The organism is Microbulbifer mangrovi (genome assembly GCF_002009015.1).
Taxonomy (GTDB): Bacteria; Pseudomonadota; Gammaproteobacteria; order Pseudomonadales; family Cellvibrionaceae; genus Microbulbifer; species Microbulbifer mangrovi.
In genome coordinates this window covers 1-50,598 of record NZ_LZDE01000332.1, presented here as the reverse complement: position 1 = coordinate 50,598, position 50,598 = coordinate 1, and the positions used below count along the sequence as shown (strand labels likewise).

At 56.5% G+C, this 50,598-nt stretch carries 34 protein-coding genes; 25 read left to right on the top strand and 9 right to left on the bottom strand.

Annotated features, from left to right (window positions below; genetic code table 11):
• The first annotated feature begins 78 nt into the window (after positions 1–78).
• The 9 genes from kduI (at position 79) to B4U49_RS13970 (ending at position 11,044) form a co-directional block, all read left to right on the top strand.
• Positions 79–921, top strand: a complete 843-nt coding sequence (gene kduI / locus B4U49_RS14010; RefSeq protein WP_078085227.1) for a 5-dehydro-4-deoxy-D-glucuronate isomerase — start codon at positions 79–81, stop codon at positions 919–921.
• Positions 922–1,030: 109 nt separating this feature from the next.
• On the top strand, positions 1,031–1,822 hold the full coding sequence (locus tag B4U49_RS14005; protein ID WP_078085226.1) for a gluconate 5-dehydrogenase: 792 nt from the start codon (positions 1,031–1,033) through the stop codon (positions 1,820–1,822).
• Between the two features lie 138 nt (positions 1,823–1,960).
• The gene (locus tag B4U49_RS14000; protein WP_143735674.1) at positions 1,961–3,337 is read left to right on the top strand and encodes a glycoside hydrolase family 28 protein; all 1,377 of its coding nucleotides are present in this window, start codon (positions 1,961–1,963) and stop codon (positions 3,335–3,337) included.
• Positions 3,338–3,364: 27 nt separating this feature from the next.
• Positions 3,365–6,160, top strand: a complete 2,796-nt coding sequence (locus B4U49_RS13995) for a TonB-dependent receptor (RefSeq protein WP_078085225.1) — start codon at positions 3,365–3,367, stop codon at positions 6,158–6,160.
• 410 nt (positions 6,161–6,570) lie between these two features.
• Positions 6,571–6,744: a periplasmic nitrate reductase, NapE protein gene (locus B4U49_RS13990; protein ID WP_078085224.1), complete on the top strand. Its 174-nt coding sequence runs from the start codon at positions 6,571–6,573 to the stop codon at positions 6,742–6,744.
• 162 nt (positions 6,745–6,906) lie between these two features.
• Positions 6,907–7,281 carry a chaperone NapD gene (locus B4U49_RS13985; protein ID WP_078085223.1) on the top strand — a complete coding sequence of 125 codons (375 nt, stop codon included), beginning with the start codon at positions 6,907–6,909 and terminating at the stop codon, positions 7,279–7,281.
• 1 nt (position 7,282) lies between these two features.
• Entirely contained in the window at positions 7,283–9,784 is a 2,502-nt protein-coding gene (gene napA / locus B4U49_RS13980; protein ID WP_078085222.1) for a nitrate reductase catalytic subunit NapA, read from the top strand.
• Positions 9,785–9,828: 44 nt separating this feature from the next.
• Positions 9,829–10,320: a nitrate reductase cytochrome c-type subunit gene (locus tag B4U49_RS13975; protein ID WP_078085221.1), complete on the top strand. Its 492-nt coding sequence runs from the start codon at positions 9,829–9,831 to the stop codon at positions 10,318–10,320.
• A gap of 34 nt (positions 10,321–10,354) precedes the next feature.
• On the top strand, positions 10,355–11,044 hold the full coding sequence (locus B4U49_RS13970) for a cytochrome c3 family protein (protein ID WP_078085220.1): 690 nt from the start codon (positions 10,355–10,357) through the stop codon (positions 11,042–11,044).
• Between the two features lie 248 nt (positions 11,045–11,292).
• On the opposite strand, the gene B4U49_RS13965 is transcribed toward B4U49_RS13970, so the two are convergent.
• Positions 11,293–12,780 (bottom strand): mannitol dehydrogenase family protein, encoded by a 1,488-nt coding sequence (locus B4U49_RS13965; RefSeq protein WP_078085219.1) that lies wholly within the window; start codon positions 12,778–12,780, stop codon positions 11,293–11,295.
• Between the two features lie 13 nt (positions 12,781–12,793).
• Complete coding sequence (gene uxaC, locus B4U49_RS13960; protein WP_078085218.1) at positions 12,794–14,209, bottom strand: glucuronate isomerase; 1,416 nt, start codon at positions 14,207–14,209, stop codon at positions 12,794–12,796.
• 166 nt (positions 14,210–14,375) lie between these two features.
• Between uxaC and B4U49_RS19110 the strand changes: the two genes are divergently transcribed.
• From B4U49_RS19110 to B4U49_RS13900, 13 genes are all read left to right on the top strand, one after another.
• Entirely contained in the window at positions 14,376–14,531 is a 156-nt protein-coding gene (locus B4U49_RS19110) for a hypothetical protein (protein WP_158078627.1), read from the top strand.
• Positions 14,532–14,674: 143 nt separating this feature from the next.
• Positions 14,675–15,652, top strand: coding sequence for a sugar kinase (locus B4U49_RS13955; protein WP_239692639.1), 978 nt, complete (start codon positions 14,675–14,677; stop codon positions 15,650–15,652).
• A 336-nt stretch (positions 15,653–15,988) separates the two neighbouring features.
• Positions 15,989–16,981 carry a TRAP transporter substrate-binding protein gene (locus B4U49_RS13950; RefSeq protein ID WP_078085230.1) on the top strand — a complete coding sequence of 331 codons (993 nt, stop codon included), beginning with the start codon at positions 15,989–15,991 and terminating at the stop codon, positions 16,979–16,981.
• A gap of 50 nt (positions 16,982–17,031) precedes the next feature.
• Complete coding sequence (locus B4U49_RS13945) at positions 17,032–17,610, top strand: TRAP transporter small permease (protein WP_078085229.1); 579 nt, start codon at positions 17,032–17,034, stop codon at positions 17,608–17,610.
• A gap of 15 nt (positions 17,611–17,625) precedes the next feature.
• Positions 17,626–18,927: a TRAP transporter large permease gene (locus B4U49_RS13940; protein ID WP_078085217.1), complete on the top strand. Its 1,302-nt coding sequence runs from the start codon at positions 17,626–17,628 to the stop codon at positions 18,925–18,927.
• Between the two features lie 543 nt (positions 18,928–19,470).
• A complete protein-coding gene (locus tag B4U49_RS13935; protein ID WP_078085216.1) occupies positions 19,471–23,436 on the top strand; it encodes a pectate lyase family protein in 3,966 nt (1,321 codons plus the stop codon).
• 290 nt (positions 23,437–23,726) lie between these two features.
• A complete protein-coding gene (locus tag B4U49_RS13930) occupies positions 23,727–26,948 on the top strand; it encodes a pectinesterase family protein (protein WP_078085215.1) in 3,222 nt (1,073 codons plus the stop codon).
• Between the two features lie 73 nt (positions 26,949–27,021).
• Positions 27,022–28,815: a pectate lyase family protein gene (locus tag B4U49_RS13925; RefSeq protein ID WP_078085214.1), complete on the top strand. Its 1,794-nt coding sequence runs from the start codon at positions 27,022–27,024 to the stop codon at positions 28,813–28,815.
• Between the two features lie 379 nt (positions 28,816–29,194).
• Positions 29,195–31,744, top strand: coding sequence for a fibronectin type III domain-containing protein (locus B4U49_RS13920; RefSeq protein WP_078085213.1), 2,550 nt, complete (start codon positions 29,195–29,197; stop codon positions 31,742–31,744).
• A gap of 122 nt (positions 31,745–31,866) precedes the next feature.
• Positions 31,867–34,863, top strand: coding sequence for a TonB-dependent receptor (locus tag B4U49_RS13915; RefSeq protein WP_078085212.1), 2,997 nt, complete (start codon positions 31,867–31,869; stop codon positions 34,861–34,863).
• Positions 34,864–35,029: 166 nt separating this feature from the next.
• On the top strand, positions 35,030–36,310 hold the full coding sequence (pelA, locus tag B4U49_RS13910; RefSeq protein ID WP_239692638.1) for a pectate lyase: 1,281 nt from the start codon (positions 35,030–35,032) through the stop codon (positions 36,308–36,310).
• Between the two features lie 230 nt (positions 36,311–36,540).
• Positions 36,541–36,999 carry a LabA-like NYN domain-containing protein gene (locus B4U49_RS13905; RefSeq protein WP_239692637.1) on the top strand — a complete coding sequence of 153 codons (459 nt, stop codon included), beginning with the start codon at positions 36,541–36,543 and terminating at the stop codon, positions 36,997–36,999.
• A 160-nt stretch (positions 37,000–37,159) separates the two neighbouring features.
• Entirely contained in the window at positions 37,160–37,366 is a 207-nt protein-coding gene (locus B4U49_RS13900) for a DUF2061 domain-containing protein (protein ID WP_078085210.1), read from the top strand.
• A 9-nt stretch (positions 37,367–37,375) separates the two neighbouring features.
• On the opposite strand, the gene B4U49_RS13895 is transcribed toward B4U49_RS13900, so the two are convergent.
• The 7 genes from B4U49_RS13895 to B4U49_RS13865 form a co-directional block, all read right to left on the bottom strand.
• On the bottom strand, positions 37,376–37,933 hold the full coding sequence (locus tag B4U49_RS13895; RefSeq protein ID WP_078085209.1) for an NADPH-dependent FMN reductase: 558 nt from the start codon (positions 37,931–37,933) through the stop codon (positions 37,376–37,378).
• Between the two features lie 99 nt (positions 37,934–38,032).
• Complete coding sequence (locus B4U49_RS13890; RefSeq protein ID WP_078085208.1) at positions 38,033–39,877, bottom strand: IlvD/Edd family dehydratase; 1,845 nt, start codon at positions 39,875–39,877, stop codon at positions 38,033–38,035.
• A 312-nt stretch (positions 39,878–40,189) separates the two neighbouring features.
• Entirely contained in the window at positions 40,190–40,369 is a 180-nt protein-coding gene (locus B4U49_RS13885) for a hypothetical protein (RefSeq protein WP_078085207.1), read from the bottom strand.
• Positions 40,370–40,422: 53 nt separating this feature from the next.
• Positions 40,423–41,859 carry an aldehyde dehydrogenase family protein gene (locus tag B4U49_RS13880; protein ID WP_078085206.1) on the bottom strand — a complete coding sequence of 479 codons (1,437 nt, stop codon included), beginning with the start codon at positions 41,857–41,859 and terminating at the stop codon, positions 40,423–40,425.
• Between the two features lie 68 nt (positions 41,860–41,927).
• Complete coding sequence (locus B4U49_RS13875) at positions 41,928–43,121, bottom strand: fumarylacetoacetate hydrolase family protein (RefSeq protein ID WP_078085205.1); 1,194 nt, start codon at positions 43,119–43,121, stop codon at positions 41,928–41,930.
• 42 nt (positions 43,122–43,163) lie between these two features.
• A complete protein-coding gene (locus B4U49_RS13870; RefSeq protein ID WP_204903049.1) occupies positions 43,164–44,027 on the bottom strand; it encodes an SMP-30/gluconolactonase/LRE family protein in 864 nt (287 codons plus the stop codon).
• A gap of 341 nt (positions 44,028–44,368) precedes the next feature.
• On the bottom strand, positions 44,369–45,388 hold the full coding sequence (locus B4U49_RS13865; RefSeq protein WP_078085203.1) for a LacI family DNA-binding transcriptional regulator: 1,020 nt from the start codon (positions 45,386–45,388) through the stop codon (positions 44,369–44,371).
• A 344-nt stretch (positions 45,389–45,732) separates the two neighbouring features.
• On the opposite strand from B4U49_RS13865, the gene B4U49_RS13860 reads away from it, so the two are divergent.
• The 3 genes from B4U49_RS13860 to B4U49_RS13850 all read left to right on the top strand — a co-directional run.
• The gene (locus tag B4U49_RS13860; protein ID WP_078085202.1) at positions 45,733–46,500 is read left to right on the top strand and encodes an SDR family NAD(P)-dependent oxidoreductase; all 768 of its coding nucleotides are present in this window, start codon (positions 45,733–45,735) and stop codon (positions 46,498–46,500) included.
• A gap of 487 nt (positions 46,501–46,987) precedes the next feature.
• Positions 46,988–49,723, top strand: coding sequence for a di-heme oxidoredictase family protein (locus B4U49_RS13855; RefSeq protein WP_158078626.1), 2,736 nt, complete (start codon positions 46,988–46,990; stop codon positions 49,721–49,723).
• 675 nt (positions 49,724–50,398) lie between these two features.
• Positions 50,399–50,598, top strand: a 200-nt coding sequence (locus B4U49_RS13850; protein WP_143735673.1) for a hypothetical protein, incomplete at its 3' end; no start/stop codon positions are given.

The following is a 50,598-nucleotide window of genomic DNA, read 5'->3' as shown; positions in this document are numbered from 1 at the left end:
CAAGGGCGCCGGCCAGCAGAACCTTCGCATAGCAGTGCAGTGGGCACCTGCGACCTAGATGTACAACAGGGGAAAAATATGACCACCAATTTCGAAGAGCGTTACGCCAGTCACCCGAGTGACTACGTCAACTACGATACCGACCGCCTGCGTGAAGAGTTCCTCGTGCCGAAACTTTTCGAAGCGGATACGGTGCGCCTCACCTACACCCATGTAGATCGCATGATCGTAGGCGGCATCATGCCGGTGGAAAAAACCGTGCAGCTGGAAACCGTGGAAGCCCTGCGCTCCGAGTATTTTCTTGAGCGCCGCGAGTTGGGACTCATCAATATCGGTGGTTCCGGAACCGTGGAGGTGGATGGCAAGGTGCACGAAATCGGCCACAAGGAAGCCCTCTATGTGGGACGTGGTTCCGTGGTGGTGAAACTGACTAGTGCGGACAAATCCAACCCCGCCAAGTTCTACTTGAACTCCGCGCCGGCGCACTGTGCCTATCCAGCGGTAAAAGTGAGCAAGGCCGATGCCAATGTAATGGAACGTGGCGCCAGTGAAACCTGCAACCAGCGAGTGATCAACCAGTTGTTGGTGAACGGCGTCATCCAGACCTGCCAATTGCAGATGGGCATGACCGAGCTGGCGCCGGGCAGCGTTTGGAATACCATGCCGGCCCATACCCACAGCCGCCGTATGGAAGCCTACATGTACTTCAATGTGCCGGAGGGGCAGGCGGTGTGTCATTTCATGGGCCCGCCACAGCATACCCGGACACTGTGGATGCACAACGAGCAGGCGGTGATCTCGCCCACCTGGTCTCTGCACTCCGGTGTGGGCACTGCCAATTACACCTTTATCTGGGGAATGGCGGGAGAAAACCTGGATTACGACGATATGGATTTCGTGCAGCCCCACGAGTTGCGCTGATAGTTCTGAGTGGTGGATACACCGAGCCAATCCACCCTGCTGTAACCTATTTCCATATCCCCGTAGGGTAGACACACGCAGCGTATCTACCGAAAAACTGGAGAAATTTATGTCCAAGTCACTGTTCGACTTAACCGGAAAACTCGCACTGGTTACCGGCGCTACCCATGGCCTGGGTATGGCCATGGCCCAGGGCCTTGGCGACGCCGGTGCAAAACTGGTTATCACCGGTCACTCCTCTCAGGAAAAGCTGGATAACGCCGTTTCCGAACTGCGTGAAAAAGGCTATGACGCCCACGGTTACCTGTTCAATGTCACCAACGAAGACGAAGTCAACGAAATGGTGCCGGTAATCGAGCAGGAGCAGGGGCCTATCGATGTGTTGGTCAATAACGCAGGCATCATCCGCCGTGTTCCGCTGCTGGAAATGGAATTATCCGAGTGGAACAAGGTACTGGAAACCAACCTTACCGGTGTGATGGTGATGAGCCGCCCGGTGGTGAAGCGCATGATCGAGCGCGGTGCCGGCAAGATCATCAACATCTGTTCCATGATGAGCGAGCTGGGTCGCGACAGCGTTTCTGCCTACGCCGCATCCAAAGGCGGCCTGAAGATGCTCACCCAGAATATGGCGACCGAGTGGGCGCGCCACAATATTCAGGTCAACGGAATTGGCCCGGGCTATTTTGCCACCAGCCAGACTGCGCCAATCCGCGTAGATGGCCACCCGTTTAACGACTTCATTATCGGCCGTACCCCTGCTGGTCGCTGGGGTAATCCGGAAGACTTGCAGGGCGCTGCGGTATTCCTGTCCAGCGATGCGAGCAATTTCGTCAACGGACAGGTGGTATACGTGGATGGCGGCATTCTCGCCACTATCGGCAAGCCTTCCAACGAGTAAGTAGTTCTGTATATCCGCTGGGGTTTTGGCGGATCTTAAAATCTGTAGTTGCTTCCCTCTCAGGATGTTGAGTGAGAGGGCCGGGAGGCAAGCGTCTCCCGGATTAATAAATAGATAAGATTTCCTCCGGGAGCAACAATGATCGCGATGATGTCACGCCTCCGCTGTGTGCGGGGCCTGCTTGCGTGCGCACTGATTTTTATCGGTGTGCCTTCAGCTTATGCAAAATCCAATTCCGACTGGGACCTCGCCGAAGAAATCGTAGCGGGTATCCAGCTTCCCTCTATTCCCGATCGGGAATTCTCCATCCTGGATTTCGGTGCCGTGGCCGATGCCGACGTGCATCCAGCGATATCGCAAGCCATTGCGGCGGCGGTACAGGCTGGAGGCGGCCGTATTGTGATACCCCGTGGTAACTGGGTGAGCCATGGCCCGGTGGTGTTGCACAGTAAAATCGAGCTGCATCTCGCCAAGGGTGCGCTGCTGAAGTTTTCCCCCGAACCAGCCGACTACCTGCCTGTGGTTAAAAGCCGCTGGGAGGGAACGGAACTGTATACCTACTCGCCGCTGATTTACGCCGCCGGTGTTGAAGATGTGGCTATCACCGGCACCGGGACCATTGATGGAAACGCCGACAGTGCGTTCAAGCAATGGCACCCCAAACAGAATGCTGACATGCAGCGATTGCGCAAGATGGGCGCCGGCGGTGTTCCCGTTGAAGAGCGAATTTTTGGTGAAGGCACCTTTCTCCGGCCACCACTGGTCCAGTTCTTCGGCGCAAAACGGGTTTTGTTAAAGGACTTTACCGCGCTCAACTCGCCGTTCTGGGTGAACCATCTCATCTACACCGATCACGCGACGGTGCAGAGAATTCGTGTCGACAGTCATTTTTTCAATAACGACGGCATCGATATTGAATCCAGTAGCAACGTGTTACTTGAAAACAGCTGGTTTCGCACCGGTGATGACTCCGTAGTAGTGAAATCCGGGCGCGATCTCGACGGTCGCACTATCGGCATCCCAAGTCGCCGGATTGTCGTGCGCAACAACGATATGGGCGGCGAGGATGGCATCGCATTGGGCAGTGAAATGTCCGGTGGCATCAGCGATGTATTCTTTACCGATAACCTGCTTCGCAAGGGCGTGTCTGCCTTCCGCTTCAAGGCAAATCTCGACCGGGGTGGCCTGGTTGAAAATATCCACCTGCGCAATCTCGAGGTGGAATCCTTTGAAAACCTGTTCTGGTTTCAGCTGAATTATCCCGGGGAACTTGGCGGCTTCTTCCCATCCATTTACCGGGAAATTGTCTTTGAAAACATTCAGGTCAAGGAAGTAGGCACTTTTCTGGAAGTGCACGCGCCTGACGCCGCTCCTCTGAAAGATGTTGTATTCAGGGGGATCAATGTCGAGCAGGTGCAAACGCCGCTGGTGATCGAGAATGCGGTCAATCTTGAATTTGATGAGGTAAAACTAGGAGATCAGCGAATAGACGGTGTCTTGAGCTGGAGAAAATAAACGAAGAGAGAGTAAGGAGCGTTAGTAATGAGCAACTACACAATAAAACCGCTTGTACTGGCAATGGCGATTGCCTCCCCTGCGTTTGCGCAGGAAGAGGCCGAGTCGCAGGAGCCGCAAGGGCCGCAGGGCGAAGCACTGGAGGAAATCTCGGTTACCGGATTCCGCCAGTCCCTGGAGCGCGCCCTGGATACCAAGCGCGATAGTGCCAACAATACCGACAGCATTATCGCGGAAGACATGGGCAAGATGCCCGACCTGAACCTGGCAGAATCCCTGCAGCGGGTTCCCGGCGTGGCGATTTCCCGCGAAGGTGGTGAAGGTCGCAATATTACCGTACGCGGTCTTGGTCCGGGCTTTTCCCGCACTACCCTGAACGGTATGGAAGTGCCTTCCAGTACCGGCGGCCTCGATTCCTCCGGTGGCGTCAACCGCGGCCGCGATTTCGACTTCAACGTATTTGCCTCCGAACTGTTCAACCAGATCACCATCCACAAAACGCCAATTGCGTCTGTGGAAGAGGGCGGTCTGGCGTCGACTGTCGAGCTGTCCACCGCGCGTCCGTTCGATAGCCCGGGACAGCAAGTTGCTTTCAGCGGACAGCTGATGGCGGACAGCTTTGCCGGGGAAAGCAATCCGCGCATGACCGGTCTGTACAGCAATACCTTTATGGATGACAAGCTGGGTGTACTGGTAAGCGCCGCCTATTCCGAGCGCACCGTGCGCCAGGAAGGCTTCGGTACCGTGCGCTGGACCAGCCCGGTGGCCAATGGCCGCAGTTGGGCAAACGGCGATTCCGATGTGGTCATCAACGGCACCCCGAATCCCGGTGCCAATAACCCGGGTGAAGCGGTTCCCGCCGACAGCGCGCTCGATTACATGTGGACACCGCGTCTGCCGCGTATGGATTCTTTTAACCGCGAGCAGGAGCGTCTGGGCCTGACCAGTTCCGTGCAGTTCCGCCCCACCGACGATATGGAGTTCTCGCTGGATGTACTGACCTCCAACCTGCAAGCGGACGTCACCTCCTATAACTACTTTGCGCAATTCCGGAATACCTACGACCAGATTGTGCCCACCAACGTGACCCTGGATCCGTCCGGTCGTTATATTGTTGCGGGCGAGTTTGACAACGTTACTCCACGCTCCGAGAGCCGTGGTCAGTTCAGTGAAACCGATTTCCGTCAAGTGGTACTGTCCGGTAAGTTCGATCTCGCCGACAACATGGTCCTCGACGTGATGTACGGCAACGCCGTATCCGAGCACACCGAAGACCAGCTGCGCTTCAACCAGACCGCCAGCGAAGGTCACAGCTTTTCCTATTCGTTCCTGAACGATAGTGAAATTGCCGAGATGAGCTACGGCTTCGATGTACTCGATCCGTCCAACTACGTGTGGAGCGGACCGACTCTGCGCCGCGATATTGTTGAGCGCAACAACGATACTTTCCGTGCGGATTTCACCATCGAGGGTGAGAGCTCGAACGTGAAGACCGGTCTGATCTGGAACAGTCGCGAGGTGCAATCACAGCGCTGGAATCCGGTGGGCGTTAACGACCTGAATGGACAGGTTGTGTCCGCAGATCTCTCCACTACCCTGGGCAGTGTGGTGGACGGGTTTGGCGATGGTATCGATGCTCCGGCCGGCTTCCCGAGAAACTGGCTGGTTGCCGACTACGATTCGGCCGCTGCTGCCTGGGGTGCCGGTCAGTGGGAACTGGACCGGGATGATTCCAGTACCTACGATATCGAAGAGGAATCTTTCGGTGGCTATGCTGAAGCCAATGTGTACACCCAGCTGCTGGGTCTGCCGTTTACCGTCAACACCGGCGTCCGCATAGTAGATACCACAGTGACCTCGCGCGGCGTATCCAGTGATGGCCAGGGCGGCTTTGCGGCTACCGAACGCGAAGGCAGCTACACCGAGATCCTGCCCTCCGCCAACTTTGTGTGGGAGTTGCAGGAAGACCTGCTGTTGCGCCTCGGTGTTGCCCGCAACATGTCCCGCCCCGGCCTCGGCAGCCTTGCCGGAACTGTTAACGTGACCCCGATTAACGGTAACGTCAGCATTGGTAACCCCGGCCTGGAGCCTGTGCGTGCCAATTCCGCGGACCTGGGTCTGGAGTGGTATTTTGCGGAGGAAGCGGTACTGGCGTTGACCGTATTCCACAAGCAGATCGACGGCTTCACTACCGGCGAAACTCTGGAAAACCAGTACCTGCCTGCGGATATTCGCGCAGTGGTTGCCGCCCGTCCCGAGTATGATCCCAATAGTCCGTTGTACGAGCCGAATGCACTGCAGCCGGACGACAACGGCTGGAACATCTCCACTTCCGTCAATGGTGAAGGTGCGGACCTGAATGGCTACGAAGTTTCCTATCAGCAGCCGCTGCGATTCCTGCCGGGTTGGGCGAGCAACTTCGGCGTGCTGGCGAACTTTACCCACGTGCAGTCCCGCGCTGATTTCGGCAATGGTATTCGCGGCTCTCTGGAAGGTCTTTCCGAGAACAGCTACAACGCCGGGCTTTACTATGAAACCGATATGTTTGGCGGTCGTGTGATGGTCAATGGTCGTGACGATTACGTTACCGACCAGACCGGGTCCAACGGCAATGCCTCGCACGGCACTACCGGGCCAACCCGTGTCGATATGTCGGCGTTCTACAACGTGACGGACTACGCGACCATTACCCTGGAAGCGATTAACCTGACCAATGAAACCGAACGCCTGTACACCACCGGTCCCCTGGGCGACCTGGATCTGGTGCGTGAGTACAACAGTACCGGTCGTGAGGTATTGCTGGGTCTGCGGGTGAATTTCTGATCCCGCGATAATCCGGTCTGGTGGTCGCGGAAATTAGTATCGTCCGCGATCGCCAGCGTCAACATCGCGCAGTCCCCACCCGAACGCCTGGGGGGGGGTGTTTAGTTGTAATCAGTTGTAATTCTCATTTCCTTTTAGCCGGGCCTATGCCCGGCTTTTTTATTGGCGTGTTTTACCAATCGCTGCTCTCTTTCCCTCCAATTACTGACGTTAGAAGACCTGAAGGCTGCAAATATCCTTGCTGGATCTACACACCTTTCTAGACTGAAGACATGTGGGCTGAATTGGCGTTGCACTATACCTGTTGCAATTTATCGTCCCGATCATTCCGGAGCGGGATATTCGGTATAAGGCGTCCTGGCCTAATTTCTTCCGGTAATAAACTCCGACATTCATGAGGGGTAAACCCGTTGACTGAAGAGCAACTACCTTCGACCAGGGAGCAGCGCCGCAGGGAAGGTCGCCTGGTGCTATTTATTCTCGTATTTCTGTTCCCGATCCTGGCGGTGGCAATTGTCGGCGGTTACGGATTTATCGTGTGGATACTGCAAATGATTTTCGGGCCGCCAGGGCCTCCCACCTGAACTCGATACTTCGACTGCCCGCTTTCAGGTGGGTCAATGATTATCAGCGCCGTCTAAAGCGACCGAACCTGTCGAAAGTTTCCATTGTGCAGATACAGTCAAATCCGGGTATTTCCGGGCTGAGACCACGCCGAAATGGCTCCGAAAAAATGTGGACAGAGTATGAGAGAGCACCATTACCGAAACCGTGACTACGATGACCCGGAAACCGGTGAAGATGGAACCCTGCACATTGCGAGTCTGCTCGTGCATGTGCGTCCGGTACATATTCCGGCGGTTTCCGCCTGGGTCGAAACCTGTCCGGAGCTGGAAATACATCTGGGCAATGATGAAGGCAAGCTGGTGATGGTGTTGGAGACTGCGGATCATCATTTTATCAACACCATGATCGAAACCATCAAAGACCAGCAGGGTGTGCTTAATGTCGCCATGGTTTACCACGAAGAACTGAAACTGTCCGAGGTGGATCATGTACTGGAAGAACAGGCAGCTGCTGCGGACAGTGCGCAGCCGGTAAAAATTGTGGGAGAACTGTGACATGGCGATCACCCGACGTGATTTTACCAAAGCGAGTGCGGTAGTTGCCGCCGCCGCCGCTGCCGGGCTGGCGATACCCGCAAGGACCCAGAACCTGGTGAGCAAGGGCGGCGCGAATGAGCTGAAGTGGAACAAGGCTGCATGCCGGTTCTGCGGCACCGGTTGTAGCGTCATGGTGGGTACCAAGGACAACCGTGTTGTTGCTACCCACGGCGATATCAAGGCAGAGGTCAATCGCGGTCTCAACTGCGTCAAAGGCTACTTTCTGTCGAAAATCATGTATGGCAGCGATCGGCTTAAGAAGCCTCTGCTGCGCATGAAAAATGGCAAATACGACAAGACCGGAGATTTTGCTGAAGTTTCCTGGGATCAGGCCTTCGACGTAATGGCACAAAAATACAAGGAGGCGATCAAGAATCACGGGCCCGAATCCGTGGGCATGTTCGGCTCCGGGCAGTGGACCGTGTGGGAGGGCTACGCGGCCAGCAAGCTAATGAAAGCGGGCTTCCGCTCGAACAATATCGACCCCAATGCGCGCCATTGTATGGCATCTGCGGTGATGGGGTTTATGCGCACCTTCGGTATTGATGAGCCCATGGGCTGCTATGACGACTTTGAAGCCGCTGATGCATTTGTGCTCTGGGGCTCCAATATGGCGGAAATGCACCCGATCCTGTGGTCGCGGGTAACCGATCGTCGCCTCTCCCACCCCGGCTGCAAGGTTGCCGTGCTGTCTACTTACGAACACCGCAGTTTTGAGCTCGCGGATATACCGATGGTGATGACGCCGCACAGCGACTTGCTGATTCTGAATTTTATTGCCAATTACATTATTCAGAACAACAAGGTCAACAAAGACTTTGTCAAAAAGCACACGCGCTTTGTACGCGGGCAAACCAATATCGGTTACGGCCTGCGGGATGAGGACCCGCGCGAGCAGAAAGCTGCCGGGCGGGACAAGGCGAACACCTGGGAGGATATGAGCTTCAAGGAGTTTGCAGAATTCCTCAAGCCGTACACCCTGGATCGTGCGGCCAAGGAGAGCGGTGTGCCCAAGGAGCGTCTGACCGCGCTCGCGGAACTGTACGCGGACCCGAAAATCAAGGTGATGTCCCTGTGGACCATGGGGTTCAACCAGCACACCCGTGGTGTGTGGGCGAACAATATGGCTTACAACATCCATCTGCTGACCGGAAAAATATCCAGTCCCGGGAACAGCCCCTTTTCATTGACGGGACAGCCTTCAGCCTGTGGCACTGCGCGCGAGGTGGGTACCTTTTCCCACCGTTTGCCGGCAGACCTGTTGGTGGCCAATCCAAAACACCGGGCTACCGCAGAGAAAATCTGGCGGCTGCCCGAGGGCACTATCCCGCCGAAACCCGGTTTCCATGCTGTCGCCCAGAGCCGTGCGTTAAAAGATGGCAAATTGAAAGTCTACTGGACCCAGGCTTCCAACAATGCCCAGGCCGGTCCCAACCTGATGCAGGAACTGCTACCCGGCTGGCGCAATCCCGATACCTTTGTGGTTGTTTCGGATGTGTATCCAACGACCTCTGCCCAGGCCGCAGACCTGATTCTGCCCACTGCAATGTGGGTGGAAAAAGAGGGGGCATACGGCAATGCCGAACGCCGTACCCAGTTCTGGCACCAACAAGTAAAAGCACCGGGAGAAAGTAAATCGGATCTTTGGCAGCTGGTGGAATTCTCCAAGCGGTTTAAAACCGATGAGGTGTGGCCGGCGGAACTGAGCAAGACACGCGGCTACAAGGGCAAGACCCTGTACGAAGTGCTGTTTGCCAATGGCCATGCCAATCGCTTCCCGAATTCTGATCGCGAAAAAGAATATGCCAACGACGAGTCCGATGCGTTTGGCTTCTACATCCAGAAAGGGTTGTTTGAGGAATACGCAGAGTTCGGCCGCGGACACGGTCACGATCTGGCCCCGTTTGATGTGTACCACCAGGTGCGCGGGCTACGTTGGCCGGTGGTGAATGGCAAGGAAACCCGCTGGCGTTTCCGCGAAGGCTACGACCCCTACGTCAAGAAGGGAGCTGGGGTGCAGTTCTACGGCAATGACGATGGCCGCGCGCGGATTTTCGCCCTGCCCTACGAGCCACCAGCGGAATCACCGGATAAAGAATATCCCTACTGGTTGTGCACCGGTCGTGTGCTGGAGCACTGGCATACGGGATCCATGACCCAGCGTGTACCAGAGCTGTTCAGTGCCGTGCCCTATGCGCTGGTTTACATGCATCCCGATGATGCACAGGCACAGGGGTTCCGTCGCGGTAGCGAGGTAAAGGTTATCAGTCGTCGCGGCGAGATGATCGCCCGCGTTGAGACCCGCGGGCGGGCGAAGACACCGAAGGGGCTGGTGTATGTGCCCTTCTTCGACGCCCAGCGCCTGATCAACAAGGTTACCCTCGATGCCACCGATCCTATTTCCAAGCAAACCGACTTCAAGAAATGTGCGGTAAAGCTGGAGCTGGTATCCCTGGCCTGATAATGCGCAAAACCGGTAGCGTCAATCAAAGCTGAGTAGCGATCATGAGCACAAAACAGGTATTCACCATCGTCGTTGCCCTCATCGTATTTGTGTGCGGTCTGGCAACGGTGGCGGAGCAATTTCCCAATACACCGGGGCCGGACGGTATCCGCAAGGGTGGCACCTTGTTTGAAACTGAGGATGCGCCGCAACTTGCGGATCCGGTGAATGCCGATGGCAAGCGGGTGCGCGCCTATCCGGAGCAGCCGCCGACTATCCCGCACACCATTCGCGACTATCAGATCGACAAGAACAACAACCGCTGCCTGGAATGCCATAACCGTATCCAGACCGGTGTGAGCGGCGCACCCATGATCAGCATCACCCACTTTATGGATCGCGATTTCCAGGCGCTCGCCGATGTGGCACCGCGCAGATATTTCTGCCTGCAGTGTCATGTTCCGCAGACCAACGCCAAGTCTTCCGTAGGCAACACCTTTGAGGATGTGGATATCCTGCTGCGCAAAGAAAAAAAGTCGCAGGGTGAACGGTAATACATCCGACAACAATCGATCCGGGAACTGAGTGATGATTGACTGGATAAAAAGCTACTGGCGTACGCTGAGCCGCCCTGCCACGGCGTTCAGCCTTGGCTTTCTGTTGCTGAGTGGTTTTATCGCCGGGATCATATTCTGGGGTGGTTTTAACACTGCCTTGGAAGCGACCAATACCGAGAAGTTCTGTATCAGTTGCCATGAGATGCAGGACAACGTCTATCAGGAATTGAAAGGTACCATTCACTGGACCAACCGCTCCGGAGTGCGCGCCACTTGTCCGGATTGCCATGTGCCACACGAATGGACCCACAAGATTGCGCGCAAGATGCAGGCTTCAAAAGAGGTCTGGGGCAAGATATTCGGGACTATTAGTACCCGGGAAAAATTCCTCGACAAGCGCCTGGAACTGGCGCGCCACGAGTGGGCGCGACTCAAGGCCAACGATTCTCTGGAATGCCGCAACTGCCACGACTTTGAATATATGGATTTCAGCGTACAGAGCCCGCGCGCGCGCAAGTTGCACTCCACCCAGCTGGCCACCGGCAAGGCCACCTGTATCGACTGCCACCGGGGCATCGCGCACCACCTGCCCAATATGCAGAACGAAGACGCCTGGGGGCCGGATAACCCCGCTCACGATGCCAGCCGTTTCGGTGAAGATAATCCTCTGATGTTGAAGGATGGCAAGGAATCTGGAAGCGAGGAACCTGAAAAAGACTAGCCTGAAAAAAAGTAACCAGAGGGAAATGATTGAGGAGAGGGCTGGGGGATCTGACACCCAAATTCCAGGCAAAAAAATCCCGCGGTTTTGGCCGCGGGATCAGAAAAGGTTTCCAAGGGAGATCCTTAAACAGGCATGGAAACTTAGCGAGAAAAACTAAAAAACAACATTAAAAAACAAATCAAACAAACTAAAACTGTGACAAACAGTGCCTGTATCAGGCGGATAACGTAATCTTCAGGGCGCCATCACACAGAGAAATACTTCTCTGCGCAGGCCAGTGTGCCTTCCGCTCCCAGCTTATCCAGCCAGTCGCTCAGCGCACTTTGCAGGCGATCGCTGTTGCGCAGATCCTCGCCGAACACCGGGGTATAAGCGAGGAACGCAGCAGCCAGTGCTGCGCTGCCTTCAGGCTTGTACTGATCGCACAGCGCTTTCAGCTCCGCCGCCAGCGGATCGGAAACCTCGATGGTGTTTCCCTTCTCGTCCACTGCCGATACATAGCGAATCCAGTTCGCCAGTGCGAAACTCAACACCTCGATGGGGCCATCGTTTTCCAGCTGATGGCGCAGAGTGCCCAGCCAGCGCTGCGGAATCTTCTGCGAACCGTCCATGGCAATCTGCCAAGTGCGGTGGCGCAGGGCGCGGTTTTCGAAGCGCTCGATCAGTTCCGCCTGATATGCGGCGATATCGAAGTCCGCCGGCACATCGATGGAAGTGGTCGCTTCAGACTGCATAAAGTGGAGCGCCAGCTTGTTGAACGCCGGCACCGCCATTACATCCGCTACGGTTTCACAGCCCGCGAGATAACCGCTGTAGGCCAGCATGGAGTGGCTGCCATTCAGCAGGCGCAGCTTGATCAGCTCGTAGACTTCCACATCGTCCACAAATGTCGCACCGGCCTTGTCCCACTCCGGGCGTCCGCGCAGGAAATTGTCTTCAACTACCCACTGGGCGAAGGGTTCTGCCATCACCGCCGCCTCATCGCGGCAGCCGATCAGCGCTTCCAGCTCTTCGCGGTCGGCATCGGTGGTGGCCGGCACTATGCGATCCACCATAGTGGACGGCGTGGTGGTGTTCTCGGCAATCCATGCCGCCAGCGCGCTGTCGACTTTTTCCGCGTACTGAGCGAGAACATTGCCCAGCAGCTTGCCGTTGGACGGCAGGTTGTCACAAGTCAGCACGGTAAAGCCCGGCAGGCCGCGCTCCTTGCGCAGTGCCAGAGCGCCGACGATATATCCCAGTGCAGACTTGGGCGCCTGCGGGTTGGCCAGATCGTGGAGCACATCCGGGTGCTGGGGGTTCAGGTCACCGCTTGCCGGGTCGTGGCAATACCCTTTTTCAGTGATGGTCAGGGAAACGATACGCACGCTTTCCTGGGCGAGTAGTTCCAGCAACTGCTGCGGGCTTTCCGGGCCCACCAGCACATCGCTCACTGCGCCGACGATCTGTACCTTGGTGCCCGCGTTGGACTTTTCCACCACGGAGTAGAGGCCGTTCTGCGGCACCAGCTGATCGCGCACACCGGCGGAGCGCAGGCTTGCACCCACAATACCCCAGTCCTTTTCACCGGCGGCAATACGGTTTTCCGTGTACCACGCCTGGTGCGCGCGGTGGAACGCACCAATACCCAGGTGCACGATACCGGTGGTGATTTCGTTGCGGTCGTAGGCCGGCTTGATCACCTCCGTGGGGAGGCTCTCGAGAATGTCGTTGTTGAGTCTTTGTTGGCTCATTTCTTTCTACCTATCAAAGCTTGTAAGCTTTCTTCGCCAGGTTGTAGGCGAGGTCTGCGGCCAGTTCGAAGGCTTCGTCTTCCTGCAGGCGGTGGTCGGAGACCAGCTGTGACAGCCATACACAGTCCATGCGGCGCGCCACATCGTGACGGGCGGGGATGGACAGGAATGCGCGGGTGTCATCGTTAAAGCCGACGGTATTGTAGAAACCGGCAGTCTCGGTCACCTGTTCGCGGAAACGACGCATACCTTCCGGGCTGTCGTGGAACCACCAGGACGGGCCCAGCTTCAGTGCCGGGTAGTGACCTGCCAGCGGCGCCAGTTCACGGCTGTAGCTGGTCTCATCCAGGGTAAACAGAATAATCGACAGGTTCGGCTCGTTGCCCACCGCTTCCAGCAGCGGCTGCAGCGCGTGCACGTAATCGGTCTGGGAAGGAATATCGCAGCCCTTGTCGCGACCGAAGCGATCGAACACCACCTTGTTATGGTTGCGGAAAGAGCCCGGGTGAATCTGCATCACCAGGCCATCCTCGATACTCATGCGCGCCATCTCGGTCAGCATCTGACCGCGGAACAGCTCAGCGTCTTGCGCACTGCAGTTGCCGCCACTGACCTTCAGGAACAGCGCCTCGGCTTCCGCCGTAGACAGGTTCGCGGTGGTCGCGGTCGGGTGGCCGTGGTCGGTAGAGGTCGCGCCCATCTTCTTGAAGAACTCGCGACGATTGCGCAGTGCTGCCAGGTAACCGGACCAGGAAGATGTATCTTCGCCAGTGATCTCCGCAAGCTGTGCCAGGTTATCCACAAAGCCTTCGAAATCCGGGTCCAGCACCGGGTCCGGACGGAACGCGGTGATCACACGACCGTTCCAGCCACTGTCCAGGATTTTCTGGTGGTGACGCAGATCGTCCAGCGGGGATTCGGTGGTAGCAATGACTTCGATATTGAAACGCTCGAACAGCGCGCGCGGCAGGAATTCCGGCTGGCGCAGGTAGCTGTCGATACGCTCGTAGTACTGATCCGCGGTGTCGGCATTCAGCTGTACATCCAGCTCGAATACGTCGTGGAACACGGTGTCCAGCCAGGTGCGGGACGGGGTACCGCGGAACAGGTAGTAATTCTCGGCGAAAATCTGCCAGATCTTGCGCGGATCCTGTTCAACCGGGGTGCCGTCCTGAGTGCGGATACCCAGGCTCTCCAGGGGAATACCCTGAGAGTAGAGCATGCGGAATACATAGTGGTCCGGACGGATCAGCAGATCGGCCGGGTTGCCGAACGGCTGGTTTTCTGCAAACCAGGAGGGATCGGTGTGGCCGTGCGGGCTGATGATCGGCAGGTCCTTTACGCTCTCGTAAAGTTTGCGGGCAATATCCCGGCTCACTTTATCGGCCGGAAACAGGCGGTCGGGATGCAGGATCAGAGGGCGTGTCATGTGGATGCTTCCAGATTTCGGGTTTGCCATTCGGGGCCGGGATCGGGTCCAGGCCCACCTTATTCTTGTGTGAGTTCACCATCGCCACGACCGTTCAGGTCGTAGTCTCCATAACGAGAAAAAGCCCGGCTCGCCGCGCAACAGGCAGTGCGAGGGAGCGGGCGGCATGCGCAAAATAAAGGCCAAGGGGTCCAAACCAGCCCCCTCGTGCCTGGTGCGCCAGGCGATGGAGAAAACCTCGCTGCTGAGTAAAAACGCGGTTTCAGCAGCGATTGTTGCCATGTTGCCAAAAATTGGTTATACCAGTCAACCATTCTGGTAAGGCATTTTGATAATTGCTACTGTAACCGCCAGCAGCAGGCGATTGACCGCTTGGAAAATAGCGCGCCGCGAACGCTAATATAGTAAAAAAGACTATTAGGTAACATCTCTGAGTACCTATCGATACCTATTTGGGAGAAGCGAGTGAAACTGGCAGCACTGGGAGAAGTCATGGTTGAGCTGGCGCCGCAGGCGTCGGTTCAGAAAGAGGGGCAGAGACAGGACGTTAAGGCGCTGTTGGCGCAGTCCTATGCCGGGGATACCTATAACACCGCCGTGTATATTGCCCGCGGCGGTGTCAGCGTTAGTTACGTAACCCTGCTGGGCGATGACCCCTACAGTGAGGAAGTGCTCACTCGTCTGGCCGGTGAGGGTATCGATACCTCAGCCATCGTGCGTCTTCCGGGCCGCTGCCCAGGCCTGTACATGATCCAGAATACCCCGGATGGCGAGCGCTACTTTACCTACTGGCGCGGCGAAGCGCCGGCGCGGGAGCTGTTTGCCGATCCCGCCCGTCGTGACGCGCTCAAGGCGCATCTGTTGCAGATGGATTGTCTGTATCTGTCCGGGATCACCCTTGCCATTATGAGTGAAGAGGCCCGCGCCGAACTGTTGTCATTCCTCGGGGAGTACCGTGCCCAGGGTGGTCGCGTTGCATTCGACAGTAACTACCGTCCACGCCTGTGGGCATCAAAGGACGCGGCGCGGGATGCGGTGGGGCAGTTCCTGCAGCAGGCAGATATGGCGCTGCTGACATTTGAGGACGAGCAGGCCCTGTGGGGCGACAAGCGACCGGGCAGCTGCGCCAAGCGTAATGCTGGATTCGGTGTGGCGGAGCTGGTCATCAAGCGCGGAGCGGAGCCGGTGTTGCTGCAGCGCGAGGGCGAGCTGACCGCCATCGATGTGCCGCCGGTGAGCAGTGTGGTGGACACGACCGGTGCCGGGGACTCGTTCAATGCGGGCTACCTGGCTGCTCGCCTGCAGGGGGCGACGCCGGAACAATCGATCGCTGCCGGCAACCGCTGTGCGGCGCGGGTGATCGGCCATCGCGGTGCGATTATCCCCCGGGATGAATACCTCGCTGCCGTCGCTACCGATGCGCTGGCAGATGTCGCCTGCTGAGGGTGATCGAATACCCGGCGGCGCGTGGTGGTCGCGTTGATACGCGACTGGCAGGTTAAAAATCCACCGTTTTGGCGTAGAATTCCCCGCTTTGGTGGGGCTTACCGGGCTGGTTACTGCTTTACCCGACAGTGTGGCGCAGTGGTGTCTGCACTGGGTGTGGATAAATCTGCAGCCCCGGATTGCACCCTCTGACCAGTTGTTGGTAGCATGGTATGACCAGTTTGGTCTGCCATGCGTGCGCGGTTCCCATGCCCAGGGAGCAAGAATTAAGAAAGCACTCAGGTAAGGCCGATAAACCTGTACCCGATAAGAAATAAATCGCAGGTCACAATGATGATAACGAGAAAGTTTTGGCGGCAGCTGCGCGCTGCGGCCCTGGCGGGCACCACTATTCTGTTGGCCAGCTGTGGATTCCAGGAAGACCAGGTCGCGCTCAAGCTGGCGCACACCCTGGATCAGCAGCATTCGGTGCATCGCGCCATGGTATTTATGGACGAGCGCCTGCGAGAGCTGTCTGGCGATTCCATGCGTATCGACATCTACTCCGGCGGCCAGCTCGGCAGCGAGCGCGAGTTGATTGAGCTGCTGCAGATCGGCAGCCTGGCCATGACCAAGGTTTCCGCCAGCCCTATGGAGGGCTTTGTGCCGGAGATGAAGGTCTTCAACCTTCCCTACGTTTTCCGCGATTCCGAACACTTCTGGAATGTGCTGCAGAGCCCCATTGGCAAAGACCTACTGGTGGCCTGTGAGCGCGCGCGCCTGCGCGGCCTGGGTTACCTGGACGCCGGCAGCCGCAGCTTCTACATGAACGACATTGCGGTGCAGACACCGAAAGATCTCAACGGCCAGAAGATCCGCGTTCAAAACAGCCAGACCGCGATCAAGATGGTTAACACCCTCGGCGGCGCCGCCACCCCGGTGAGCTGGGGCGAGCTGTACACCGCGCTGCAGCAGGGCGTGGTCAATGGTGCGGAAAACAACCCGCCCAGCTTCTACCTCTCCAAGCACTATGAAGTGTCCAAGTACTACACCCTGGACGAGCACACCTATGTGCCGGATCTGTTGCTGATCAGCACCGAGGTGTGGAACAAGCTGGAGCCGCAGCAGCAGGAATGGCTGAACCAGGCGGTGGATGAGGCTGTGGCCTACCAGCGCAAGCTGTGGCAGGAGTCCACCGAGGAATCCCTGGCGGCAGTGAAGGCGGCGGGTGTGGAAGTGATTTACCCGGACAAGCAGCCCTTCATTGACGCGGTGAAGCCGCTGCACGACAGCTATAAAGGCACTGAAGTCGGTGATCTGCTGGACCAGATCAAAGCCATTAATTAGTTCTTGAAAATAAAAGCCCACTAAAAAAATAACAGTGGAAGGCAAAGATGATGCAGAAAATTGAAAAGGCCCTGGGCTTTGTGCTGGGTGCACTGCTGGCGCTGATGGTGCTGGATGTGACCTGGCAGATCCTCACCCGCTTCCTGCCAATGCAACCGAGTTCCTACACCGAAGAGGTGGCGCGCTACCTGCTGGTGTGGATCGGGCTGCTCGGCGGTGCTTATGCATACCGCAAAAGATCCCACCTGGGTATCGACCTGCTGACCAACGCACTGCATGGCGCCAAACGTCGCGCACTGCAGATTTTTGTCGTGCTGGTGTGTTTCGCGTTTGCCGCCCTGGCGATGGTTTACGGCGGTGCCAAACTGATGCTGCTGACTTTTGAGCTGGAACAGTATTCGGCGGCGCTCGGCTTACCGATGGGCTATGTCTACAGCGTACTGCCGCTGTCCGGTCTGCTGATCTGCCTGTTCTCCATTGATCATCTGATCGAGCTGGTGACGGCGAAAGAGGAACTGCCCGCGGATTTCGACTCCGAAGTGCATCCCTACACCGACGACGCGCAGCCAGTGGAAGCGCAGGGTCAGAAAGAAAAACAAAAGCAGCCTGAAGCTGCCGTAGAAGCCTAAGCGAGGAGAATCATCGTGGAAGTTGCAGTTATTGTATTGCTGGTCAGTTTTCTGATCCTTCTCGCCCTGAACGTTCCTATTTCCATCAGTATTGGTGCGGCCACCGTGCTGACCATGCTGTGCACCATCGATTTTGATCCGGCCATGATTACCATGGCCCAGCGAATGGCCAGCGGTATCGACAGCTTTGCCCTGCTCGCCATTCCCTTCTTTATTTTTTCCGGCATGTTGATGGGTAGCGGCGGTATCGCGCGGCGCATCATCGATTTCGCCAAAGTGCTGGTGGGCATGTTGCCCGGCGGTCTGGCGTTCGTGAACATCATCAGCTGCACCCTGTTCGGTTCCATTTCCGGCTCAGCGGTTGCCGCCACTTCGGCTATCGGCGGTTTCATGATTCCGTCCATGACCAAGGCTGGTTACGACAAGAACTTCAACACCGCGGTGACAGTGGCTTCCTCGACCACTGGTCTGCTGATTCCGCCGAGCAATATCCTGATCGTTTTCTCCCTGGCCTCCGGTGGCGTCTCCATTGCCGCACTGTTTATCGCCGGTTACCTGCCGGGCCTGTTGCTCGCCCTGGGACTGATGATGGTGTGCGGTATCTGGGCCAAGGCAAAAGGCTATCCGGTCGGTGAAAAGCCCACCATGAAAGAAGCGCTGCAGAAAACTGTGGACGCGGTGCCGAGCCTGTTCCTGATCTTTATCGTGATCGGCGGCATCATCAGTGGTTTCTTCACCGCCACCGAAGCCAGCGCCATCGCCGTGCTCTACTCGCTACTGTTGTCTTGCGTGGTGTACAAGGAAGTGAAATGGGGTCAGTTGCCAGCTCTGCTGACCAAGTCTGTGGAGACCACGGCCATCGTGATGTTCCTGATCGCGGCGTCCTCCGCCATGAGCTGGATCATGTCTTACCAGAACATTCCGCAGACCATCAGCCAGGCGCTGATCACCATCAGTGACAACCCGCTGTTGATCCTGCTCACCATCAACCTGATTCTACTCGCGGTGGGTGCCTTTATGGACATGACCCCCGCGGTGCTGATCTTTACCCCGATCTTCCTGCCGGTGGTTGCCGAGCTGGGAATGTCGCCGCTGCAGTTCGGTATCGTGATGATCCTGAACCTGTGTATCGGCCTGTGTACCCCACCGGTGGGCAGTGTGCTGTTTGTCGGGGCAAGTATTTCAAAAACATCAATCACGGCGTTGATCCGCCCGCTGTTGCCCATGTACCTGATGATGTTCGTGGTACTGGCACTGGTCACCTTGGTGCCTGCCATCAGCGAGTTCCTGCCGCGGGCGCTGGGATTGATCGAGTAACCCTTCGGGGTTGCCCGTATGAGGTAATACGCGGCAGTTCTTTCATTGATTTCCTCGCATCCTCAGGATGGCATTGCCGGGCTTTAAGCCCGGCTTTTTTTGGCCTGTCCAACCCTGCCTTTCTCGTGCTCTTCATACCTACCTAAGACTTTCTAAACAGTGTCCTATACACACTGGAGATAGCCCTGCTTCAATCGATTCTTGGCGTGTTTTCTATCTTTTTGGGCGCGATAGGCTTCTCAAATTGGTCTGCCGATCTTTAAATAGGCTTTACATAACTTTTTAATGTGGATAACCTCTTCTTTGTTTTGGTATTGCCAATTGTGGTCTCAGCAGAAGGCCGAAATTAATAATAATGGCAAACCAATATTGCGGGCCGTCTGTCCCTTGAGGCCCATAGCGATGATGATTGGTCTCTAACTAAAAGTTGTTCCCGTTAGTCCTGAATGCCGTACGTGCGATCGGGCCGTGTTTCTCGGGCGTTGTGCCTGTGACTAGTCGTCTGACTAAATCTTCTAAATAACCATAAATACGGAAGGTCACATGCAGATCATGCTGAAGAGAACAGCGATGCTGAGTGCATTGCTGGGCACCTTTGCGGCCGCGGATGTTTCCGCGCAGGCCACAGGGTTTGCCACCCAGAACGGAGGTACCACTGGCGGGGCCGGTGGTGAAGTGGTTTACGCCACTACCGGTACCGAAATCCACGCTGCCTTATGTAATCGCGCATCCAGCGATACTCCCATCATTATTCACGTCGAAGGCACTATTAATCACGGTAATACCAGCAAAGTGTCTGGTGACAGTTGTAATACCGCCGAAGATAAAATCGAAATTAAAGAAGTGAGCAACGTGTCCATCATTGGTGTGGGCAACGGCGCGCTATTTGATGAGCTGGGCATTCACTTGCGCAGTGCTTCGAACATCATTCTGCAGAATCTCCACGTACGAAATGTAAAAAAATCCGGCTCGCCGACATCCAACGGTGGTGACGCGATCGGCATGGAAAGTAATGTCTACAATGTGTGGGCAGATCACTTGACCCTGGAGGCTCAGGGTGGTGAAAGTGATGGCTATGATGCGCTTTTCGATATGAAAGCAGAGACCAAATACGTCACGCTCTCCTACAGTATCTTGCGCAATTCCGGTCGCGGTGGCCTCGTTGGTTCCAGCGATAGCGATAGCAATAACGGACCGGTGACCTTCCACCATAATCTCTACGAGAATATTGATTCCCGTACACCACTGCTGCGCCACGCCACCGCGCATGCATACAACAACTACTACCGTCAGTTGAACAAGTCCGGTATGAATCCCCGTATCGGCGGTGTAATGAAGGCGGAGTATAACTACTTCGAAGACTCTAAAGATCCTCTCGGTACTTTCTATACCGATGATATGGGTTACTGGGAAGTGAACGGCAACATCTGGTCCAACATTACCTGGACTGCGGATGACACCGACAATCACCCGGCCGGCCCGAATCCGGTTTCCACCACCAGTGTAAGTATCCCCTACAGCTATAACCTGGACGATGCGGCCTGTGTACCGCAGATCGTGTTGGCCGCGGCCGGTGCCAATACGGGACTGCTGGTTTCCGATGGTGCTTGTCAGGTTGAAGGTGGTTCTTCCAGCTCCTCTTCGGGCGGCAGTTCTTCCTCCAGTAGTTCGAGCAGTTCGTCTTCATCCGGAGGTTCCAGCAGCTCCTCCAGCAGTTCCAGTTCCTCCGGCGGTACCGGGAGTTCCGGCGGCAGTGTACCTGCAGAGCTGGGTTCCAATCTGGCACTGTCCGGTGACGCCGATGGCAGCAGTAAGGGCGGCGGCAGTAGCTATGGCAATGCTGTCGATGGCGACCTAACGAGTTACTGGCAGCCGGGATCATCCAGTGGCGAGCGCATCTCTGCCAAAAACTTTGGCAGTAACTTTAACACCGTCATTATTCGTGAAATCGGTGACGTGGTGCAGGCCTGGCGACTGGTGAATAACGACACCGGCGCAGAGCTGGCGTCTGGTACCAGTATCGGCTCAGAGCTCCAGGTTTACCTCGGCGATGTGAGCATGGACAAGATCAACCTGATGATCGATTCCGCTTCCAGTGCACCGCAAATCGCCGAATTTGAAATCTATAATGCCACCGGCGATGTGAGTTCCTCATCTTCCTCTGGCGGCAGCAGCTCCAGCAGTTCATCGAGCTCTGGTGGCGGCACGGTAGGAAGTGTCGATCTCGCGGTAACAACTTCGGGTTCCGACGCCAACCTGAACTGGAATGTCAGCGATATCGAGATCCAGAACCAGGAGGTATATCGGGATACGGATCCGGATCCGAGCGGCCGCGTGCGCATTGCCACCAGTGTGGTGGGTAACAGTTACACCGATGCTGGCCTGGCCGATGGTACCTATTATTACTGGATCAAAGTAACAGATACCGCTGGCGCGGTGACCAACTCCAATGGCGACGATGCGGTGATCCTCACCGCAGTATCCACACTTCAGTTGGAAGAAGCAGAAGCGGGCTTTTGCGCGGTGGATGGTGCACTGGAAACCGAACACGCAGGGTTTACAGGCTTTGGTTATGCCAACACCGATAACGATACTGGTATGGGCGTGGACTGGTCTGTAGTGGTTCCCGCCGCGGGTACCTATACCTTGCAGTGGCGCTATGCCAACGGCTCTGGCGATCGCCCGGCCGCCGTAATTGTCAACGGCAGCACTCAGACTTCTGTGGATATGGGGGTATCTGGTGGTTGGGCTTCCTATGTGGATAGCGGTTCTGTATCGGTAACACTGGATGCTGGCTATAACACGTTGCGGCTGGAAGCGACCGGAGGTAGCGGTCTCGCAAATATCGACAGTCTGTCGATCACCGGTGTCTCGCCGGAAGCGGGTGACTGTGCTGGTGGTTCTTCTTCCGGTGGCTCCTCGTCGAGCAGCTCTTCATCCGGTGGTTCCAGCAGTTCCAGCAGCAGCTCCTCTTCGGGCGGAACCAGCAGTTCCAGCAGCAGCTCTTCATCTGGCGGTACCAGCAGCTCCTCGTCCAGCTCTTCCAGCGGGGGTACGTCTTCCTCTGGCGGAGCCTTCCCGTCACCGGAAGTGAGCAATGCCTGTTATATCCTGGCCACGGACCCGAACGTAAACTGGCGCGATTCCGCTGAGCTGGATACCGACCAGGAAATTGTCGAGTGCCTGTTCCAGACCCTTGGTCGCGCGGTGGGCTACGGTGAAAACGCCATGGGTGGATACGACCCGAACGGCAACAGCCAACTGACTGTAATCACCAAAAACGATCCTCTGGGCCGCTCGGTTGAGCAGCAGATTCTGGATGCGGTAACCGGTGATGACTACAACTGGATTGTTTTCGACAAGTTCGAGTTTGCGAACGAAAGCGAGATTTCCATGCACCGTAATCACTGTTCTGACAGCTCGGTACAGACCGCGATCGGTGGCAGTGAAGCTCAGTGTATCGATTATCGCCAGTGGTGCGCCGATAACGGCTACGGTGACGAAGAATCCTGTATGGATGAGTTCTTCAACAACCGATTGAATGATGGCAACCTGCCGATCCGCAATACCAAGATCGGTTCCCATAAAACCCTCGACGGTCGCCAGGCCAACGCATACTTCCGTTTCAATGGCTTTGCCATCGGTGCGGATAGCAGTGGAGCGCCGACCCAGACTGCCGAGCATGTGATCCTGACGCATCTGGACTTCCGTGGCGCCGGCCACACCGAAGACCACGGCCTCGACCCGGATATGATCCGTAACACCGGCGCATCCCACGAAATCTGGATTCACAAGAATACCTTCGACACCACCGGTGACTCGGCGTTTGATGTGAAGGTGGGCGCTTACAACATCACCATGAGCTTCAACAAATTGGTGAATGTGAAGCGCGCGGCCCTGCATGGTTCCAGTGACAGCCGGACCATCAATGAGCAGATCCGCACCACCATGCACCACAACGCGTTTATCACCACGGACGATCACTACGATTCGCTGGGTAACACGTTGCGTCGTATTCCGCTGATTCGTCGCGGCACATCGCACATGTTCAATAACTTCTTTATGAACTATCGCAAGGACATTCTCAGTGTTCGTGTTGGCGCGAGTGTTTTGTGGGAAGACAACATGTTCATGATGAATCGCGATTTCCAGGAAAAAGACGATGTGGTGCAAGCGTTGACCGAGCGCGGTGAACAGCTCGCGCGGGATGTAGACGGCGGTAACTTCCGCACTGATGGCTCCCTGGTCTGGTTCTCCGATGCCGCGTGTAACCTGGATCCATCGCTGGTGTATGAAATTACCAACGCATCCGGATCCGTCGGTGATCTCTCGCAGGATTACACCGCTTACTCACGGGAAGTGATGGCAGCGCAGAACCTGCCGGCCAGTCAGGCAATGGCAGACTACATCATTGCCACTGCCGGTGTGGATGGCGAGATACCGTTTAACTCTCCCCTGGGTTATGAGCAGAGCTATGTGATTGGCCTGGGTGGTGCGACGTGTCAGTAGTCACGGGAAGTATGTTCAGTAGCTGTTAACGGTAATAGCCCATCCACCGTTTGGTGGGTGGGCTTTTTTGCCTTGATTTCACTGCCCTGCGAGGAGAATTCCAGCGGCACTGAATCAAGCGGTGATTAAATTTTTTTGACGAGATCCGGGCCGGATGGCCCGGTTTATTTTACGCGTAAATCATTTGTCATACCGTAGTCCCACATTGGTGCGCGGCGAGGCAGTGAAGAAGTACCGGCGTGTCCACTGCGTCGGGTAACAACAATAAAACCATAACTCAGGAGTATTCGATGAGAGTACACAGCGCGTTTGTAAGGATGTCCTTAAGGGTATCGATGGCGGCATTGCTGGGCAGTCTGCTGGCAGGCTGTAGCGATGATGGCGAGAAAAAGGAATTGGATAGTCTCAATCCCATTGTGGCCGAGGACCCTGACCCAATAATCCCCTCGCCGGATCCTCAACCGGAGCCTGATCCGGAACCGGAGCCGGTCACCTTCACCTGCCCGGATACCGGTCTCTATTTCTGTGACGATTTTGAAGACGGCGAATTTTCCAGTACCTGGGACGCACTGATTGATGGATACGGCCTCGCCGATCCCGGTGTATTCGATATTCTCGACGAGGGGGACAGCAAGTCCCTGCGCTTCACTGCCGGTACACGCGGCGAAAACCTGAGTGAGGGCGAGCTGATCCTGGTCAAAGAAGGCGCCTTTGGCAGCGTGCCCGCGGATTATTTTGTCGAGTACCGTATTCGTCCCCGCGCCAACGGCAATACTGGCAATAAATACCTTTATGGTATCGGCCGTTACCAGAGCCCGCTGCAGTGGTATTTCGGCGGCCTGAATATGCAGAACAGCAGCGACTCCACCCAGGTGGAAGCGGGCTTTGCCGATGGCGATTCCGTCATCCGTGAAGTGCAGGCGAAAAAGCCGATCCTGCTGGGGGAGCAGGACGCAACCGACGGTAGCTGGTACACCGTTCGTTACGACATGGTTGGCAACAATGTCACCGTGTATCTGGATGGCGAGGAACTCGGTACCTATACCGATGCGGACAGCAAGTACTCCACCGCCGGACGTATCGGTTTCTTTACCTACAACCGCTCCTTTGAGGTGGATTACGTAAAAGTCGGTGATCCTTCCGTAAAACCGGTGCAGTTGACCATTGATTATGTCGAGCCTTCATGGGCCGCGACTGCCGGTGACCCCGCACTGGAAATCAACGTGACTGCTGTGCAGAGCGATGGTGTTACCGCGGATACCTTCGATGTGGTTTCCAGCGATAGCAACGTGGCGTCCGTGGAGGTCGTCGATAACCTGGTAAAAGTCATTCCCAATGCCGAGGGCAGCGCGGAAATTACCTTTATCAGTGGCTCCGACAGCAGTCTGCAGCGCACCATCAGTATCGATGTGGCCAAGGCATTTGCCATGCCTAGCGCAACCTACGGGGATATCGGTGCGCTGGTTACACCGATGCCCGGTGCTACCGGTGAATACGAAGATACCCGCCTGAGCATCACCTTCGACAATGCACCGGCGCTGAATCCGAGCGTGGGCTCCGTGCGAATTTTCCGCGCAGATGACAACACCGAGGTGGATGCGATCCGCGCAGGCGGTGAGACCGATATTCTCGGTTACAACGGCCAGGCGAGCACCCGCGTGCTCAATGCCAGTCCGTTCCATTTCGATGGCAACACCCTGACGGTATCGCCGCACACCGACTTGCTGGAACCGGGCGTGGAGTACTTTGTCGCGATCAGTTCTGACCTTGTAGAGGGGGCGAAGCTGAACGGTAGTGATTTTGTCGGTATCGGCAAAGACGCCGGCTGGACCTTTACCACCCGCGCAGCGCTGCCAAGTGGTGCTGATGTGACTGTCGACGATGACGGCGCCGCGGACTTCCGCACGGTACAGGGCGCACTCAATCATGTGATGGAGAATTTGGGCGCGGACGATGCCGCAACCATCACCATCGCCGCCGGTGACTACCGCGAGATGCTGTACCTCTCCGGTAAAAACAATCTCACCATCAAGGGCGCCGGTACCGACCAGACCCGTATTCACTATGAAAACTACGAAGGTTTGAATGGCGGCAGCGAAGGTCGCGGCCTGTTCCTGGTGAAGGGCGGTGACATGCTCACCCTGGAAGACCTCACGCTGGAGAACACCCACCGTCGCACCGGTGCGGGCGACCAGGCGGAAACCATTTACTTCAACAGTGAAGGTCGCCTGATTGCGCGCAATGCCGCGTTTATCTCCGAGCAGGACACCCTGCTGCTGAAAGGCTACAACTGGTTCCACAACTCGCTGGTCGCCGGTAACGTGGACTTTATCTGGGGTTACAGCACGGCCACGGTATTCGAGGACACCGAGATCCGCTCTCTGGGTGACTCCAAGAGCAGTGAAGCGACCAGTAGCGGCGGCTATGTTCTGCAGGCGCGCACACCGGTTGAAACTGCCCCCGGTTTTGTATTCCTGAACTCGAAGCTGACCCAGGGCGCAGGCCCCACCGGTGTCACCATCGAGCAGGGCACTACCCACCTGGCGCGCAGCGGCGGCAGCAACAGCTACTACGACAATGTCACCTTCATCAACACCGCCATGGACACCCATGTGGCTTCTATTGGTTGGGCCTACGAGGGCATTAACAGCCAGCCCGCACCCAACCCGAAAACCGCGAGCGCGGATGCCGGTTGGCGTGAATACGGCAGCACCGATCTGGCCGGCAGTCCGCTGGACCTGTCCCAGCGTTGCGACAGCAACGGCAGCTGTTATGTGTTGAGTGAAGAAGAGGTGGCCAGCCGCTTCTGCTCTCGCGCACAGATCTTTGCCAGCTGGAACAGCGGTGAGGGTTGGGATCCGTATCCGGAAGATACCAGTGACGATCACTGTGTGATTGCCAGTGGTAGTGACGAAACCTGGAGCGGTAATGGCCTGCTGGTGGGTGACAGCAGTCAGTCCTCTGCCACAGTTGCTTCCGGCAGCATTACCGAACAGACCGAAAACAGCGTCACCTTTGTTGCCAGTGACGGCAAGTTCGAGACCATGGCGCAGTCGTTCTATCTGGTATCCCAGCAGGTGGAAGGGGACTTCGTGCTGACAGCGAAGCTGAAAAGTGCCGGCACCAACTATGCGGCCAACCAGTTCCCGGTGGGCTTGATGATGTGTGAGTGCGATGCCACTGCAGGCACCACTTCACCACTGGTGCATGTGGGCATGCATATGTCCGGTACGGAATGGGTCACCCAGTATGGCCACATTCTTGCGGCCGGTGGGGGTTGGGGCAAAGACAGCGGCAGCGCTGTTACTGCTGGAGACAACCTGTATTTCAAACTGGAGCGCGTAGGGCAGGCGTATTACGCCTACGTTTCTACCGATGGTGGTGTCAGCTATTCCCAGCTTGGAGCGAATACCTTCACGGACCTGCCCGCTTCGGTAAAAGTTGGCCTGTTCGCCGCGCCGTATAACGACGATCAGTCCTTCACGTTTGAAGATATCCAGCTGACCCAGTAAACAAATCCGTAACCCAAAAAGCCCCGCGAAAAATCGCGGGGCGCTTCAGATCTTTTAATCAGGAATAATTGATATGCAAAGTTCACTACACGCTTTGCTGGCCCTGGTGCTTGCCGCCGGTCTCACCGCCTGTGGCGGTGGTGGCGGCAGTGGTGACAGCGGCAGCAGTTCGTCCAGTTCATCTTCGAGCTCGTCTTCAAGTAGCTCGTCGAGCAGTTCTTCCAGTTCCTCATCGGGCGGCAGTTCATCCAGCAGCTCGTCGAGCTCTTCCGGTTCCTCCAGCAGTTCCGGCTCCTCCTCCGGTGCAGGTAGCGAAAGTATCGACGGTGGTTTCGCAGGCTACGAGTACAACCTGACCGGCGGCGCCGGTGGCCTGGTGTATACGGTCAACAACGGTGCCGACCTGCAGGACAAGCTGGACGAAGCCAGGAGCGCGAGCCAGCCGGTGACCATCTATATCGACGGCACCATCACCGACTTCAATACCGGTACCGGCACCAGTATCCAGATCAAGGATATGGATAACGTTTCATTGATCGGGGTGGGGGAGAACGGCGAGTTTGATGGGATCGGTCTCTCTATCCGCCGCGCGAACAACATCATCGTGCAGAACCTGCTGTTCCATGAGGCCTGGCCCGGTGAGGAAAAGGATGCGATCAGTATCGAAGGGGACGACGATGGCTCCACTACCAGCCATATCTGGATCGATCACTGTGAACTTTACAGCTCGCTGAATGTAGACAAGAACTACTACGACGGCCTGATTGATTCGAAGAGCGGTGCCCGCTACATCACCCTGTCGTATAACTATCTGCACGACTCGTGGAAAACCTCCCTGCACGGACACACCGAGAACGACACCAATCCGGATACGGACCGACTGATCACTTTCCACCACAACCGATTCGAAAACCTGGAATCCCGTGTGCCGCTGTACCGTCACGGTAAGGGCCATGTGTACAACAACTACTACAACAACATCCGCTCCACCGCGATCAACTCCCGCGCCGGTGCCGAGATGCTGATCGAAAACAATATTTTCGAAAATACCCAGAACCCGATTGTGTCGTTTTATTCCGACGTGATTGGTTACTGGAATCTCAGCGGCAATGTTTTCGGTAGCGGCGTGACCTGGACCAGCGGAGGCGGAACCGATATCACCGCCGAAGATGGGGAATCCACATCCTCCTATACCGTACCTTACCCCTACACCCTGGACGCTACAGATGGACTGAAAGACTACGTTATTGCCAATGCGGGAAGGGGCAAGCTGGACCAATCGGATTTGGAGATTCCCGACCCGGTTACTCCGCAAGATGACGTGCCGGTAGAGGAAGAGCCGATCGCCGAGGATGTGGCGCTGCCCTACGCGGAGAACTTCGCCACCGATACCGCGGGCTTTTTCAGCAACAGCTACCGCGATCTTACCGGTGCCCCGGGAGAAGGTACGCCCATGTACTACCGTGTCACCGGCACCGCGGAAATCCAGAGCGGCGCGCTCAGCCTCACCGGCAGTCGGGTTTCGATCGGCAACACCACGCCGGAAGTAAGCACCACCAGTGGCGACAGCAATACCGGTGTGTTCGACCTGAGCGTGCCCTGGCAGATCACGTTTACCGTGGTCAGCATCGGTGACGATACCAGCCGCAACTTCCAGATCTACGTGGACAACAACACTCCGTCCAGTGGCAACTCGATCTGGGGCAGCAGCTCGAAGTTCCATCAGGTGCTGATCAGTGACCTGGTGCCCGGCCAGACCTACACCGTGCCTGGCCTGACCGCCAGTGCCAACTCATTTATCACACTGCGCACTGAAAGCGGCGCCACAGTCGTAGTGGATGATCTGTTGATTGAGACTGCTCCCTGAATCCGCTCTTTTGGTCAGGCGCACCAAATTGTGGCCTGACCGCATTTGCTCAGAAAAGCACCGCTTTGTGTGGTGCTTTTCTGCTTCCGATACCCCGCTACAGCTCACCACCAATGTAGTTAAACTACAAAAAACGGTGTTTTTGCCCACTAATTGTGCGGAAAAGAGCGAAATTCCGCCTGTCTGACCCAAGTCACAAATATCTTCATTACCAATTGGTACTAACGGTTGTATATGCCAAACCAATCTGGTTAGATTGCCAAACCAATAAGTATTAGAACTGGGCCTGGGTGGTTACCGCACCAAATAAGTGCGGCATCCGGGGGATGTAACCAGGCTCATAAAAATAACGACTGACAAAGAGAGAGAAGGGGTGAGCATGAAACCTTTACCTTGGGCAAAGTCCGCACTCGCACTGTGCATTATGGGGACACTGACCGCGTGTGGCGGCGGTGGTGCTGATGAAAATAACCAGGGGGACGTGGTTACCACTCCACCGCCGGTTTCCAGCAGTTCTTCCGGTGGCAGCTCTTCCAGTGGCGGCTCATCCGGCGGTGGCGCCGAAGGCCCGATCCTTTCCGAAAATTTTGGTGACGACCTTTTCGTCAACTTTGACGAAGCGGATACGCAATTCTTCTTCAGCCAGGAATACAAGGCGCTCGACGCCAACAATGCGGAAGACGCGTGGCCGTCTTTCTACTATCCCACCTGCTGTTTCTTCCTGAATGACAACCCTGCAGACGGCGTTGAAGTTTCCCTGGATCAGATGGGGATCGTCAGCGACAACGGCAACCCGGCCATGCTGCTGGATACCGGTCGTTTTGCTGTGGGCCAAACCCGCCCGGATATCGACGATGCGGATCCGAAAAAAGACACCACCACTTCCGACGACGTAACCACCTGGGGTGAACTGGACCTGAGCCAGCCATACCGGATTTCGTTCTGTGTGAAAGATGCTTCCGGTAGCCGCAACATGCAGGTGTATGTGGATAACAACACCTCCGGCGAAGCCAACTCCGTGTGGGGTGGCGGTGGTTCCGGTTCGCGGATTTTCAACGTACCGGCCGCAGACCTGATCCCGGGCAAGCGCGTACAGATCAATGTGCCGGGTGATATTACTTTTGAGCAGGGCGGTGAAGTAAAAGACGTGCGCCCATCTCAGGTAGGTACCGCGACCTCCTTCCTGCAGTTCCGCGTGGAAGGCGGCAGCTCGGTAATCTTCGACGACCTGCTGGTTGAGCGCCAGGAAGACGACACCCAGGGCGACCTGCCTGCTTGTACCGTATTCCAGCCGGCTACCGCGCCGGATGCGCCGGAAGCGCCGAGCCTGTTTGCTACCGACGCGCAGATCGCCGTCAGCTGGGCTTCCGCCATTGGTGCCATCAGCTACGACGTGGCCTACAGCACTGGCGACGATGTGACCGTGGCGGACACCGTTGAAGGCCTGACCGAGACCAGCACCACGCTGACTGAGCTGGAAAATGGCAGTACCTACAACGTATGGGTACGCGCGGTGAACAATGTCGGTGCCGGCGAATGGAGTGAGGCCGCCATGGCAACTCCGGAAGCACCGGTTGGCGATAACTGCTCCCCGACCACCTCTGTCGATCCGTCTGCGACCAACAGCATCCTGTGGAATGTATACGATGGTTGTATGCACCCGGGCGAGCTGGGCGCTGTGGTAATCAACGGTAGTGAAGCGACCAGCTTCGAATTTGGCGAAGACGAACTGCCGTTCTTCACCAGCGACGATCTGGGCATCATGACCCTGGATACCATTGGCGCGGACGCCAAGCCGGTTGGTGACCTGAACGACGTCATCGTTGGTGATGCCACCACTTATCCGAAGCACTTCACCTTCGTAACCCGTATCGATACTTCCTTTGCGGCATCCCAGGGTGCGCGTGGTTTCGAAATCGAAACTCACCTCGGTGACGGCGGCATTGTCGATCGCGGTCCCGCGCGTATCAAAACCATCCTGCGTCCGGACGGTAGCAAGATTCAGCTGGATAAGTTCCTGTCTGATGACTCTACCGCGGAAGTGGATATGGACATGAGCGATGGTTACCACACCTATCAGGTGGCCTTTACCGTGGTTGATCCGGCCACTACCACCGACTACATCACCGCGACCATCTACCGCGACGGTGTGGAAGTTGCCAGCTTTACCGGTAACGGTCGCGACGGTGGTTCTTCCAGCAGCCGCATGCGCATTGGTGAAGGTTCCAGCAGTGAGTTCTACGCAAATGTCGACTGGCTGGTTTGGACCGACAACGCTACTGCCGCGGGCCTGACCGCCGAAGAGCTGGTTGGTGAGCTGCCCGCAGGTATCGGTGAGCTGGACGTTTACGCCGGTGCTGATGCCTCTGCGGCGTTTGAAGAAAACTTCAACGGCGTTGGTCTGGTGGAAGACTCGGAAACTGAAAGCACCAACTTCTTCACCGCTGAGTACCGCGGTCAGTCTGGTGACGCGAGCAAGCCAATGTTCAACGTCACCAGTGGCAGCTCTCGTATCACCGTTGCCGCTGGCACCCTGGCCCTGCACAACGCGCGCTTCTCCATCGGTGATGCCACCCCGGATGTGGACACTGCGGATACCGATACTACCGGCCGCGGCGATCTGGATCTGAGCAAGCCCTACGTGATCACATTCGAGGTGACAGAGAACCCCAACACCTCGGTGGAAAGCGGCAAGTGTCAGGTATATGTGGACAACAATACCTCAAGCTCCAGCAAGTCCCTGCACGGTGGCAGCTCCAAGCTGGTAGAGAAGTACGCTTCCCAACTGGCTGACGGCGATCAGCCGCTGGGCATCGTCACCATCGAAAGTGATCTGGGTACCGCCAACTCCTTCCTGCAGGTTCGCTGCGACAGCGGTACCGAAGGCATGCCGGTCGTGATCGACAACTTCAAGGTGAGCTACCAGTAAGCTGCGTGAATCGCCCAGCTAAAGGTGAGCCGCCGGTCTAAGTGTCAGGCCGGCGGCCTTCAAAAAACATCGAAGTGGACCCAACGGACAAGGGGCCTATTAAAACCGATGGGAGAGTCAAAATGACTTATAAGAAACAGATTCTCGCCATGGCCATCGCCATGGCTACTTCCGCCTCGCTGGTAGCCCAGGAAGCGGAGCAGGAGCAGCAGGAAGAGTCTTCCAGTGCTGCTGTGGAAGAAGTTTATGTAGAAGGCGTGCGCAATGCTGACCTGAACGCACGTGCAGCCGAGCGCGGTAAAGACAACTTCAGCTCCATTGTCACCCAGGACGATGCCGGTAACTTCTCTGACCAGAACGTGGCCGAATTGCTGCAGCGTATGCCGGGTATCACTCTGCAGAAGAGCGAAGGTGAAGGTAAATTCGTCAACCTGCGCGGCCTTGGCGCCGGCATGGTGAGTGTACGTATGGACGGCGGTGCCATGGCAAACGCCGGTGGCGGTACCGACGAGGCTCTGGAAGACCGCGCCTTTTCCCTCGATAGTCTGCCGTCCGACGTACTGCAGTCCATCGAGGTGAACAAATCCTTAACGCCGGATATGGAGCTGGACGCGATCGGTGGTTCCATCAACGTGAAAACCCTGTCCGCGCTGGACCGGGGTAAAACCAGCCTGAAGTTCCGCGCGCAGAACTACTATCAGGACCAGGTCGAAGCAGACTCTCCCAAGGTCACCCTGCAGGGCACCAACCTGTTCCTGAACGATACCATCGGTATTGCCTACACCGGTTCCTGGGAAAAGCGTAAAACCCGCGGCTTCCAGACTCGCCACCACAGCTCCACGCTGCCCCAGTATGTGGAGCTGGGCGGCGAGCAGATGATTATTCCGTGGGAATTCACCACCTACGAGGAAAACGCCGAGCGCGAGCGTATGGCCGGCCTGCTGAACGTTGAGTATCAACCCAACGACGACAGCCGCTACCACCTGAAGTTGAACCACACCAGTTACTCGGACAACGATATCGCCATGCGCGAATACTATCGCTTTAACTGGGATAACGGTGACGAAGACCTGGCCTTTATCGATAAAGACAATCAGGTATTTGGTGGCAGCAGTGTCGACCTGCAGCAGCAATTCTTTATCCAGGAATCTGAAGTCACCACCGACACCGTGGCACTGGGCGGTGAGAACCGCTTTGGCGACGGCTGGGAAATGGACTACGAAGTAGTTTCCTCGCGCAGTGAAAACGCCAAGCCGGACGGCCGCCGTGTGCAGTTCCGCCTGCGTGAACTGAACGCTCTGGGCAGCTACGGTGATGAATTCCTGAATGGCCAGCTGATTTCCGGCCCGCAGCTCGACGAGCTGGTTGAGAACGGCACCATCGCCTCCGGCGCCGTATCCGGCCCGAACGGTTACCAGTACGGCAAGGTAAAACAGCCCAACCTGAACTACGACAACCTGTTCCTGGAAGACTCCCTGCGTAAAGACGCCGTTGACCAGTTCTCCTTCAACCTGCGTCACGACTGGGATGCGGGCCTGGTGAACTACGTGAAAACTGGTGTGAAGGTCAATCAGCGCACCCGCAGTAACGACAAAAACCGCGCGAGCATCGTGCCGTTTGACCGTGCGGTAGCCGGTTGTGCCGGGGACCTGGACTGTATCACCCTGGCGGGTGCCCGCCTGGGAGACTTCACCACTTATGTTCCGGTCAACGACAACTTTGACCACGCGGTAATTACCCGTGAGGATGCCGAGCGCCTGATCAACGGCACCCGCGCTATTGGTGACAATTACGACCCGGAACAGAAAGAGCTGGATTCCACCAGACTCGACTACGAGCTCACCGAAGACACTGCTGCGGCCTACCTGATGGCTGAAATGCAGGTGCTGCCGGAAGCGACGCTGATCGCCGGTGCGCGTTACGCCTATACCGATTTCACCTCTACCGGTTATATGGCGCTGCGCAACGACCGCAACGAAGACAGCCAGGGCCTGACCTCGCTGGATATCGCCCTGCCGCTGGAGCAGACCGGTAACGACTACGGCATCTTCCTGCCCGCACTGCATTACCGTCACGAACTGAGCGATAACCTGCTGGGCCGTGCATCCATCTGGACCAGCTTTTCCCGCCCGGACTTTGGTAAAAGCCGTGCCTTCTTCGAAGTCACCGATCGCGTAGTGTTCTGTAACACCGATCCAGACTCCGAGTTTGTCGGCCAGTGTAACGAAGACCCGAACGATATCGGTTCCGCCCGCGGTGACCTCGATTACCAGCGCGATAACTTCGCCATGTCCGGTGACAACACCGTACGTATCGGTAACCCGTCGCTGGATCCGATGCGCGCGACCAACCTCGACCTGTCCCTGAGCTATTACGGCGAGAGCACTTTCCTCGAAGGCGCGCTGTTCTATAAGGACATCAAGGACTTCATCGTTGATGCCAACGGTATCCGCATGAATATTGCGGACACCCCGTTTGCGCTGCCGATCGATCAGATAGACCTGTTCCAGATCCCGGCGGATCTCCAACTGACCAACGTCAATACTTACCTGAACGGTGAATCCGCCAAGGTATACGGTATGGAGCTGAGCTTCAGCCACTATTTCGACGGTCAGTGGGAAGATCACAACATCGGTCGCTACCTGGACAACATTTTCGTTCAGTCCAACCTGACCCTGCAGAACAGTGACGGTAATGTAGGCGACTCCGTGCGCGCCGGCTCCATTCAGCTGCCGGAGACTGCAGACACCGCCGCTAACCTGACGCTGGGCTGGGAGAACGATGACTTCTCCGTACGCTTTATCGCCAACTACACCAGCGAAATCCTGAAGCGTATCGGCGGTTGTACCGCGGCAGATATTTCTGCGGACGCCGAGCTGGGTTACGCAGCGAACTGTCGCGTGTGGGCGGACATGTACCAGGACGAGTCCCTGACTTTCGATATCAAGGCCACTTACCGTGTAGCTGACGGCGTTCGCGCCTACTTCGATGCGGTGAACCTGTCCGATAACGTTGACCAGCAGTACTTCTCCGGCAATGCCGATTCCGGCGGTCGCATCCTGTACAACGTGGAAGCATACGGCCCCGCTTACCAGCTTGGCCTGACCGTGGATTTCTAAGTCCCTCTTGTACCCTTTGCCATTTTTTGCCCCGCTTGCGGGGCTTTTTTGGCTCTGGGGAAAGAAAAGTAACAGCGCACAAGGCGGTTGGCGGTGCGTTCGATAAAAGCAGGTGCCCGAGCTTACTGCCGGGCGGCGCAGTTCCTTCAGCCTTACAGGTATAGTTATGTTCAATATGAAATGGATGCCGTTTGCCGCAGTCACACTTTCTGCACTACTTACCGCATGTGGGGGCGGCGGTGGAGACGGTGGCAGCTCCTCTAGTTCTTCCAGCTCCTCGAGTTCCAGCTCTTCCAGTAGCTCGTCCAGTAGCTCGTCCAGTTCTTCCGGCGGTAGCTCCAGTTCCTCGAGTAGTTCCTCTTCCTCCGGTGGTTCCAGCTCTTCCTCCTCTTCCGGTGGCTCGGACGCGGTCATCCTGCCGCAAACCGGCAACCCAATTTACGGTGAGCTGGATAACTACAAGTCCTGGCTGGGTAGCAGCCTGGCTGCAGACCAGACCCGCGCAGACAATATGATCACCTGGCAGATGGAACACGGCGGATTCTACAAAAATGATGAATCCACCTACGATGCGCCGTGGAATGGCAGCAGCGACCGGTCCGGTTGGACCGGGGAAGGTGGTGTGGAACTGGGCACCATCGACAACGATGCCACCGTGACCGAATTGATGTTCCTGGCTGACGTCTACCTGCGCAGTGGTGATTCCAAGTACCGCGACGCTGCCCGTGATGCGCTCGAGTTCCTGCTCACCATGCAATACGACAGCGGTGGCTGGCCGCAGGTTTATCCCAAGCGTACCGGCACCACTTACTCCAATCATGTGACCTTCAATGACGGCGCTATGGCGCGAGTCCTGATCCTGCTGGATCACGCCACGCGTCTGGAAGCACCGCTGGATGGCGACCTGTTTACCGATGAGCAGCGCACCCGCATGCAGGCCGCCATCGGTAAAGGTGTGGAATTTATTCTGCAGGCGCAGATAGTACAGGCAGATGCCAAAACCGTATGGTGCGCCCAGCATGACCCGGTCACCTACGAGCCGCGCGGTGCACGCAGCTACGAGCTGGAATCCAAAAGCGGCAAAGAGTCCATGCTGGTAACTGCCTTCCTGATGTCGCAGCCGCAGACAGAGGACGTGGAAGCGTCAGTGCGCGCCGCACTGGCCTGGTACCGCAGCCCCGCAGTACAGGTTGCCGATACCGCTTATGTAAAGCGCGCAAGCAGCAGTGACGACGACACCTACAACCCGATCCAGAGTAAACCGGGTAGTACCATGTGGTACCGCTTCTACAACCTGGGTGACGATACCGGCTTCTTTGCCGATCGTTCCGGTATCAAGCAGTACGACATCATGGCAATTGATGCGGAGCGCCGCTATGGCTACGAGTGGGGCGGCAACTACGGCAGCAAGCTGATCAGCTACGCTGACAGTGTTGGCTACTATTAAAAATCGAGAAGTTATTTTCGTGCTTAGAGGGTAAGGATAATCCGTCCCGTGCGCGAGATTGTTTAGAAACGTAAGATGAAAACGCCGGGCAATGCCTGGCGTTTTACGTTTGGCCGAACGATAAAGCGCGAGGTATATTCGATAGCGAACAATACTGAATAAGTCGGTCGTACTGGCCGGGAAATGATTAACTCAAACTTGGATGGTGTGCCATTAAAAAAATCCTCATATTGGCTGACGTCCAGAATGTCTACTACACCACCAGGCAGGCGTTCAGCCGGAACTTTGATTACAACGTATTCTGGGCCCAGGCTACAGCTGGCAGGGATGTGGTTAAAGCGATCGCCTATGCCGTGGATCGCGGGGACCAGAAACAGCAGGCCTTCCAGAAGATACTGCGTGCAATCGGCTTCGAGGTGAAACTGAAGCCGTTTATCCAGCGCGCGGATGGATCAGCCAAAGGGGATTGGGATGTGGGTATCACCATCGATGCGCTGGAAGAGTCTGCGGATGCTGATGTCGTGATTCTGGTTTCGGGGGATGGAGACTTCTCGATTCTGGTGGACAAGCTGCGTACCGCCAAAGGAAAGCGGGTTGAGGTCTACGGGGTCGAGGCCCTCACCGCGAAATCGCTGATGGATGCTGCCGATCAGTTTATTCCCATTGAGGGGAAGTTGTTGCTCGAGTGATTGACGCTCTCCTTTTTTGACTTATTAGTCGCATCTATCAGGGCGAGAGAATCAATGGTGTTTTATAAATAAGAATTATTCTCAATAATGTGTGTATTGAATACGGCTGCGCGGAAAGTTGCCAGCGCAATGACCGCCACACTGAGAGGATGCTAACACCATGAAAAAGACCTGTAGCTTCGCATTTGTGCACATGGCCGTGGCTTTCACCGTCGGGTTTGTGATGACTGGTGACTTCTGGGTCGGTAGCGCTCTGGCACTGGTGGAGCCGGCGTGCAATACGGTGGCTTTCTATTTCCACGAGCGGTGGTGGAACCGCCGGGCGCGCACCAGCGATGCTATTGATCGCACGGCGGTGACCGCGTAAAGCTGTCGCTCATGCCAACCGCTTTGCCCACTTATCCAGCGCTGTCACCAGATCCCCGATAAATTTTCTGGTGTCCTCATCCGTCAGCTTGCCGCTGTCATCAAACTTCTTGTGCGCAAAGCTGATCATCACTTCCGGCTTATTCACAAAGTGGGCATCCAGGTAAATCAGGATCCGGCGCAGGTCATACTGCGCCCGCGCACCGCCGAATGCACTCATACTCGCACTCATCACCGCAACGGGCTTGTCCGCAAAAGGTTGCGGGTCTACACGCGATAGCCAGTCGATGGCATTTTTCAGCACTCCGGAAAGCGAGTAGTTGTACTCCGGGGTAGAGAACAGAATGGCATCGGCGTCCAGCACCTGCTGCTGCAGGGTTTCCACCGCTTCGGGTACGCCCTTGTCACGCAGGTCCTGGTCGTAAAGCGGGATGGCGGACAGGTCGACGAAAGTGAATTCAGCGCTGTCGCCGGCAATCTCCGCCGCGGTTTCCAGCGCGGCGCTGTTGAACGAGCTTTTGCGCAGGCTGCCGGAAATGGCGAGAATCTTTAACGGGCTGGATGCCATGGCTGCTTTCCCCGGACGTTGAATGGATGAGCCCAAAAGATAGCAGCCGTTTGCCGAGTACGGTTTCCGGTTCGTTCAAATAGTGCTAAACCGTGCACATCAGTGGGAATGTCGGCCCACCGGATGCTCGTCCAGAATCCGCACGTACTCCTCTTTGGTTTCCATGACCGCGCCGCTTTCCAGCTGGCTGACCGTGTTGCGATAGATCTCCTGCCATGGAGTCTGGTTGTGCAACGTCGGTTGTTTTAATTGAGCGCGTCGAGCCGCGAGCTCCTCGACGCTAAGTTTCACATCCACCCGGTGCGCTTCCAGATCTACCTCGATCATGTCACCGGTCGCGAGCAGGGCGATACCGCCGCCGGCGGCAGCCTCCGGGGAGATATGCAGAATGGAGGGGCTGCCGGAAGTGCCGCTCTGGCGACCATCTCCCAGGGTGGGCAGGCAACTGATACCGGCCTTGACCAGTCGCTTGGGGGGCAGCATGTTCACTACCTCCGCAGAACCTGGGTAACCCACCGGGCCCACATTGCGCACCACCAGAATGCAGTGTTCGTCGATATCGAGAGCCGGGTCGTCGATGCGTGCGCGGTAGTCTTCCGGTCCCTCGAACACGATGGCGCGGGCGGTAAAGCAGTTGGGGCGCTGCGGATCCTGCAGGTACTTGTTGCGGAAGTCGTCGTTGATGACGGATTTTTTCATCAGTGCCGAGTCGAAAAAATTGCTGCGCATGATCGCGAAACCGGCCTTTTCCATCAGCGGGGTTTCGGTGGGGAAAATCACGTCGCGATTGCGTACCGAAAAATTCGCGCAATTGTGCTCGAGGCTGTGCCCGGTGACCGTTTTCTGGCTGCCGTCTATCAGGTCGTTTTCGATCAGCTGTTTCACCAGCGCAGGCACTCCGCCAGCGCGGTAGAACTCCTCGCCCAGATACTTGCCTGCCGGCATACAGTTCACCAGCAGGGGGATGTCTTCACCGTACTGCTGCCAGTCATCCATGGTCAGCTCCACGCCTTTCAGGCCCCGGGCCAGGGCCAGCAGGTGCACTACCGCGTTGGTCGAGCCACCGAGCGCACTACAGGCAACCACCGCATTGAGGAAAGACTGCCGGGTAAGGATGTCTGACGGTTTCAGGTTCTCGAATGCCATTTCCACGATACGCCGACCGGTGTGGTAACCCATCTGCGCCCGTTCCTTGTAGGGGGCGGGAATTGCGGCACACCCGGGTAGCGACATGCCGAGTACTTCCGCCAGTGCGTTCATCGACAGCGCGGTTCCCATAGTATTGCAGTGGCCGACGCTGGGCACAGATTCCGCCGAAGCATCCATAAAGCCGGCGTAATCCAGTTCGCCCCTGGCCATGCGTTCCCGGTTCTGCCAGATGGCGGTACCCGAGCCCACGCGCTCCTCGCGCTCGGATTTGTCGGTATCGCCCTCACAACTGACCGGCCGCCAGCCGTTTAGCATGGGGCCGCCGGAATAGACGATGGCGGGAATATCCAGTTGCAGCGCGGCCATCAGGGTCGCGGGTGTGGTCTTGTCGCAGCCGGTGGTCAGTACCACCGCATCCACCGGGTAGCCGTGCAGGATCTCGATCAGGCCCATGGTCGCGAGATTGCGGTCCAGCGCGGCGGTAGGACGCCGGCCCTGCTCGAAAATCGGGTGAACCGGGAACTCCATGGGAATACCGCCAGCGTCGCGGATACCGTCTTTGACCCGCTGTGCAAGATCCTTGTGATGGCGATTACAGGGGGTGAGATCGCTGCCGGTCTGGGCGATGCCGATGATCGGCTTGCCGGACTGCAACTCCTCACGGGTGAGACCAAAGTTGAAGTAGCGCTCGAGATAAAGGGCGGTGTGATCCGCATGGGCCTTGTCGTCGAACCAGCGGGCGCTGCGCAGTGGCGATGAGGGTTTTCTGGACGGTCTGTTTTTAGAGTCAGTCATGGTCAGGGCCGCGTTGGTTATCGTTATCTTGTATCGCACCGCTTTACAGATTCATATCTGTGCTGGCGACAGTATCTGTGTGCCGCCCGCGCCAGGCAGCGGGTGCAGTTATGCATTCCAGTTATGAAGCGGACGGGGTTATGTGAAACTGGTTTAAACCAGAATTAACTATTCTGTGACGGATCAGCATCGAAAAAAATCCCCGCCGTAGCGGGGTTCAAGTCCAACTAAACCGATCAAAATGATCGGGAGAGAGAGTCGAAAATCTAAGCCTGTACTGTCGCCGGGCAGAAGGGACGCGGATGTGTGGTCTCAGTTATTACCCAGCACAAAACAGCGTTCCAGCTCTTTCGGGTATCGTAGCCCCAGATTTGCGCGACTTCGACCGGTATTGGTGCTCGATTCCGCTTTGCTCGCCTCGGGCTCATGTTGCGCCGCGAGCACGGAGGTTTTGGCGGGTGTCGGGGATTTAACCGGTAGCTGCGTATTCATCTTGGTGACCTCTACTGCGTTATACGCGCGATTCCCTGCGTGGCCTGAAATATTCAGGCCGATGTGTATGCTGTTTTAACTGTAGTGTAAAACTCGCGGGCGTAGCTGCCCTGTTCGCGCGAACCGTAGCTGGATCCTTTGCGACCGCCAAACGGAACGTGATAGTCCACGCCGGCGGTAGGTACATTCACCATCACCATACCCGCCTGCGCGTGGCGCTTGAAATGGGTGGCGTGCTTGAGTGACTGGGTAACGATGCCGGCAGAGAGCCCAAATTCTGTATCGTTGGCCAGCTCCAGCGCGTGTTCGTAATCCCGCGCCTTGATGACGCTGGCGACCGGTCCAAACACTTCTTCCCGGTTGATCCGCATCTCGGGCGTTGTATCGATAATCAGCGCGGGCTGTTGGAAGAATCCATCGGTTTCAAGCTGCAGCTGCTCACCACCGAATACCAGGTTGCCGCCTTCTTCCTTCGCTATTTCCACATACTTCAGGTTTTGCTGCAGTTGACGTTCGTCCACCACCGGACCGATATGTGTTTCCGGGTTGAGCGGGTTGCCAATCTTGAGTGTCTTCAAGCGCTCCAGTACGGCTTCCACAAAACGGTCGTAAATACCTTCGGTGACGATCAGTCGGCTGGAAGCGGTACAGCGCTGGCCGGTAGAGAAGTAAGCGCCGTTGACTGCGCATTCCACCGCAGTATCCAGGTCGGCATCGTCGAGTACCACCAGCGGGTTTTTGCCGCCCATCTCCAGTTGCACCTTGGCCATACGGCCGACCGCTGCCGCGGCGATGTTACGGCCGGTGTTCACCGAGCCAGTGAAGCTGATGCCATCCACACACTTGTCGTTGACGATGGTGTCGCCCACTACCCGGCCCGGGCCCATTACCAGGTTGAAGACACCCGCGGGTATACCGGCTTCGACGATGATCTCAGTCAGTGCGTGGGCGGAACCGGGCACCAGTTCCGCGGGCTTGAACACCACGCAGTTGCCGTAGGCCAGAGCCGGTGCAATTTTCCAGGCGGGAATCGCGATGGGGAAATTCCACGGAGTGATCATACCGATGACGCCCAGAGCCTCACGGGTGACACTCGCCTCGAGACCCGGACGTACCGAAGGCTGGATGTCGCCGCGCAACTGCAGAACTTCGCCGGAAAAATACTTGAAGATCTGGCCTGCGCGGCCCACTTCGCCGATGGCCTCGGACAGGGATTTCCCCTCTTCCCGGGCGAGTAGCTCTCCCAGCTCCTGTTTGCGGTCTAGGATTTTCTGGCCGATACGGTCCAGCAGTTCACTGCGCTGCTGGATCCCGGCCTGGGACCAGGCTGGAAATGCGGCATATGCGGCGGCAATAGCGGCGCGGGCCTGTTCCGCGTCCGCGGTCGCGTACTCGCCGACGATGTCGCTGGTATCAGCCGGATTGATATTGCGCGTGGTGCCGCTACCTTCCACCCACTCTCCGGCGATGTAATTTCGTTTGATGGTCATGACTTACTCCTAAAAAGAATTTTTCGATGCGCGACGGCTTTGCTCACGTGTCCCACTTATCGGGATTGTCACAGCAACCCGCGCTGGCTCAGGTTTCTCATCAGCGCGGAGATCCCAAATTCCCATTGCGGTGCTTTATCGGTGTGCGTCACGGTATTCGTCAGCGCACCCAGCTTGGGGGTGGCTATCGTCACGACATCGCCCAACTTGTGGGTAAAGCCCTGACCTTCGTGGTCGCGATCCTGGGTGGGGGCAAACAGGGTGCCGGTGAACAGCGCGATGCCGTCGGGGTACTGGTGGTTCTGGTTGAATGTCTGCTCCACCAGATCGAGTACGTCGCGACTGATCGCGCTCATAGGGCTGACTTCATTCAGCTCGAACCCATCGTCACCGCGGATGTTGAGGGAGACTTCCGCCTTGCGGACATCGTCGATAGAAAATGTCTGATCGAACAGTCGCACCAGTGGACCGATGGCACAGGACGCGTTGTTGTCTTTGGCTTTGCCGAGCAGCAGGGCGCTGCGGCCTTCGATATCCCGCAGGTTCACATCGTTACCAAGCGTGGCGCCGACCACTTCTGCCCGGTTGTTAACCAGTAGAACGATTTCCGGCTCCGGGTTGTTCCACTCAGAAAAGGGAAGTACGCCCACCTGCTGACCACTGCCTACCGCGGAAAGCACCTGGGATTTGGTGAAGACCTCGGCGTAGGGACCAATGCCAACTTCCAGGTACTGGGACCAGAGCCCTTCTTTCTGCAGTACTTCTTTCAGTGCTTCCGCGTCTCTGGAGCCGGGCTTGATATCCGCAATATCCCCTTCGATTTTTGAGGAAAGCTGGGAGCGAATATCGGCGGCGCGGGCACTGTCGCCGCCGGCACGCTCCTCGATAATGCGCTCGAGCATGCTGCACATGAAGGTTACACCGCAGGCTTTGATCGCCTGCAGGTCGACAGGTGCCAACAGGTAAGGCAATTCGCTGTCGCGGCTGTCGGTGTGACTGTTATGCAGCAGGTCTTCCGTACTGCATAAATAGCGAACGTTGCCCGGATCCAGTTGGGAGCGGTGAAAGCCGCAATTGATAAGCTCGGCAATCGTGGGAGCGATGCTGCTCAGGTCGAATACTCCGTCCTCTGCTACCAGCACCGGACTGGGGCCCGCAATCTTGTTCTGGCTGCGGGCAGCGGGAATCCAGGCGCGACCAATCAGGGTGCCGGTGGTTCCGTCTGCGGGCAAAAAGTCTTCGCTGCAAAATATTTTGTTCATGACAATTTGTACTTTTCGTAAGGGGAATAATTTCGCTGATACTCAACCAGCAAAGATTCCGGGTTTCAGTCCGCGGACTTTTGGCTCGAAGCGGAACAGGCCGCCGGCAAGTGGCTGCTTTTTCAGTTGCTCTGCATTGAGACCCTTGCGCGCGGTGGTGATGTACAGGGTTTCCATTTTGTCACCGGCGAAAGTGCAGCTGGTGACGTTGGAAACGGGCAATTCAATGCGCCCGACAATATTGCCCTTCGGCGATACGCGCGTGATGCCCCAGCCAAAAAAGTGGCATACCCACAGGCACCCTTCCTGATCGACGGTCATGCCATCGGGGAAACCGCTGCCGTCATCAAATTTGAAAAACAGGCGCTTGTTGCCGATACGGCCATCGTCGGCCAGGTCGAATGCGTAGATGGTTCTGGCAAGAGTGTCGGTGTGATACAGGGTGCGGCCATCCGGGCTGAAAGTGGGGCCATTGGTGATGATGTATTGGTCATCCATTTTCTGCCATTTGCAGTCACCATCGAGCCGGTATAGTGCTCCGCTGGCTTTACTCTCCGCATCATCCATACTGCCGGCCCAGAAGCGCCCCTTGCTGTCGACCTTGCCATCATTGAAGCGATTACCCGGACGATCTTTTTCCGGGACGCCGAGCAGTTTGATATGGACGGTTTCTTCCAACTGGGGAATTTCCAGCAGCGCGAATCCCTGACGCAGGGTGGCAATGAAACCGCCGTTTCTGCGCGGCGCCAGTGCGGTGACCTGCTCCGGAATGTGCCAGCTGCGACGCTGGTCGGTGACGGTACACAGGCGGTGTAAAAGGAATTCTTTGATGTCCACCCAGTAAATGGCCTGCTCGCGCGCGACCCAGCAGGGGCCTTCGCCGAGTGTGGCCTTGGCGTCCCACACGCAATGCACCCTGTCCGCAGAACTGTTTCCGTGCGTATTGTTTCGCGCAGGATGTTGGATAACTTTACGCTCGGCTTTTATTTGATTGTCATCACCCGCGTCACGTGGCGGGGTTTGATCAGTCTTGGTTTCACTCATGCTCGCTGGGCCCTTCGGGGCATTTTTATTTTCTGGGGGTCGCACTTGAACGATTACGGTTTCAGCCTAATGTAAACGTTTACATTTTGCAACGGGCTAAAGCCGGGATTTTGTGTGGTCGAACTGCATAGCTGGGAAAATGCGTGGATTGGGATACGGGAGTGATTGGCGACGCTGTGGAAACAGCGCCGCCGAAGCTGCCGTCAGCGTGGCGCGTTGGCAGTAGACTTCCTGACGATCAACTTGTGCGGGACGATTTCCGCTTCACTGTCCCCATCGCTTCCTTCGATGGCCTGGCACAGGCGCCGCATGGTGCGCTCGCCAATTTCTTCCGCCGGCTGGGCAATGGTGGTCAGTGGGGGATCCATGATTTCGGCGTAGCGGATATCGTCGAATCCGATTACCGAAATATCTTCGGGAACTTTCAGACCGGCATTTTTGATTTCGTGTATTGCACCGAGGGCCATTTCGTCGTTGGCACAGAAGATGGCGGTGGGGCGCTCCTTGTGCGACAGAAGTCGGCGGGTTGCGCGGCGCGCGCCTTCGAGCGTCTGCTCACCTTCGACCACCCAGCCACTTGCCACGGGCAGCTTGGCCTTGCGCATGGCCTTGCGGTACCCCTTCTCCCTGTCGTGCGTCAGCAGCGAGTTGCGTTTGCCGGCAATAAAGCCGATACGCTGGTGACCCAGTTGAATCAGGTAATGGGTCCCATCGGCAGCTGCGGCGACGTTATCCACCCGCACACTGGGAAACTGGTTGAGTTCAGCGGTTACACTTTCCAGCCCCAGGACAATGGGCGGATGCACTTTATTGCTGGCCCTGGGTTTACCCGTGGGTTCCTCAAACGGGGAAATACTGGCGAGCAGCAGAATCCCGTCCGCCTGTTTGGAGAAGACCATGTCCGTATATTCGTCGAATTCGTGTGAGTTCGACTGGGTGTCGCGGATCAGAATGCTGTAGCCCTGCTCATCCGCTACCCGCCAGATCCCGCGCATGACATTTTCCAGGAAGGGGTCGCCAACGGTGGGTAGCACCACCACGATCAGGCTAGTGCGGCCGCGGCGGAAGTTGCGGGCCAGGGTATTCGGGGCATAACCGGTTTCATCAATGGCCGACTGCACCTTGAGGCGGGTGCGCTCTTTTACCTGCTCTGGGTTGTTGAGGTAGCGGGAAACCGTGGCGGTGGAAACACCGGCGAGCTGGGCGACTTTTTTGATGGACACCGGAATACCTGTTGTTGGTTTTATCTGTAGCTGGCCGCTTTAACCTGAATTTGGGGCTGAACAGGGCGGAATAATTACGCTTCCCCGCCGCGGCAATGCACGGATGTTAACGTTTGCATCGCCAAATTGGTATCTGTTGCGGTTTCGCAGAATGATGGTGCCGCGCGCTCCTGACGTCACTATTCATTTCCGGGATCTCTTGCATGATAAAATGTAAACGTTTACATTTGTGCCCGTGCGACGGGCCAGAAGCCCGCGGTTAATCAACACATCGACCTGCAGTGACAGGGAGACGCACCGATCGCCGCGCAGCGGTGACACGGGTGAACGTGGAAAACAGAATAATGAAAAGTGACAAGAAGTTGGCTGTGGTCACCGGGGGAACCGCGGGGATTGGCCGCGAAATCGCTTTACAGCTGGCGGCTGAGGGCTGGGATCTCGCGGTGAATAACCTGCGCGAAGATACACAGGCAAAGACGCTGGTAGCAGAGTGTAGAGAACTGGGGCGGGAGTGCTTTTTCTTTCCCTGCGATGTCGGCGATAAAGCCGCGGTTCAGGAATTTTACTTGGGCGTCCAACAGCGGTTTGGAACCGCACCGAATCTAATTGTAAACAATGCCGGGGTTCAGACCTGGGCGCCGTTGCTGGAGCTGCAGGAAAGTGATTGGGACAAAGTCATTCGCACAAATCTGAAAGGCACTTTTCTGAATATTCAACTGGGTGCACGGCTGATGGTCTCCCACGAGGTAAGAGGTTGTATCGTAAATATCGGAAGTGGCTGCAACAAGCTGGCGTTTCCCAACCTGGTTGACTATGCCGCATCCAAGGGGGGTGTCGAGATGCTGACCAAATCGGCGGCGGTTGAATTGGGAGAGTTTGGTATCCGCGTGAACTGTGTGGCGCCAGGAGGGGTCCTGATTGATAGAACACGGGACGAGGCACCGGACTACGAAAAAGTCTGGGGACGCATTGCCCCTATGGGGCGGGTGGGCTTGCCCTCCGATATCGCCAATGCGGTTGCCTATTTCGCTGACGCCCGTGCGTCTTTTGTCACAGGTCAGACCCTGTGGGTGGACGGCGGTGTTTTTTCAAAGGCCAACTGGCCCTACTGAAGCCCTGAATCTCGGATTTGTATTTTTCGCGTTATTGGACGTTTTTTTTCGCAGCAAAAAAATTATGTGAATACGGTTTATTTCAAGCAGCTGGAGAAACCTTTTTATGGAAGTTGTTGCGATTGTTTTAATTTGATGTTTTTTCTGTCACATTGTTGTAAACGTTTACATCTGGGCGTAGCGTAATTGTCACCGGTAACCCGCGAACAGACTGCGCCAGATGTCCGAAACTTCCGGTAATTTACCGAGGTTGAACGAGTCAGAATTACTCTCAGGATGGTGTTTCGTCGATTGCGGTATCCGGGCTAGCCCGGGTGCCGTTTTTTTTGGTGCTTGCCGGCTAGTCAAACATAAAAGCAGTAAAAAAATAATTGTTACGGCAGGTGAGAGAAACATGAAAAAAATCTTCGCCCGGGCGCGAGGCCCGGCTGCGTTTGTATCTGCATGCACGGTAAAGACACAATCCCTTTGCAGCGCTGGAAAGGCAATGGCAAAAGGCATGGCTGCGACGATGCTGCTGTGCGGATTTCCGCTATTGGCCAGTGCAGCTTCTGGTATTCAGGCGACCGGGAGCAGTGACGGCATCATCTACTTTGACGACCAGGGCTGGACCGGCAGCTGGAATTACGTGTGTCTAGGCAGCAACTGTGTCCCGGGGTCCCTGGAGAATGGCCAGTGGCAGCGCCCGGTCAGCGGTCTTGTCGACGGCAACCAGTACGAAATCCAGCTGAAGGTGCAGGACAATACTACCGGCCAGTACATCTCGCCGATGCAGACGGTGCTTTTTTCCGCGTCGTCCTCCAGCTCGTCTAGCTCATCCAGTTCCTCCTCGAGTTCCGGTGGATCTTCCAGCAGTTCATCTGGCAGTGGTTCCAGTTCCGGGAGCAGTTCCAGCTCGGGATCCGGTGGCAACCTGCCGCCCAATGTCTCGCTGGCGAGCGTCCAGAACGATCTGGTGGCGGGTGACAGCGTGACCATTTCGGCTACAGCGACGGACGACGATGGCAACGTCAGTTTCCTCGAGCTGTTTTATTCTGCACCTGGCGCAGGCAGTGAGGTTTCCGCCGGTATGGTCAGTAATATTCCTTATACGTGGACCCTGGATGATCTACAGGAAGGGAGCTACGGCCTGCGCGTTGTAGCCACGGACGATGATAATGACACCGGTCAGGCGAGCACATTTGTCGACGTGGCTGCCGCAGGGCAAGCGCTGGAGGGAGACGATTTTGCGGTGGTATCCACCGGATCGAATTCCGCCATCTACTCTTTCAAGGCGCAATCAGGTTGGCCAACAACAGGAACCTTCTATAACTGTAAAGACCTGGAATCCGAGTGCTATACCGCCAGTCTCGTGAATGGCCGCTGGGAGCATGAGCACACCAACCTGGCCGCGGGACAGAGTTACACCGCGCAACTGAAAGTCCCGGGCATGTCAGCGGACGATTTTCCCAAGTACACCTTTGAGTGGGACGGTACTGGCGCGGGTAATCCAGGGGAAGGCGAAAACCCGGGGAATCCGGATTTTGCCTACCTGGACTGGACCAGTAATTCACTGACCAGCCACAAGGTAGGGCCCCCACCCCGCGTCAATGCACCTGCGGCACTGCGCACACCCATCAATGGCGCTGCACCCACTTCTCACGGTTTCGCATTTGATATCAGTGGCGGCCAGCTGACCTGGCGCTGGGGACCTCAAATCGTCAAAGGCAGCGGTGACTCCGGCCTGGAAATGCACTGTTCCGACGACGGTAACATGACGTTCAAGCAAGTGGCGGTGAGCGGCGGAAGTGCAAGCATTCCCTGCACTGGGGAGTACAACTATTTCTTCCGCTATCTGCATCCCAGTCACTCGCTGAACGACAATCCCGCGCATCGCTGGATCTGGACCGGCCTGTTTACCACTGCAGGTAGTCGTGTTGATGCGCATAATTACCCGTCGTTTACCGATGGTTCGGCCAACTGGATGCGTTTCCGTCATCCGGTTTCCCACGATGGTACTACCGCAGCGATTCTCGACGCACAGCACAATAACGACCTGCTGCGTAACCTGGATCGCTATAACATCTGGGTGGATGATTCGCCCGGCAATATACAGGTCGGATTCGATGTGGACGGTAACGTGATCCGCAATGAGTCCATGCGCAATACCGCCGGTGGACCCAACGGGCAGCAATTTTTCGCCCTGACACAGAACCCGGGTTTTGGTGGTGTCTATTCCTACGGGCAGGTGATCCAGTTTGAAATCTCCGCGGTGGCCGGAAATACCGGTGCGCAGACATACAATGATTTCTCTTATTACACCGTAGGGCTCGGTTGGGGTAACTATGGCGACCCGCGCTTGAACCCTGCGGGCAAGGCCACTACCAGCATGATCCTGTCGGATAGCGGCACATACTCGGATCTCGAGTACAACGCCATCTTCACCCAGCCCGTCACCACGTTGCACTCGGAAGACATGGTGGATGATTTCCTGCTGGGTCATCACTTGTTCCATGGAATCGATCCGAACAAGCAGGGCTCCACGGATTTCGACGAGGTAAAAATTGGAAACCGCACCTGCGGTGGCTGCCATTTCCGTGATGGCCGGGGATCTGAAATTATTCAGACCGCAAAAGGTCCTCGCCTGCCGCCGCCCACCTATGGTGTGAAACTCCTGGAGATGATCGAAGGGCGCGAGGCTGGTTTCAGCTGGGATGGTTCCGCCAATACCGTCGCTGAACAGGTGCGGAATGCGCTGGTGGCGGATCACGGTGTAGACCCGGATGCACTCCCCGGACGTGTGCTCGAGCTACTGACAACCTATACCGAAGTGCTGACAGTGCCGGCGCGCAATCCGGGAAGCTACGACTTGCCCGGCGTGGCCGAAGGTGATGTGCTGTTCAATGAGATCGGCTGCGCCGGCTGTCATACGCCGGTGCAGAAAACCCGCAGTGACGCTCCGACGCACCTGCGCAATCTCACCCTGCGGCCCTACACAGACATGAAACTTTGGGATCTGGGCGATGGTGATTTCCGTACGCCCGCGCTGTGGGGGCTGGGCCACAACATCCGTATGCTGGAAAAGAACGGGCGTGACCTGCTCTATATGCACGATGGTGCCTCCGCCAGCCTGGAGAGCGCTATCCAGCGTCACGGTGGCGATGCCTCCGAAGTACGGGATGCCTATAACAGTCTGAGCGGTACCCAGCAGTCTGCGGTGAAAGCGTTTATCGAGACACTGTAATCTGATTCCCAGAGGTGCATTCTGCAGATGCAGTAGATGTACCCCTGAATGCCTTTTCAAACAGCGGCGCCCCGGGATTTTGTCTCGGGGCGCTTTTGTTTTGGGTGGGCTTACCTGAATGCTGGGATAGCTCAACAGCGGAACCCCTTCACTTCGGATTTGGCAACTAAATCACACTGAACAATTCAATAAAAAAATATTTCAGAAAAATTTTTTCGGTAAATACGACAGAAGATTCGTCGTACAAACCACAAAAAAATTATGCGGCCATTTACTTATTCGGGAAGTCGAGCAACAAAATAATATAGTCAATTTGACCAAAAGTGAGGGCGCGCCGAGAGCGCTGAAAATGCCGTTGTAAACGTTTACATTAATGGTTAGTCTGATTTTGACGCTCGAAAACGGGCGCGAAAAAAACAATAAAGCGATGGCCAATTGCCAGGCGGGAGAAGACTATGCACAACCCTTCTATGCATTTCTTGCGAATAAATTCTTATACCGATTCTGGTTCCTGACTGGGTTGCCCTTGCCCCGTTAGTGGAAGTTTCTTTCCGCTGTACAGCTTCCGGGGATATGCAGCTCACAAAAGTGTAAACGTTTCCATTTTGGCGCAAATAACTCCCCTCATGAAGGGTGGTACTCTTAAACAATAAAGCCTATTCGGGAGGCATAATAATGATGCGAAAGACTACTTTGGGCCTCAAGCCCCTGGTGATCACGATAGCGATGGTGAACTCTGGTGCCGCACTTGCCCAGGACAATACCGAAGCGTTGGAGGAAGTTGTGGTAACCGGTATCCGCGGTTCACTGCAACAGGCAGCGGACATTAAGCGTGATGCCAATGGTGTGGTCGACGCGATTTCCGCAGAAGATAT

Bases quoted from the DNA above. Each gene is read 5' to 3' on its own strand.
- B4U49_RS13965 (WP_078085219.1), bottom strand. From the start codon at position 12,780: ATGAGCCAACAAAGACTCAACAACGACATTCTCGAGAGCCTCCCCACG.
- napA (WP_078085222.1), top strand. From the start codon at position 7,283: ATGGCGATCACCCGACGTGATTTTACCAAAGCGAGTGCGGTAGTTGCC.
- B4U49_RS13880 (WP_078085206.1), bottom strand. From the start codon at position 41,859: ATGACCATCAAACGAAATTACATCGCCGGAGAGTGGGTGGAAGGTAGC.
- B4U49_RS13915 (WP_078085212.1), top strand. From the start codon at position 31,867: ATGACTTATAAGAAACAGATTCTCGCCATGGCCATCGCCATGGCTACT.
- B4U49_RS13995 (WP_078085225.1), top strand. From the start codon at position 3,365: ATGAGCAACTACACAATAAAACCGCTTGTACTGGCAATGGCGATTGCC.
- B4U49_RS14000 (WP_143735674.1), top strand. From the start codon at position 1,961: ATGATCGCGATGATGTCACGCCTCCGCTGTGTGCGGGGCCTGCTTGCG.
- uxaC (WP_078085218.1), bottom strand. From the start codon at position 14,209: ATGACACGCCCTCTGATCCTGCATCCCGACCGCCTGTTTCCGGCCGAT.
- B4U49_RS13885 (WP_078085207.1), bottom strand. From the start codon at position 40,369: ATGAATACGCAGCTACCGGTTAAATCCCCGACACCCGCCAAAACCTCC.
- B4U49_RS13860 (WP_078085202.1), top strand. From the start codon at position 45,733: ATGAAAAGTGACAAGAAGTTGGCTGTGGTCACCGGGGGAACCGCGGGG.
- B4U49_RS13855 (WP_158078626.1), top strand. From the start codon at position 46,988: ATGGCAAAAGGCATGGCTGCGACGATGCTGCTGTGCGGATTTCCGCTA.
- B4U49_RS13945 (WP_078085229.1), top strand. From the start codon at position 17,032: ATGCAGAAAATTGAAAAGGCCCTGGGCTTTGTGCTGGGTGCACTGCTG.
- B4U49_RS13900 (WP_078085210.1), top strand. From the start codon at position 37,160: ATGAAAAAGACCTGTAGCTTCGCATTTGTGCACATGGCCGTGGCTTTC.
- B4U49_RS13985 (WP_078085223.1), top strand. From the start codon at position 6,907: ATGAGAGAGCACCATTACCGAAACCGTGACTACGATGACCCGGAAACC.
- kduI (WP_078085227.1), top strand. From the start codon at position 79: ATGACCACCAATTTCGAAGAGCGTTACGCCAGTCACCCGAGTGACTAC.
- B4U49_RS13935 (WP_078085216.1), top strand. From the start codon at position 19,471: ATGCAGATCATGCTGAAGAGAACAGCGATGCTGAGTGCATTGCTGGGC.
- B4U49_RS13975 (WP_078085221.1), top strand. From the start codon at position 9,829: ATGAGCACAAAACAGGTATTCACCATCGTCGTTGCCCTCATCGTATTT.
- B4U49_RS13875 (WP_078085205.1), bottom strand. From the start codon at position 43,121: ATGAACAAAATATTTTGCAGCGAAGACTTTTTGCCCGCAGACGGAACC.
- B4U49_RS13950 (WP_078085230.1), top strand. From the start codon at position 15,989: ATGATAACGAGAAAGTTTTGGCGGCAGCTGCGCGCTGCGGCCCTGGCG.
- B4U49_RS13925 (WP_078085214.1), top strand. From the start codon at position 27,022: ATGCAAAGTTCACTACACGCTTTGCTGGCCCTGGTGCTTGCCGCCGGT.
- B4U49_RS13930 (WP_078085215.1), top strand. From the start codon at position 23,727: ATGAGAGTACACAGCGCGTTTGTAAGGATGTCCTTAAGGGTATCGATG.
- B4U49_RS13890 (WP_078085208.1), bottom strand. From the start codon at position 39,877: ATGACTGACTCTAAAAACAGACCGTCCAGAAAACCCTCATCGCCACTG.
- B4U49_RS13970 (WP_078085220.1), top strand. From the start codon at position 10,355: ATGATTGACTGGATAAAAAGCTACTGGCGTACGCTGAGCCGCCCTGCC.
- B4U49_RS13920 (WP_078085213.1), top strand. From the start codon at position 29,195: ATGAAACCTTTACCTTGGGCAAAGTCCGCACTCGCACTGTGCATTATG.
- B4U49_RS13895 (WP_078085209.1), bottom strand. From the start codon at position 37,933: ATGGCATCCAGCCCGTTAAAGATTCTCGCCATTTCCGGCAGCCTGCGC.
- pelA (WP_239692638.1), top strand. From the start codon at position 35,030: ATGTTCAATATGAAATGGATGCCGTTTGCCGCAGTCACACTTTCTGCA.
- B4U49_RS14005 (WP_078085226.1), top strand. From the start codon at position 1,031: ATGTCCAAGTCACTGTTCGACTTAACCGGAAAACTCGCACTGGTTACC.
- B4U49_RS19110 (WP_158078627.1), top strand. From the start codon at position 14,376: ATGCGCAAAATAAAGGCCAAGGGGTCCAAACCAGCCCCCTCGTGCCTG.